This is a genomic window from Rhizobium sp. 9140 (genome assembly GCF_900067135.1).
In the GTDB taxonomy this organism is placed as follows: Bacteria; Pseudomonadota; Alphaproteobacteria; order Rhizobiales; family Rhizobiaceae; genus Ferranicluibacter.
The window spans coordinates 114,087-169,896 of the sequence record NZ_FJUR01000002.1 but is presented as its reverse complement, the minus strand read 5'-3'; the positions used below and the strand labels follow the sequence as shown (position 1 = coordinate 169,896).

Genomic DNA, 55,810 nt, shown 5'->3' with positions numbered 1-55,810 from the left:
GCCGCCAGCAGGATCGCATCCTGATTGAGATAGCTCTTGCCGGCGCTTGCCGGGCCTATGCAAAGCAACCTGTCTGCCAGCGCACCGTATTGCGCGTCCCGGTCGGCCTGCGAGCAGATCATGACCGTCTTCAGGCCCAGATCCTTGCAGGCTCTGAGCACCCGCAGCGCGATCTCGCCGCGATTGGCGATGAGGACCGTATCGAAGCCGCGTGCTTGCTGCGCGTTTGTTGCGTCCCCGGACATCAGGCAATCTCCGCCAGCAGGTCGCCCGCCTCGATCTCGGCGCCATCCACGCCCGCGAGCCTCACGATGCGCCCCGTGCGTGGCGCGGCAATGCTATTGAAAACCTTCATGGCCTCGATGATGAAAAGCGTCTGGCCGGCCTCGACGATATCGCCAACGGCGACGAACGGCTTTTCGCCGGGTGCCGATGCCGCGTGCAGCACACCGAAGATCGGCGCGATCACCTGCGTCGAACAGGCCTCTCCGGCAGCAGCGGCAGGCGCAGAAATCGGGCCAGCGGTTTCGCCCGTCGTCTTCGTCCGGAAGATCCGGACCGTCGTATCCTTTTCGCTCACCGTGAGTTCGGTGATGTCGGATTGGCCGACGAAGTCGATCAGGGTTTTGATTTTCGAGAGGTCCATTCGCCACCTGCTTGCAAGGTCCCGGTTCGCTGACAGACGCAGCGAAGGGCGCCATTCTTGCTACATCAGCGATGGGGCGATGGGGTCAGACGAAGTTTTGATGGAGCGCGTTTCTGGTTTGCGTCCGAGACGGTTCGTGGTGAATGGCGACAGGGAGGCCAGTTCGGGAGGTTTGGCGACGGTGAATAGCAATGAACCCCGGAAAAGGCATTCTTCTCAAACTTCTGGCAGCCCTCTGCGCGACCTTGATGGCGGCGAGCGTGAAGGGGCTGAACGGTGCGATTCCGACAGGGGAAGTCGTGCTCTTCCGCTCGGTCGGCGCGCTCCTGCCCCTGGGGATCTGGCTCGGGCTCCAGGGAAACCTTGTTGCCCTCACCCGCACGAAGCATTTCGGCGGGCACCTCGTCCGCAGCATCTCCGGCACGGGCGGCATGTTCTTCGGCTATCTCGCGCTCGCCTATCTGCCGCTCGCCGACGCAACGGCGCTAAGCTATGCCGCGCCGCTCTTCACCGTCATCCTTGCTGCCGTGCTCTTAGGCGAGGTTGTGCGGGTCTACCGCTGGACGTCGGTCGCGGTCGGCTTTACCGGCGTGCTGGTGATGCTGGCACCGCATCTCGATATTTTCAAAGCTGACGTCATCGGTATGGGCATGCTGCTCGGCAGCGCGGCAGGGCTCGTGGCGGCGTTCTTCTCCGCGGTTTCCTCGGTGCAGATCCGTCACCTTGCAAAGACCGAACAGCCGGGCGCCATCGTGCTCCATTTTTCTCTCGTCACCACCGTCATCGGCCTGGCGACGGCTGTCTTCGGTTGGACGATGCCGAGCGTCACGCAGCTTTGTCTCCTGCTTGCCGCCGGCATTTCCGGCGGCATGGCACAGATCTTGATGACGTTGAGCCTGCGCCATGCGCAGGCCTCTTTGCTTGCGCCGTTCGAATATTCGACGCTGATCTGGTCCGTAGTCATCGGCTATCTCGCCTTCGGCCAGCTTCCCGTTATCACCACAATCACGGGCGGCGTCATCGTTGCAGCAGCCGGTCTGTTTGCCGTGTGGCGCGAGAGCCGGCTGAAGCGGAGTTGCAGATGACCGAAACGGCGCTGGCCGCCGCCGAGGCCTGATACCAAGTGTCGTTGATAGGACCTATAGGTTTCTTTCGTCGACACTTGGTATGAGATCAGATATCCGACCGGAAGCCCTTCGCTTTCAGCACCGGTTCCAGATTGCTCACCTCGATCACCGATTTGCCCGCCTTGTAGGCGGCGATATAGCCGGCTTCGGCGTCTTCCCGCTCCTGCGAAAGCTTTGCTACCGCCTGCGCCTCGCCACGACGGACGACCACCAGCCCGTCGGCATCGCCGACGATGATGTCGCCGGGATAGATCAGTTCGTCGCCGACGATGATCGGATCGTTGACCGAGGTCAGCGTTTCCTTGACCGTGCCCTTGATGCAGACGCTGAGCGAGAACACGGGAAAGCCGAGATCGCGGAGCTGCAGTGTGTCGCGCACGCCGGTATCGGTCACGAGGCCGCCGATGCCCTTGGCAAGGCAGGCATTGGCCAGCACGTCTCCGAAGGAGCCGGCCTCCTCGTATTCGCCACCGGAGACGACGATGATATCGCCGGGACTTGCATAGTTGATGGCAAGTTGCAGCATGACATTGTCGCGCGGTGCACTTTTCACGGTAAAAGCCGGGCCGCATAGCTTCATGCGGTAATCGACCGGCTTGATGCGCGACGACAGGGCGCCACGACGCCCCTGAGCCTCATGGATGGTGGCCGGCGAGAAGGGTGAAAGCGCCTTGACGTCTTCCGCGCTCGGGCGTTCCGGGATTTGCTTGATATGGATCATGATCGGGTCTTTCGACTGTTTCAGGGATTGCGGTGGATGGAGGAGAGGACGCCCCGCACGTCGGGATGCGCCTCCTGGGAGAAGAACAGGTCGGGGCTGACGTCGAACGTCAGCCGCCCGGCGATGTAGGCACCACTAAAATTGACCTGTTCGGCACGCTGTTTGCTGTCGCTGGGAAGCGATGCCAGGATATCGACGCGCCCCTGCGTCAGTTCCGCCATACGGGTCTGTGGAGAAACTACGGTGAGCTTCGCTGTGAGGCCGCGCCGTTAAAGATGACGGCCCCCAGAATTCGCTTCATGTTCATGTCGTTCCTCACCAACAGCGCATCCTCTCGCTGGTAGGATAACATTTACCGGTTGCCGGGCATTCAAACAAATATATATTGGGCATAATAGATATATAAAATCGATATGGATGGTACGTGGGACGATGACGCTCGATCTCTTGAAGATGCGATACTTCAGCAAGATCGCGGAACTCGGCTCGTTTACCCGCGCAGCCGGTGAACTGGGTGTCGCGCAGCCGGCGTTGAGTTCGCACATGCGGGCTCTGGAGGAGCAGCTCGGCGTTCTGCTGCTCAACCGGACACCGCGCGGCGTGACGGCGACAGCAGCCGGCCAGACGCTTTTGGCCCACGCCCAGGCGATCCTCAGGGCCGTCGATCAGGCGGAGATCGCGACGAAGGAACAGGCAAAATATCCGAGCGGCGACGTGTCGCTGGGCATTCTCGGCTCAATCAGCCCGATCCTCGGCATTCCCGTCATCGAAGCGTGCGCGCAGCGCTTTCCCAAGGTGCGGCTGACGATCAGCGAGGGGGACAGCCAGGCGCTGCGCGTCGCGGTGGACACAAAGCTCCACGATCTCGCCGTCACCCTTGAGGGGGTTGCCAAGCCTGCCGCCATCCCCTTGTTCGATGAGGTGCTGTTTGCCGTCGGCGCAAACGGCCAGTTTGCGCCCGGTGAAACGCTGACGATCGAAAAGGCCCTCGGACTGCCGCTGATCCTGCCTACACGCAGACACGGGATTCGTATCCTTCTCGAACGACAGGCGCTGATGCTCGGTCGCGAGATCAATATCGTCAGGGAGATCGAGGGCGTAGCGAGCACGAAGGCCGCCATCCGCGCCGGACTGGGCGTCACGATCCTCGGGCGCGGTGCCGTCTACGCCGATCACGAGAACGAACGCCTGTCCACCGCGACGCTGGTGAAGCCCGGCCTCCAGCGCCGACTTGTTCTGGATATGCCGGTCAACCATCCGCCCAGCAGGGCCGTCATCGAGGTCCGCAACATTGTACTCTCGGTCGTGGAGAAGCTGGGAGCCGAGGGTCATTGGAGCTGCACGGATGTCAAATCAGGGAAAAGCCGGTAACGAGGCCGGCCTTTTCCTTGGCCCCTCCTTGGCCCTGTTTGTCAGGAAAATACGATCTGCGCCTTCATCGCCCGACTGCGGTCGGAGGCGATGTCGAAGGCGGAGAGAGCATCGTTGAGCGGCACGGTGTGTGTGATCAGCGGCTTGACGTCGATCAAGCCCTTGCGCATCAGGGCGACGCCCGTGGCGAACTCCTCGTGAAAACGGAAGGAGCCACGCAGGTCCAGCTCCTTGGCGGTGATCACCGTCATCGGCAGGGTCATGTCCCCACCCAAGCCGAGCTGAACGATGATGCCGCGCGGCAGCAGGGCGGGAATGGCGCCGAGCAACGCCGGTGCGGCACCCGAGCATTCGTAGAGAACGTCAAACGTGCCCTTGTCCACCGCGTAAGGCGCCAGCCCATCGGGTTCGCTTGCCGTATTGATCGTACGGTCGGCGCCGGCTGATTTTGCCATCCCGAGCGTGAAGTCGGAAAGATCGACCGCCACGATTTCGGCCGCACCGGCACGCCGCGCCGCCAGGATCGACAGTACGCCGATGGGGCCGCAGCCGGTGACGAGCACCCGCTTGCCGAGCAGGTCTCCCGCCCGGCGCGTCGCATGCAAGACCACCGCCAGCGGCTCCGCCATGGCCGCTTCGCCGGGCGATAGATCGCCGGCGGGAACACATTGGTAAGCGTCTGCAACGAGGGTCTCGCGGAAGGCACCCTGAATATGCGGAAACGGCATGGCGCTGCCGTAAAACCGCATGTTCAGGCACTGGTTGTGCAGGCCCTGCTGGCAATATCTGCACATACGGCACGGCCGGGACGGCGACACGGAGACGAGGTCTCCGACCTCCAGCCCGTCAACGCCCTCGCCCAGAGCCTCGACATAGGCGGAAACCTCATGACCGAGGATCATCGGCTGCTTCAGGCGAACCGCGCCAAAACCGCCTTGATGATAATAGTGCAGGTCGCTGCCGCAGAGGCCGCCAGTGGCAAGCCGCAGCCGGACCTCGCCGAGACCGGTCTGTTCTTCCGCCGTCTCCTCGATGCGGAGATCCTTTGCGCCATGGGCGATGATGGCTTTCATGATGGCAACCTCACAGGACTGGGGTCGGAAGCGGCGCGCCGGCAAAGTGCGCTTGCAGATTGTCGCGAACCAGCTGCCCCATCGCCTTGCGCGTCTCGATGGTACCCGAAGCGTGATGCGGCTGGAGGAGGACATTGTCGAGCGCCAGGAAGCGCGGATTGAGCGCGGGCTCGCCCTCGAACACATCAAGGGCCGCCGAGCCAAGCGTTCCCTGTTCCAAGGCGTCGAGCAGCGCGTCCTCGTCGATATTGGATGCACGGGAAATGTTGATCAGCATTCCATCCTCCCCAAGCGCCGCGATGACCTCGCGGCCGACGATGTGACGCGTTTCGGCGGACGCAGCCAGTGTGACGAACAGAAAATCAACGTCCCGCGCGAGAGCGACCGGATCGGCCACGAACGTCAGGCCATCGGCCTCAGGCTTGGGCCGGGTGGCGCTGTAGGAGATCTGCATATCGAAACCCTTCAGGCGTTTCGCCACCTCCAGGCCGATGCGACCGAGGCCAAGAATGCCGGCACGACGACCCCAGACGCGGCGACGCAGGGGATACAGTCCCCGCGCGACCCAGCTTCCATCCCGCACCCAGGTTTCCGCGCCGATGACGCCGCGCGACTGGCAGAGCATCATGGCGACGCCGAGATCGGCTACGTCCTTGGTCAGCACGTCCGGCGTGTTGGTCACGCGGATGCCCCGTTCCCGACAAGCGGCCAGATCGACCGCATCGTAGCCGACGCCATAGACGGAGATGACCTCGAGATTCGGGCAGGCGTCGATCATGACGCGGCTGGCGCCCAGTTCGCCACGCGTCGCGATGCCCCGGATATCTGGCCCGATCTCGGCCAGAAAGGCATGCTTGTCCGCCGCCTCGAAATAGCGATGGACCACAAACGCGGCGTTCAGGGGCGTCTCGTCCCATTCCGGATAGGGACCGACCTGAAGGATATTCGGCTTTGTCATTATGGCTCTCGCGTTCGGCGCTCTCATATCAGAGGATACCTTGACAGATTATGTTATCGATAACATAAACGGAGCCAGAAGACTTTGTCGAGAGACATCAGGAGAAAAACATGTCGCTACGGCTGTTCAACCTTTCCGGGAAACGGGCTCTGATCACCGGTTCGTCGCAAGGGATCGGCCTTGCGCTTGCCCACGGCGTGCAGGCCGCCGGCGCGCATATCGTACTCAACGGACGCGATGCGGAGAAGCTCTCGGCAGCGACGGCGCAATTCGAAACACCAGTCGACCATCTCGCCTTCGACGCCACCGATCATCAGGCGGCGCGCATAGCGGTGGACCGATTCGAGGCGGATGTCGGCCCGATCGATATCCTTGTCAACAATGCCGGCATGCAGTATCGCACGCCGTTGGAAGAGTTTCCGGCTGACGCTTTCGAGAGGTTGCTGCGCACCAACGTGTCGAGCGTCTTCAACGTCGGCCAGGCCGTCGCCCGCCACATGATCACGCGGGGTGCGGGCAAGATCATCAATATCGCGAGCGTCCAGACGGCGCTCGCCCGTCCCGGTATCGCGCCCTATACGGCGACCAAGGGTGCCGTCGGAAACCTGACGAAGGGCATGGCGACAGACTGGGCGAAGTACGGCCTGCAATGCAACGCCATCGCGCCCGGTTATTTCGACACGCCGCTCAACGCCGCGCTCGTCGCCGACGAGACGTTTTCGGCATGGCTGGAAAAGCGGACACCAGCCGGTCGATGGGGCAAGGTCGAGGAACTGGTCGGCGCCTGCATCTTCCTTGCATCCGGAGCATCGTCCTTCGTCAACGGCCATATCCTCTATGTGGACGGTGGCATCACCGCCTCTCTGTGACATGCGCCCGTGCCTGAAGATAAACAATCTCCCATGAGATCGGATCGAAAATCGCCAACGATGAGCGACGTCGCGCGCAAGGCTGGCGTCTCTGCCATGACGGTTTCGCGCGCCCTGAAGGCCGATAGCGTCATCAGCCCGGAAACCCGTAGAGCCATCTTAACGGCGGCTGAGGAACTCGGTTACATCTTCCATGCGACGGCCTCGAACCTTCGTTCGCAGAAGACGGATTTCGTCGCAGTCACGATCCCTTCGATCAACAACGCGAACTTTGCCGACACGGTCGCGGGCCTGTCGGAAATCCTGTCCGGCCGAAAGATGCAGACACTGCTCGGATATACAAATTATGACATGGACGTCGAGGAACAACTGATCGAGCAGCTGCTGCGGCGCAATCCACAGGCGATCGTGGTCACAGGCGGGCGACATACGCCGCGCGCACGCAGGCTGCTGGAAAACGCGCGGATCCCTGTGGTGGAGACCTGGGACGTACCGGACCAGCCGATCGGCCACTATGTGGGGTTCTCGAACGCCGATGCCGTGCGCGCCATGGTCGATCATTTTGTTTCGGTCGGCTACAAACGGATCGCGTTTATCGGCGGCGACCAGGGGCGGGACACGCGCGGAAGCGACCGGCGGCGCGGCTTTGTCGCGGCCATGAAAGCGCATGGGCACGACGACATTCGCCTGATCGCGTCCGGCGCACCGCCCATTTCCATGCGGGAAGGCGCCGATGCCATGGCGCGGCTTCTTCAGGAGTACCCCGATACGGAAGTTGTCATCTGCGTCTCCGACCTCTCCGCCTTTGGCGCCCTGACGGAGTGCCAGAGGCGCGGTATCGGCGTACCCGACCAGATCGCCATCGGTGGCTTCGGCAACTACGAAATCTCCGGTCTCTGCGTCCCCTCGCTCACAACAATCGATGCGCAGTCGCGTGAGATAGGACGGCGCACCGGTAGTCTTATTCTGGATCTTCTCAACGGGGCCTCCGGCTCGATGCAGGTCAACATCGTCCCTGGGTTGATCATCCGACAAAGCAGCCTTTGAAGTTACCGCGGCAGAGTCGAGAGGCTACGGCTGACGCTAGCCCTTGGTCAGGATGTAGCCGGTCGGAAACCATGGCCAGGGGCGCATGCAGGTCATCAGTCCCCAGTGGCCGGAAGGTGCGCGGATGGCGACGACAAGGGTGAGGAGGCCGAGTACGACCAGGTAGGTGGAGCCGTACTGGCCGAAGAGCCGGGTCGCGAAAAAGTAGAGAAGCGCTCCGATGATCGGACCCTCGAGGCGCCCGATACCGCCAACCATCACGATGAAGATGCAGATGGACGACCAGTTGGGATCGAACCCGCTCGTGGGGGATATCCGCAGCTGCGCCATGAAATAGATGGCGCCCGCAAGCCCCGTACCGACGGCCGCGAGGAGATAGACCGAGAAGCGCATGCGGCCGACATCGACGCCCTGCGAGGCAGCCGCGACCGCATCGTCGCGCATGGCCGTCAGCGCCAGACCCAGACGCGACCTGAGGAGCAAATAGGTGCCGCCGACGGTGAGCAACAGCAGCAGCGCAACCAGCAGCGTCAGGCCGACTTCGCGCTGATGCGCACTGTACTTCGCCAACGCCTCCAGCGTCATGCCGGAACCGGCATTCACCGCCCCGATATTGGCGGTGATCAGCCTCAAAACCTCGGCGAGCACCCAGGTGCCGATGGCAAAATAGGGGCCATCGAGACGTCGCAGCAGCATGTAGGCCGGTGCAGCGACGAGCGCCGGCAATATGACGGAGAGCGGGACGGCAAGGAACGGATCGACACCGAAAAGCGTGACGAGAACGAACAGCGCGTAACCGCCAAGGCCGATGAAGGCCTGCTGCCCGACGGAGACCATGCCGCCATAGCCGGCGAGCAGGTTCCACATCTGTGCGATGGCAATGAAGCAGCCGAGTTCGATGGCCCAACGGATATGGCCGCTCGACGCCCAGAACGGCATGCCGGGAATGGCGAGCACGAGGAGAAGACCGAGAACGATGTCGATGCGGCTTGAGCGCGTGTGGCGGTACACCGTCGCGAGGTGAGGATCCATCATGTGGCAATTCCTCCTTTAACTGCGGGACATGATGCCCTGCGGGCGCCATGCGAGAACGACAAGGAAGACAAGATGTCCGGCGAGCACGCCTCAGCCGGGATCGATCCGCGAGCCGATCACCTGCGCGATGCCGAGAACCATCGCGCCGAGGAAGGCACCCCAGATGGAGCCCATGCCGCCGATGATGACGGCCTCGAAGGCGTAGATGAGTTGCCTGCCGCCATCGGCCGGCGCAATGGTCGTGCGAGTGGCCTGAAAGACGGCGGCGATGCCGAGAATGCCCACCGCCACGGCCGTCGCCTTGGCATAGACAGACTTCGTATCGATGCCGGAAAGCGTGGCGGCATCCCGGTCGGCGCATCGCTGCGCGAGCGAGACGTCCTGCTCGACGATGACGATGTCGGTGCCGGTCGCGCGGATGCTGGGGATCATGGCCTAGATCTCGCCGATGACTTTCGGTGCGAGGCCGAGGCTGATTTCGTCACAGAGAAGCAGCTTCGGCTGCGCCATGAGCGCGCGGCCGATGGCCACCATCTGCTGTTGACCGCCCGACAGCTTCTCGACCATCTGGCGCCGCTGCTCGGCGAGGATCGGGAAGAGATCGTAGAGACGCTCGAGGGTCCAGACGGTTTCGCCGGGCTCGACGGTGCGGGCATGACCGAGGGCGACGCGCAGATTGTCTTCGACCGTCAGCCCCTTGAAAAGCCGACGTCCTTCCGGCACGAGCGCCAGCCCCTGCCCCGATAGGATGTGCGCGGGCATGGCGGCGATGTCGCGCCCATTGAATGTCAGCGAACCGCTCTTGACCGGAAGCAAGCCGACGAGCGTCTTGAACAGGGTGGACTTCCCCGCGCCATTGGCGCCGACGAGCGCGACGGCTTCGCCTTTCGCCACATCGAAATCGATCGAGAACAGCGCCTGGAAATCGCGGTAGCCGCCACAGAGCGCGCGGACCTTCAACAGCGGCTCGCTCATGCTTCGATCCCCATATAGACGCGGCGGACTTCGGCGTCCCGCATGACGGCATCCGGCTTGCCCTCGGCAATCTTCTCGCCGAAGCTCAGCACCATCATCCGGTCGGCGACAGCCATGATGGCGTGCAGCACGTGCTCGATCCAGATGATCGTCACGCCCCGATCCCGCAGCCGCGCGATCAATGTCACGAGATCCTTGGCTTCGCCATCCGTCAGCCCGCCTGCGATCTCGTCCAGCAGCAAGAGCTTGGGCTTTCCGGCCATGGCGCGGGCCAGTTCCAGCCGTTTCCGGTCGAGCAGTGTCAGGGTGGCGATCTTCGGCTTAAAACCCTGCTGCGCGCACTGGATGGCCGCCGTGCGCAAGTCGCCCGGAAAGACCAGCCCACCAAGAATATCGCAGCCGGCGCTTTTGAAGGCGGCGATCTGGGCGGAGAAGTCATTGGTGCGTGGCTCGAAGAGCGACGGCTTGACGACCTCGAGCCCGGCAGCGCGCAAAGCCGGTGGCAGGCCGAATTCCTCGCTGCCCCAGACTTCGCCGTCCGTATTTCTCGGCAGCAGCAGACCGACCTTCTTGTTCGTCTCGGCACTCGACCACATGTTGACGAACGACGCGATGATGTCTTCGAGACTCCAGAAAAAATGGTAGGTCCACTCGAAGGCCTCGCCACCGCGCGGCATGATCACCGCCTGCCAGGGCGCTGTCGAGGAAACGGAGGGGACGCCGTTCAACTCCGCCTGTTCCGAGACGGGCAAGGTCACATCCGTCGTGGAGGCGGGAATGATGATCTGGACCTCTTCGTTGAGGATCAGCTCGCCGGCCACTTCCGCTGCACGGTTGGCGTTCGATTGCGAATCCCGCTCGATGACCTCGACGGCATAGGTCGTGCCGCGAATGTCCAGTCCGGCGCCGATGTGCTTGCGCACGAAATCGAGCGCATAGGCATCCGTCTCGCCGAACGAGCCCATGGCGCCCGTCTGTGGACTGACGAAGCCGATGCGGATCGTCGGGTTGGAGGCGGCTCTCAGATAGGATCAAGCAGAAAGGGCAAGCGCCCCGACGCCGAGCCCCTTGAGAGCGGTGCGACGCGTTAGTACCTTGGGTATCGCCATGATGGTTCCTCCCTTCGGCGTTTCGCCCGACAAGACGCTGCGTTCCCGGAGGCCGGGCTCCTCCCGCATGTCCCTCGTCAGTGCGTGCCGATATCGGTGTTAGCGCCAGAAAATCGCCTTGTCGCGGCCCGGAAAGGCAATGGTCCCTCAGAGCAAAAAGCTCTGTCCTTCTCAGCAAAGCCCGATCCATCAGGATCACTATTGTAGGGATGGCGGCAGTTTTGCTGCGCGTTCTCGAAGGCATCCAGGGAGGAACACCATCCCCGAAGCAGCGACAAGCGAGTTTTGGCGCGACATCAAACCCATCACCAAGGTCTTTCAACCGGATGTAAAACCGGAAGTCTATCTTCCGAATGCTCCGACAGAGGACGACAAATGTTACGTCCCGTTCACGGAAACCGTCTCATCAATGCCGCTCTGGATCTCTCCGGAGAAGAGCATGTGGTGCGACGTGCTGATGGCGAAGAAGGCCGGGCTCGTGAACCGCCACTACTACCCGCACGAGGTCTTCGCCTACACGATCTCCGGCAAGTGGGGCTACCTTGAGCACGACTGGACCGCGACGGCCGGCGACTTCGTCTACGAGACGCCCGGCGAGGGACACACTTTGATCGCCTATGAGAGCGACGAGCCTATGCGGGTGCATTTCAAGGTCACCGGACCGCTGGTTTGGCTGGATGAGGACGGCGAGCCGAACGGCTCTTTCGACGTGCACGACTACATCCGCATGGCACGCGAACACTACGAGAAGGTCGGTCTCGGCGCAGATTACATCAACGGCCTGATCCGCTGATGTCCCGGGAAAACGACACCGGCTTTCTGGCTGCTGTCTGGCATGGCGCGGGCGATGTTCGGATCGAACGTCGCCCGCGCCGGCCACTGCGAAGCGGCGAGGTTCGCCTCGCCGTGTCCTATTGCGGCATCTGCGGCAGCGACCTGCACGAATATGCCAACGGCCCGCATGCGATCCCGGTTGAAAATCCTCACCGCCTTTCCGGCGAAACGGCGCCGCTCGTGATCGGCCATGAATTCACAGGCACCGTGACCGAGGCTGCGGCAGGCGTCGAAATCGCTATGGGTACGCGGGTGGCGGTGGAGCCGGAATATCGGTGCGGTCGCTGCGAAGCCTGTCGGCGCGGCGAATACAATCCCTGTGTCGATATGGGATTTGCCGGTCTGATGGCTCGGGCGGAATGTCCGAAGAGGCCATCGTCCCTGCCTACATGCTGCATCCCCTGCCCGATGCCGTGACGGATCGTCAGGCAGCCGTACTGGAGGCGGCGGCGGTTGCCCTTCATGCCTTGCGACGCGGCCGCGTGCGCGCCGGCGATACCGTGGCCGTCGCCGGCGCCGGCCCGATCGGGCTTTTGATCGCGCAACTCGCCCGCATCGCGGGAGCGAGACGGGGTATCGTCAGCGACGTTTCTACGACGCGTCTGGCACTGGCGCGCGATCTCGGGGCGACTGACATCGTGAATGCCACGGATCAGGATCTTGCGAACGTCGCGGACGGCGTGGATGTCGCCTTCGAAGCGGTCGGCCTGCCATCGACGTTCGATGCGGCGCTTGCCTCGGTGCGCAAGGGCGGCCGCGCGGTCCTCGTCGGGCTCAGCAATCGGCCGATGACGCTTGATGGCTTCGACATCGTCAACCGCGAGTTGGAGCTCATCGCCTCCGTTGGCTATCAGAACATCTATCCCGACCTGATCGGGATGATCGCAAGCGGCCTCTTCGATCCGTCGCGGATCGTCACGCGGGAGATCCCCCTGACAGACGCGGTGACGGACGGTAAGGAGAGCTGTCATGAGTTTTAGGCCGGATCTGTTCAAGGAAAAGACCGTCGTCGTCATCGGCGGCACATCGGGTATCGGGGCAGCGGCGGCGTCGGCCTTTGCGGAACTGGGTGCCGACGTGCATGTGGCGGGCCTGAATGCCGGCAGTCCGCAAGCGCCTGCCGGATCGCGCGCTCCGTGACGGAACTGGATGTCAGAGATGCCGCCGCCCTTGCCGCCCTCTTGATCCGCTGCCGCGCATCGACCTGCTCGTCAATTGCGCGGGTGTCAGTCGCGATCGCAGCGAGTGGAATCAGGAGACATCTGCGGAGGTGATGTCCATCAACTTCTTCCCCGTTACGGAAGCAGCCCGGCTGGCGCGGCCGAAGATGGGCAGCGTTGAAGGCGACGCGAGCACGCTCGCATCGCTCATCCTCACGCGGCGCCTGCAAAAATGCCGTACCGACCTTGCGCGCCCCGGCAATTTCCCAAAAAGCGTTTCGGATATCGCGTTCAACTGGGGCTTCCGCAATCTGTCCCATTTCTCGAAGCGGGTCGGGACGAGTTCGGGATATCTCCTTCGGGTTTTGCCGAGATGGCTAGGCGTTCGAATCCGTGAGTTTCGTGCGCTCTGCGTCACGCCACGCGCGCGGGGCACTGCCGGTATGCTTGACGAAAAACCTTGAGAAATAGGCAGGATCGGCAAAGCCGAGACGGTCGCTGATCTCCCGAACGGTTCCGAAGGTGAAGACCAGCTCGCGTTTGGCTTCGTCGAGCAACCGACCGGCGAGAAGTTCGTGTGCGCCCTGCCCGCTCGTGGCCTTCACGACGCGGTTCAGATGCGTTGGCGAAATGCCAAGTTCGGCGGCGTAGAAGGCAACCGGCTTGTGCATGCGGAGATGGCGGTTGATCAGAGCGTCGAGTTGCTCCATCCGGCGGCTTCGGTCATCCGCCATCCCGCCATCCCCGCCCTGCGACAGACGGGCCGTCAGCTGCAAGGACTGCGTGACATAGGCGTCGAGAAGATCGTTACGACCGTTTCGCTGCCCGGCATATTCCCGACTCAACCTCAGGAGCGTTTCCGCGACATAGGCCGCGTCCGGATCGGTTCTGTCGAGTCGGGTCACCCTTGGTTCCGCAAGCCAGACGCCGAGGGGGCTTCGTCCGCCAGGCATCGTCTTCAGGCGAGAGGCGAGGATCGTGATGACCAGCCCGTCCGTGTCCCGGGAGAAACGGAAGCCGTGGCTCACGCCGGGGGGGACGGTGATGACCGTATCCGGCTCTACGAGATGGCGCTCGTCACCAAAGACGGCATCGGCGGATCCGGTTTGAATGTACAGGATCTGGAAAAAGCTCTCATGCTGGTGAAGACGAATTTCCCAGTGGTGCAGACGGCTGCGCGACGGGATGCTTTCGCAGTGTAGCCAGAGGCTTGGCACCTGACCGGACTGCTCACCATAAAGATCGTAAGTGGGCACGGTATCCGGCATGATGCATCCCCTCTTAATGTTCGATTTGTGCAATTTTCTGGCGGGATTGTCCATTGTCGTTACGCGCTCCTCCGCCGACAATCGGGGCCGAACGCACCTGTGGGAGGTGGAAGCGTGGGAGGAAATATGCGCACCCAGATCGCCATCATCGGCTCTGGCCCATCGGGGCTATTGCTGGGCCAGCTTCTGACGGAGGCCGGCATTGACAACGTCATTCTCGACCGTGCGGACCGGGACTACATTCTCGGTCGGGTCCGGGCCGGGGTGCTTGAGGAAGGCACCGTCGCGCTGATGGACAAGGCAAAGGCCAGTGGTCGGCTCCATGCCGAAGGCCTTCCGCATGACGGCTTTTCGCTGGCCTTCGACGGCCGCGATCACCGGATCGATCTTCTCGGCCTCACCGGCGGCAAGCGCGTCATGGTCTATGGCCAGACGGAGTTGACCCGCGACCTGATGGACCGCCGCGAAGCCAGCGGCGCCGTGACGATCTACGGTGCCACCGATGTCCAGCCGCTCGGCTTCGATACCGAAAAGCCGTACATAACCTATGAGAAGGACGGCACGGCGCACCGGCTGGACTGCGACTTCATTGCCGGTTGCGACGGATTTCACGGCGCAAGCCGTAAGGCGGTGCCTGAGGATGCGATCACCGGATACGAACGGGTTTACCCTTTCGGCTGGCTGGGCATCCTCTCCGACGTCGCCCCCGTCAGCCACGAACTGATCTATGCCAACCATCCGCGCGGATTTGCACTGTGCTCCATGCGCTCGGAAACGCGCAGCCGATACTATATCCAGTGCGCCCTCGACGAGAAGGTGGAGAGCTGGACCGACGACCGCTTCTGGGATGAGCTGCGCCGGCGCCTTCCAGCGCATCATGCGGAAGCCCTCCAGACGGCCCCGTCCTTCGAAAAGTCGATCGCCCCGCTCCGGTCTTTCGTGGCCGAGCCCATGCGCTTTGGTCGCCTTTTCCTCGTCGGCGATGCCGCCCATATCGTGCCGCCGACGGGTGCCAAAGGTCTGAACCTCGCCGCAAGCGATGTGAACTATCTGTTTTCGGGTCTGCTGGAGCATTACACCGATCGCTCAAATGCCGGCATCGACGCCTATTCGCAGCGCGCACTGGCGCGCGTCTGGAAGGCGGTGCGCTTTTCCTGGTGGATGACGACGATGATGCACCGCTTTCCCGCCTCCGGCCCCTTCGATCAGAAGATCCAGGAAGCCGAGCTCGACTATCTCACCCATTCGGAAGCCGCCTCGAAGGCGCTGGCCGAGAACTATGTTGGCCTGCCCTACTGAGCACGGCAGCGATGATGCGAAACTCTTCCGGCAGGTGAAAACCCCTGCCGGTCGGCTCCGGTGAGAAACATCTCATCCGCTAGTTGGGGCTGGAAAACGCCTCGCTCAGGTCTTCGCGCCAAGGCGGGCGATCGTATCGAGCATTTGCAGAGACAGGCGGAGCGATGCGGCCGTGGCCATGACCATCTGTGGAAGGACCAGCCATTCCAGCGTCCAGGCGGCGCCGGAACGCTCCTGCTCATGCACCAGCGACTGGTGAAGGGCGGAGACCTGAACCGCATTGAACCGCGCGAGCGCCACGAGCGTTTCCGCCGCGACCGGATTCTGCTTGTGCGGCATGGCGGACGACGCGCCACCGCCGGAGAGAGCGATCTCTTCGCCGCCCTGCGCAAGCAGGGCGATGTCCTGCCCCATCTTGCCGGCAGCCCCCGTGATCAGCGACAGGAGGTGACCGATATCGGCGATAAACCCGCGCTGGCTCTGCCATTGGGGGGTATCCGCAAGCCCCAGGTCCTGCGCGATCAGGGTCCGCACGGCGTCTGCCTCCGCACCCAGCTTTTCCAGCGTGCCCGCAGCACCGCCGAACTGGAGCGGAAGGACTTGGCAAGCCAACCTTTCCCGCTCTTGTAGAAAGGGCGCGCGCCAGCTGCACAGGCGATCCGAAACCGTGATCGGGATCGCCGCCTGCATGCGGGTTCGCCCCATCAAAGGCTGCCCGCCGAAGCTCTCGTCAAGCCCGTCCAGCTTGTGAATAAGGTCGTCGATGCGTCCGGCAAACAGGCAGAGAACCGTCTTGAGGCGGATGACGAGGCTGCTGTCGATGACATCCTGGCTCGTCGCGCCGACATGGACATGTGCCGCTGCCGCACCGCCGACCGCCTCGCGAAGCTGCCGGACCAACTCTGGAACGACGACCCCATCGGTCGCCGTCGCCTGCTTCAGCCGGGCAATATCGGGAACGAATGTTGCGCAGACCTCGGCAATCCGCTTTGCGGAGGCGGTCGGGATCAGCCCCCGCCCGCCCTCCGCGCGTGCCAGCGCCGCCTCGAAGGTCAGCATGGCCCGGATGTCGGCGTCCACCGAGAGCAAAGCGGCAGCCTCGTCATCGCCGAGAAGACCGGAGAGGAAAGGATGATCGAAGGCGGCGATGCTCATGGGTCGGCTCTTCCTCAGTTTCCGATATCGTGCCCTCAAGCATATCCGGTAAACACGGGTTCACCGGACATGCCCTAGATATCGAGGAACACCGTTTCCGACGTTCCCTGCAAATGGATGTCGAACGTATAGTCGTTGCCGTTCCGGCTGGCGATCATCGTCTCGACGCGGGCGCGATGTTCGATCCGCAGCAGCACGGGATCGGCAGCATTGGCCTCGGCCTCCTCCGGAAAGTAGAGCCGTGTGTGCAAGCCGATATTGATCCCCCGCGCGACGATCCACAGGGTGATGTGCGGCGCCATCATCCGCCCGTCCTTGAACGGCACGCGGCCGGGTTTGATTGTTTCGAAGCGGAAGACACCGTCCTCGGCAGCCGTTGCGCTGCGTCCCCATCCGGTGAAATTCGGGTCTGCGGTTCCCCGTCTCTCTGACGGGCTGTTGTAGAGGCCCGCACTGTCGGCCTGCCAGATTTCCACGATGGCATCGCGCACCGGTGTGTCCGCACCGTCGAAGATGCGACCGCTGACGGTGATCCGGTCCCCGAGCGTCTTTTCGTTCACCAGCGCAGATCCGAGATCGCCCGTATAGACGCCGTCTATGCCGCAGCTGTTCGGCATGAGGCCGATATGGACGTAAGGGCCGGCTGTTTGCGAGGGCGTTTCCTTCAATATGTCGGTTGACCGGAGCATCAGTTTCCCTCCAGCCGGTTTTCGAACAGCGTCGAGCGGCGACCCCGCAGGATGATATCGAAGCGGTAGGCGCGCGCGTCCATGGGGATCGTATTGTTCCAGTCGAGCGGCGCGATCAGCTGCTCGATGGCGGCCTTGTCGGGAATCGTGTTGACGATCGGACATTTCCAGATCATCGGATCGCCCTCGAAATACATCTGCGTGATCAGCCGCTGGGCAAAGCCGTGTCCGAACACGGAAAAATGGATATGGGCCGGGCGCCAGTCATTGACGCCATTCGGCCAGGGGTAGGCGCCGGGCCTGACCGTGCGAAAGGCATAGTGGCCGTCGTCGTCGCAGATCGCGCGACCGCAGCCGCCGAAATTGGGATCGAGAGCAGCGAGGTAGGTCTCCTTCTTGTGCCGGTAGCGACCGCCCGCATTGGCCTGCCAGAACTCGAGCAGGGCGCCGCGCACCGGCTTGCCACGCTCGTCGAGCACGCGGCCGTGCACAACGATCCGCTCTCCAATCGCGCTTTCGCCGGGCTTGGCGAAATTATGGATCAGGTCGTTGTCCTGCTCCCCGATCATCCCGTGGCCGAAAACCGGACCCGTCGTTTCCGACAACGTGCCATCCAGCGACAGAAGTGCGCGCTGCGGCGCGCGCAGAACCGATGTCTTGTAGCCGGGGGTGAGTGCCGGCGAGTGCCATGTCCGGTCTCGTCCGAAGAACGCGCCGGTTTCAGGCTTGTCATTGGATGGTATCGACATCTTATCCTTTCTCCCCCTGCTCCGCTGCGGCATCCATTTCGGCATAGGTCCGCTTGGCGATCTTGATGGCGTGGTTGGCGGCGGGAACCCCGGCATAGATCGCCACATGCAGCAGGGCCTCGCCGATATCCTCACGCGAGGCTCCAGTGTTCAGCGTCGCCCGAATATGCATGGCAACCTCCTCGTCCTGGCCGAGCGCCGCCAGCAGCGCAATCGTGACGATCGAGCGTTCCCGCGTCGTCAGCGTATCGCGCGACCAGACATGGCCCCAGGCCGCCTCGGTAATGAGAGCCTGAAACGGCCGATCCATGTCGGTGGCCGCAGCCTCGGCCCGGTCCACGTGTGCGTCTCCCAGCACGGCGCGCCGCGTGGCCATGCCCTGCCGGTATCGCTCGGAATTCGACATCATCAAGCCTCTTGATCGAGAGTGAGGAGGAAGGTGCTTATGGTCTGGGACAGTGCGTCCGGTTGCTCGACACAGGGAATATGCCCGGCGTCGGCAATGATCTCGAAACGGGACCCCGGGATCAACGTCGCGGTGGAGCGCACGAGATCGGGCGGCGTGGAGCCGTCCTGATCGCCGACGATGCAGAGCGTAGGAACCGCGATGCGCGCGGCGGCAGTGGTGTAATCCGCATCGCGGATCGCGGCGCATGTGGCCGCATATCCCGCGGCCGGCTGCCGGACCAGCATGGCGCGATAGCCGGCATAGGCGGCATTTTCAGGACTTCGAAAGGCGAGCGTGAACCAGCGCTCCATCACGGCATCGAGAATACTCTCGATCCCACCCTCCTCGACGGCCCTTATCCGTCCGTTCCACATGTCAGGCGTTCCGATCTTGTGCGCGGTCGCGCAGAGAACGAGCGCCCGCACCAGATCCGGCCGGCGCTGGTACAGCGCCTGCGCAATCAGTCCGCCGACGGACAGGCCACAGATGACGGCGCGTCCAATGGAGAGATGATCGAGAAGGCCGGACAGGTCGTCCGCGTGATCCTCGATATTTGAGGCCTCACCACCAATGTCCGAAAGGCCATGTCCCCGCATGTCATAGACAAGGATGGCAAAGGCGTGTTTCAAACGATCTGCCACGTCTTGCCAGATACGAAAATCGGTGCCGAGCGAATTGATGAAGACCAGCATCGGTTTTTTCGCCGGATCGCCGATGATCTCGTGATGAATCGTGACGCCGTTTACGGTTACAAATCGCATGGTCACCTCCCGGTCGCAGAATGGCGTCTTGATCCGGTGCTGTAAAATGATAATTCAGGTGATACCGATAACCAAGAAGTTATGTATCCATGAGTGAATCCGGCATCAAGGTTCGGCACCTGCAGACGTTCGTCGAGGTCGCCCGGCAGAAAAGCGTCGTTAAGGCAGCGGCCAGCCTCCACGTCAGCCAGCCAGCCGTGACCAAGACCATCCGCGAGCTCGAACAGATCCTCGGCGTCGCCGTTATCGAACGCGAGGGGCGTGGCATCCGGTTGACGCGGCATGGGGAGGTCTTCCTGAGACACGCTGGAGCAGCTCTTACAGCGTTACGGCAAGGCGTCGACTCGGTGTCTGGTGAGCGTTCCGGCGAAGCGCCGACGATCCGCATCGGCGCACTGCCGACCGTATCCACGCATATCATGCCGCGCGCCATGCAGCTCTTCATGAACGAGAAGACCTGGAGCCGCGTCAAGATCGTCACAGGCGAAAATGCCGTGCTTCTCGAGCAGCTTCGCGTCGGCGATCTCGAACTGGTGATCGGTCGACTGGCGGCAGCGGAGAAGATGACCGGATTTACCTTCGAGCATCTCTATTCCGAGCAAGTCGTCTTCGTCGTCCGGGCAGGACATCCGCTGCTGGCCCCCAGAGGTTCGCCGCTTTCCCGTCTCGGCGATTATACGATCCTGATGCCGACGCGCACCGCAATCATCCGCCCCTTCGTCGACAACCTCCTGATCGTCAACGGCATGGGACATCTCCCCGACCAGATCGAAACGGTCTCGGACGCTTTTGGACGCGCGTTCATTCAGATGAGCGACGCCGTCTGGATTATCTCCGAAGGCGTCGTCGCCCGCGATATCGAAAATGGCGCCTTGGCAAAACTGCCGATCGACACCCGGGAAACCCGCGGTCCCGTCGGGCTGACCATGCGCGCGGATAGCATGGCCTCGCTACCCCTCTCGATCCTGCTGCAGACGATCCGCGAGGCTGCGTCAGAAGCGCACCAGCTCATGCCGCGGCCAGGCTGATATCTGGGACGGAGGCATGTCGGCATTGCTGTGCAGGCAGTCAACGAGGCCGGCGCGGTTCCGAGCAAAGTCGAAACCGCGCCGATATGTGGCTATCGCATCGATGCCCGCCGTGCAGGAGCCTCTGCGCGCTGATAGGAGGACGCTGAGTGCGACGATGAGAGGGATGTCGTCCTCGTTGCGTCCTGTCCGAGTTCAAAGTGCCGGATCAGGTCGCGCAGCGTTGCAGTCTCCTGCGCAAGCGTAGCGCTCGCCGCGTTGGTTTCCTCGACCATTGCTGCGTTCTGCTGTGTCACCTGATCCATCTGGTTGACGGCTGCGTTCACCTCGGACAAGCCGGTCGCCTGTTCGCGCGCGGAGCTGGTAATTGCCTCCATGTGCTCGTTGACGACGACGATGTTGCTACGGATCGTCTGCAGAGATTCCCCTGTCTCACTGACCAGCTTGACTCCGGTGCTGACTTCGCTCGATGAATTGCGGATCAGTTCCTTGATCTCCTTTGCCGCTTGCGCGGACCTCTGCGCAAGCTCGCGCACCTCCTGGGCGACGACAGCAAAGCCCTTGCCCGCTTCGCCCGCACGCGCCGCTTCGACACCTGCGTTCAGCGCAAGCAGGTTGGTCTGGAACGCGATCTCGTCGATAACGCCGATAATATTGGAGATCTGGTTCGAGGATGCTTCGATGCGCGACATGGCACCGACGGCATCGGCCACGACATTGCCCGAGCGCTCGGCGTTCTGACTGGCTGTCGAGGCCGACCGACGCGCCTCCTCCGCACGCTTGGCGGCGTTGGAAACATTGACGGTGATCTGATCGAGCGCTGCTGCCGTTTCCTCAAGGGACGCTGCCTGCTGCTCCGTGCGCCTGGAGAGATCCTCGGCGCTCTGGCTGATTTCGCGCGTCCCCATATCGATCTGGGCCGTGGACCGGGCAACAGCACCAAGCGTGTTCCGCATCTGGCTGAGAGCCATATTCATCGTGCTGCGAAGACTTTCGAAGTCGGGTGCGAACGGCTGATTGAGGCTGAACGAGAGATCACCATTCGCAAGCTTCGTCAGGGCTTCTCCAATGGCACTCACGGCTTCCACCCGTTCGGTCACATCGGTTGCGAACTTGACGACCTTGATGACCTTGCCCTTGGCATCTAGGATCGGGTTGTAGGACGCGTTGATGAAGATCGCCTTGCCGTTCTTGGCATATCGGGTGAATTCGGCAGACTGCACCTCGCCGCGTCGCAGGGCGTCCCAGAACGCCTTGTACTCCGGCGACTGGGCGTAACCCGGCTCCACCAGGATGCTGTGCGGGCGCCCCTTGATCTCGTCCATGCTGTAATTGATGGCTTTCAGGAAGTTGGCGTTCGCCGATACGATCTCTCCCTGCGTCGTGAATTCGATGATACCCTGCGAGCGGCTGATGGCGACCATCTGCGCCTGGTAATCCAGATTCTGCAGTCGTTCCCGAGCATTGCTCCATTCAACGACGAACCCAGTCGTCTTCGCCCCTTTGGTCAGCGGCGTAACAATCAGATCGAATGCCCTGTGGCCGATCCAAATTGTTGCCCGGTGCTGGGTCTTGAGAGCCGCGAGCATATTGCGCTGGTGAGACGGGTTCTTATGAAAGATATCGATGTTGCTGCCGATCAACTTGTCGAAGTCGAACCGTGGCAGTTCCTTCTTCAGGTCAGGCCCCGCTTCCTTCAGCAGATCCGTCACCGCATTGTTCATGTAACGAATGTTGAGATCGAAATCCGCGATCATGATATTCGCTGTAATCGACTTCATCGCTTCGCGCTGCATGCCAGAAATTTCCGATATCCCAAACACGTATTCACCCTCGTCAGTTTGTTTTGCGAGCCGCCAAGAAATTGCGACACTAACTGAGGATGAGATTAAATAAAGATACTTAAAATTTCGTTTTAATTGAGCAGGTACGAAATTATGGAGTCATCTCTCCAATGTTAAAGGCTTGCATCGCAGTACTATATGCTATTTATCTAATAATTATCCCTATTTTTAGGATATATCGGGAAGTACAGTTCCCGGTCGCAATGGCAGGATTTCAATGTCGCTTTTTGTATGAAAAGCAGCCGCCTGAGTGTCGAGAACATAATAATTTGCGCGACAGGCGTCTTAGGGACGTTCGGCCAGACGGCGATGGAAGGGCCATTGTTAGGGCGTGAGGACAAGCCTTGTCGTCTCGCGCATCGAATGCATCTTCCCAACACGATCACTTCAGCCGCAACGAAACACGGCTCAGCTTGATCATCTTGTTGAGGTCAAGTCTGTTGCAGTGAAAACGCCAAGCAGGAAGCTGACGCTTTTAGCGACATGTGGTCCAAGTTGTCAGGGGCTTAAGATTTGCAGGCTCCAGCTCTAACCGCTAACAATGCTCGCCGTTGATCTGGCAAAAGACGCACTAGGGCAAGAACCGCTCCAGCATTTTCTCAAGACAGTGATTTTCTTGCTTAAGCTTCCTCAAAAGACGCCTTTTAAGCTCTTTATTCTCGCCCTCAAGCGCTGCCAGTTGCTCTCGCGAAACCGGTTCTGCCGGCAATGCAGGTTTGCCGCTATCTCCGGATACGAACATTGGACCGCGCTCGTGATCATCGGCTCTCGGCTCGACATCCGATCCATGCTCAAGGATATGATATCCGGTCGCGGGTGAGCCTATCTCTTCGCTCTGCGTGTGCACAGCTTCCAGAAGCCCGCCGCGTCCGCCGCCATCAACATCGCTCGTCAACGACGGCTCTGCCTCCGCCAAGACTGGTCCGCCACCGCCCTCGACGTCCGCCGCAACAAGATCCTTGTTCGGCATGGGATGTTCGGCCGGATGCTGGTCCCCGCCATCGTTTATGTCGGCAACATCGCTCCGCACCTCAGGGGGAAGATCATGTTCGATCTCGCTCGTGAGCTTGGAAAAGTCTACGGCTCCCCATATCGAACCTTTCGGAGACGATTTCTGGCGCCGACCGCCTTTGTATTCCACCACAAAATGAGGTTGGGCTTTCCGCATGACGCGCGTCAATCCAGTTCGAGGCGTCGACGCAGTTCCGCGTTCTCCGCCCGAAGCTTCTCGCCGAGCAACTGACGCAGTCTCTGGTTCTCTTCTTCAAGCTTGATGAGTTCGGCCAGTTCGCTCCCGACCGAAGCCGGCGGTGTAGCGGATGGCGAGGACACCGAAGGTCCTGAGGATGCAGAAGGGGTTGAGGAGACGTCTGAAGGCTTTTCTGCACGCTTCCACTGGTAATAGGTCTGATCCGAGATTCCGACCGCTTCAACCGCGGCCTTCAGCGAAAGACCGTCCTTTGCAAGGCTGTCCTCGATGCGGCGAATCTTTTCCGCACGTTCCGAGGGCGTGTGACGCCGGATCTGGCGCGTGACAGGCTTTTCGCTCGGGACCTTCTTCTGTGTCCTTTTCCGGGCTTTACGGCCGCCGTCTTCTGATAGCTGCCCGTCCAGGTCCTTCACATCCCCGGATACGTCAGTCGGTGCATTCTGATGTTCGTCGCCAGTCATGGCACTCTCCAATTACAGCGCAGTCAAGCTTATCTGCTAGCGGTAACGTGCAAGTAGAGCAAGGTTGCTCCGTTGGAAGAAGCGTTTATTGCTGGCCACCATATCATTGCGCGTGTTCACCTTGAGCTATCCGGCATTGTCTCTACGACAGCGTTCGCCCGGCGCGTCTCGATGCAGATGCGTGTACTGATGCGCGCAGTCCACGCCGGAACGGAACGGCTGGAAAGATGCCGCCTCGTCAGCGCCACGTATTTCCATCGGTGGAACCACAGCCGTAGGGCGGGGGCACGTTACCGGACGTGACATGAAGCTTGTCGCAGCCCCATTTGCTCAACCATGCCGGCAAGCGGCTGTTGATCTCGATACCGACCTCGTCATAGGGCGAGCTCGTATTCGAAACGTACCTGTACCAGCGTAGGCCGATAAATGCCGTGGCCGTGAGGACAAGGACCAGAACGACCGAGACGAGTCGGTGCATAGGGAATCCTTTATTCAGGCCGCCACTCGCCAATGCGTATGGCACCCTCTTCGGTCAGCTCGGTGCAGAGGAAGTGTGAAAGTTCGTCGTCCCGGATGACGGCGGCGCTCAAGCGGCCGGATCGATAGGCTCCCGTGTCCAGTGCGATGCGATTGGAATGAATTTCGGGTCGTAGTGACGCTGTGATCGTATGGCCATGCAGGACGATATGGCGAAATACATCCAGGTGGTCGAGAAAGCCGGCCCTGATCCAACGCAAGTCATATTCATCCTGATCGATCAGCTCGATGCCGGGGCGTATTCCGGCATGAACAAAACAGAAGCGTCCGATCTCCTTGAATGTCAGAGCGTTTTCCAGCACATCGACATGGTGCGGAAAATCACGACGGATGTCGGCCGCGATATTTGCGAGATCGGGCACCGGCCGGTCGGAATATGCGCTCAGAGTGGCGACGCCTCCCCAGTCCAGCCAGTTTATCGCATCCTCGGATGTGAGTGTGCCACGCAGAAGTTCCCGCAGGAAGAAATCGTGATTGCCCAGAATCAGCCGGGAGCCGGGATAGAGGTCCAGTGTCTCACGGACCCGATCGATGACCTTCGGACTGTCGGGTCCGCGATCGATGAGATCGCCCAGGAAGATCACCACCGGCTTCGAACCATGGACTGCGGCGTCTTCTGCAATATAGCCAAGCATGACATCGAGAAGATCGGCGCGTCCGTGGATATCGGCGATCGCATAGATATTGGAGGGTAGGCTCTCTGTCGTCATCACTCTTTGCCCTGCTGGAAAACATGGTTGCGTCACATCACCCTGCCACTTGCAGGGAGCCGGACCTTGGACAAGGACGAGACCAAAGCGACGCCGTCCGGGGTGGCAACGTCCTATAAGTCACCCTCCCGCAACGCGCCATCAAAACCGAATGCCATCGTAATGGCCGCCCGTGTTACGTGGCACGATAAATGCGGCTCGACGGCACGTCCCACAAAGGACGCCGACATGCCATAACGTCCGGTTCCTTCGCCAAGGCGCAGCCCGCAGGAGCCCTTAAAGACTCCCGCTGAAGTCAGCCAGACTATCGGGCGACAACGCTTTATCTGGATCGCCTACCAACGGATTTCAGCGTTGGTAGGCGACCTCTATCATCGCATGCCGTCCAGGCGCGGCAGCGTAAAATGGACGGTGCCGTCCGCTTCCGTGAAGGAGAGATCATCGCCCGCCGGCACGCTTCGGATGGTGGACACCGGACTTGCGGTCTTCAGCGAAACGGCGATGTCGAACAGGGGCGTGATGTCCTGGATCGGCTGGATATTGGCCTCCCAGAGCTGGCCGCGCAGTGCTGGTGTCGCGTGCAGCAGATGGATGACGTCGCGTGCCTGTTCCGGCTGGCTGCGCACGGTCACCCGGCCGGCCCGTGGCAGGCTGGTCGAGATCAGCGTCTCACCACCGAGGGCGAAGGCGATAGCGCGCTCTGTCATTTCCAGCATGCGCACCGCACCCACCTGATGGTAGATGCCGAAGACCGGGTGGGCAAGATAGATGAAATTGCCTTTCTGTACGCCCGCATGATAGGCCGAGGCATCCGGCCGGCTCGGCGCATGGATATGGCCGGAGAAATGGCGCGGCGTGCGGTCGAAATAGGGCTCGTGGATGGCGCCGAGCGACAGGCCGTCCGTTACCGTAATCCGCTCGGACGGCTGGTACATAAACATCGGCTGGTCGATGCCGTCCGCCTGCAGCGGCGCGATCGGCAGAAGGTAGTCGCCACCGGTCATCGGCGAGGTCCCATGCCAGCGCGCGCCGAGATCGAACACAAAGCCGCGTTCCGGATCGATACCGCTGCGCCCGGTCAGGAGCACCCTGCCACCCTCTTCCGCATAACGCTCGATGCGCAGCCGGAGGGCCTCGTCCACCGGAACGGCGTCGGGCAGAATCAGGAGACGGTACGGCGCGAAATCGCTGTCGAGATCGAGCACATCGAAGGTCAGTCCCGCCTCCAGCAGGATGCGCGACGCGCCGTCATCCGCAACGCTGTCGCGGTCGGACCCGCCGCCAGCCGCCGGTGCTTCCACCGACTGGAGCGACAGCAGGCCGATATCGGCGCGATTGACGGAGCCGAGGCACCAGGGCTCGCGCGCCTCCACGAAACGATAGGCCAGCGCGATGATCGCACCGCATTCGTAGACCAGCGCCTCCGGCCGCTTGTAGCCGCCGACCTCGCCCCAGGTGAAATGGAACTTGCCGGTCATGCCGAGAAAGTCGAAGCCGATGGGATCGACATAGCGGGCGCTCAGGGGAAAATGATCGTAGCCCCAGCCGGCCGTCGGCAGGGATTCCAGTTCCAGATGGCTGTAGAAGCGACGGTCATGCACGCGCTGGCCACGCCGGACATGACCGGCGTTGAAAAACAGCGGCATGCGGGGGTCGTGGCGATGCACGGCCGCCTTCACGGCCTCGTAATAGGCCTCCGTGGACCGGTCGAGAAAGGTGTCGCGGTCGAGGGGGCTGGTCCCGTCGAGCCCGAGCGCATCCATCTTCGTCCTGGCGGCGGCGGAGACGGTCGGCATCTGGAACGATATGTCGAGAAAGATGCCGTCGCCGTCGCCATAGCTGCGCATGACCTCCTCCACCTGGCGGCAGAGATAATCGAGATATGGCGTGGAGAAATCGAGAAAGGCCCAGCCGGTCGGCTCGTTGCGCGATTGCGGCAGCGTACCCTCCGGCGAGACGATACGCCATTCGGGATGGGTCTGCGGGGCCTGCTCGTCCCAGGCGGCGGATAGATAGACCGGCGCCTTAATGCCAACCGAATGCAGCCCATCGATCTGCCCGCGCAGGAGCAAGCATCGAACATCGGTCAAAACAGATCGAACAGACAAAACTGCCTGAGCCTGATTCCGCAGACGTGAGGTCCGACAACCGGCATTTTGGGCGGACCGCAGGAACACACGAACGGCTCGGCTAACGAGGTAACGCATGGCGACCATAAGGGACGTGGCTAAGAAGGCGGGCGTGGCCATCTCGACGGTGTCGCTTGCCATAAACGGCACCGGCCCGATCAGCGCAGAAACGCTGAAGCGTGTGCTGGAAGCAAGCGAGGCGGTCGGCTACAAGCCCAACGTTCTGGCCCAGAGCTTGAAACGGGGACACAGCAAGCTGATCGGTCTTGTGCTCGGCGACATCGGCAAACCGTTTTTCAGCCGCCTGCTGTGCGTGGTCGACAGCATTCTGTCGGATACGGACCACATGGTGATCGTGGTGGAAACCGCGTCCCACGCCCAGCGGGAACGCGAGACCATCGAGCAGTTGCGGCGCCACCGGGTCGGCGGCATTCTGATGGCGCCGATGACCAACGACCCGAATTTCGCGGCGTTTCTGTCGAGGCTCGATATGCCGTTCGTCCTGATAGACCAGAATGTAGACGGCGCGAACCTCGATTTCGTCAGCTCGGACAACGCGCTGGCAACGACCATGCTGACGGAATATCTCATTCGCATGGGCCATCGTCGCATTGCCTTCATCGGCGGCGATCCCGGCCAGTGGACGGCGGCACTGCGGCGCAGAGGCTTTCGCGATGCCATGGCCGCCTCGAACCTGCCGGTCGATCCCGCCATGGAGATCGTCGCGGATTTCAGCGGCGAGAAGGCCTACGATCAGGTCGTAGGCCTGCTGTCCCTGCCGCAGCGCCCGACGGCGCTGGTCACCGCCAGCAACCTCATGGCGCTGGGCGCCCTTCAGGCGATCAACGATCTCGGCTTCAGCTGCCCGCAGGAGATTTCCTTGACAGGCGTCGATGACGTGCCCTGGAGCAACGTCCTAAAGCCACGGCTGACCATTGCCGCGCAACCGGTCGAGGAACTGGCCCGGGTCGCCGCCAACTTCCTCATCGAGCGCATGATGCAACGCGGCGGCGTCACCCTTCTCCCACGCACGCATATCACCATACCGAAACTCGTCATCGGAACCTCCTGCGCTCCGCCAAGCACGTAGCCGCACGCCAAAGGCCCGGTGTTCAGAGTGCCATTCCCAGAAGTGCTTCGGTCGTCTCGACCTCCGAGCGCTGGCGGCGTCAGGACATGATGAGGCCGCCGTCGACATTGATGGTCTGCCCGGTGATGTAGGCGGCGTCTTCGCTCGCAAGGAAGGTGACGAGACCGGCGACGTCCTCGCCGGAACCGGCGCGCTTCATCGGAATGCCTTCGACCCATTCCTTCATCAGTTCGCCGGGCGCGTAGGTGCCGAGCAGTTTGCCCCAGGCCTCATCATTATAGGCCCACATATCGGTCTCGATGATGCCGGGGCAGAAGGCGTTGACGGTGATGCCGTCGGTCGCGACTTCCTTGGCTAGGCTCTGGGTGATGCCGACGACGCCCATCTTGGAGGCGGCGTAGTGCGGCGTGTAGATGAAGCCGTCCCGCGCCTGGCCAGACGCGGTGTTGATGATGCGGCCGCCACGGCCGTGACTGCGCATGCGGGCGATGGCTTCCTGGGCGCAGAGGAACACGCCCTTGGTGTTCACCGCCATCACCTTGTCCCAGTCGTCCTCCGGCAGGTCCTCGACGCGTGCTATCGTGATCACGCCGGCATTCTGTATAGACACGTCGATCGATCCGAACGCTGCCTCGGCCGCATCGTAGAGCGCGATAACGCTGGCCTTGCTGGTAACGTCGCCGACGAAGGAGATCGCTTTGCCGCCGGCTTTTACGATTTCCTCGGCAACGCCGTGCACGCGGTCTTCATTCGCCGAGACGACGAGATTGGCGCCCTCGCGGGCAAAGCGGGTGGCGATTGCCGCACCGATGCCGCGGCTTGCGCCTGTGATCACGACTGTCTTGTTGTCGAAACGCTTCATAGAATCCTCCTCCGTATGAACGTCGCGCCCGGTTCGTCCGCGCGCCTCTCCTCCCGCCCGTCAGACCTGAAGGCCTGAGCATGAAGAAAGCGGATCACGCGGCAACGTCGCTTGCCGCACGATCCGCCCGCGGTCTCGTCAGGGAGGTGCCGAAACCGCTGTTTTAAAGGCCTACCAGCAGCAGAAGCCACCATCGACGAGCAGGTCCACGCCCGTGACGAAGCTTGCGGCATCCGACAGGAGGAAGACGGCGGGGCCGACCATTTCGTCCACCCTGGCCATGCGCTGCATCGGCGTCTGCTCTTCGAACAGCTTCGTCTGGTGCACCATTTCCGGGCGGGTGTTCATCGGCGTCGCGGTGTAGCCGGGCGAGATCGTGTTAACGCGAATGCCGCGATCCACCCACTCCATCGCCATCGACTTCGACATGTGAATGACGCCCGCCTTCGAGGCGTTGTAATGCGCCTGACTGAGCCCGCGATTGACGATGACGCCGGACATGGAGGCGATGTTGACGATGGCGCCGCGGCCATGCTTCAGCATCGCGCGCGCTTCTGCCTGGCAGGAAAGAAAGACGCCTTTGAGATTGATGTCCATCAGCGTCTGGTACTGGTCCTCGTCCATGTCTTCGGCCGGGTTCGCATTGGCGATGCCGGCGGCGTTCACGGCGAGCGAGAGATTGCCGAGCTCGGCCTCGGTGCGCGCCACGGCGTCGGCCAGCGACGTCTTGCTGGTCACGTCGGCCGCAATCTCGATCGAACGGCCGCCTGCAGCCTTGATGTGATGCGCGGTCATGGCGAGCCCGTCATCGGTGCGCCGGTCGAGCAGCGCGACATCCGCGCCGCACTGGGCAAGGCCGATGGCGATGTGCTGGCCGATGCCGCTTCCCGCACCCGTGACGAGTGCGACGTGGCCGGTGAGGTCGAACAGCTTGGGGGCGTTCAGAGTGATGTCGGACACCGCTCTTCCTTTCTATGGTTCATCAGATCGTTGCGAGTTCCATGACGGAGACGTCATTGGCCTGTTCGCGGTTGAGAATGCCGGCCTGGTTGCCCTGGGCGAGAACGAGAATGCGGCTGGAGACGCCGAGCACCTCCTCGAGGTCGGAGCTGACGACGATAACCGCGACGCCCTGCCGGGCGAGGTTGACGATGATGTCGTAGATACCGGCGCGCGCGCCGACGTCGATGCCGCGTGTCGGTTCGTCGAGAACGACCACCTTCGGGTCGCGCATCAGCCATTTGGCGATGACGATCTTCTGCTGGTTGCCGCCCGAAAGGTCGGAGGCATGCTGCTCGGCGCGTCCCTTCACGTTGAATTTCGCGATGGCCTTCTCGGCAAAAGCCTTCTTCACGCCGGCCGTGATCCAACGGGAGCCGAGCTTGTCCAGATTGGCATAGATCAGGTTTTCGCTGATCTTGTGGGCGACGACCAGCCCCTGATCCTTGCGGTCCTCCGGCACGAGCACGATGCCCATGGCGATCGCATCGGCCGGGTCGCGGAGTTTCAGCACCCGCCCGTCGAGCCGGATCGTGCCGGCCTTGACAGGATCGGCACCGGCAATGGCGCGCACGAGTTCGGTGCGGCCGGCGCCGACCAGACCGGCAATCCCGAGGATCTCTCCGGCGCGCACCTCGAAGCTGACATCGCGGAAGGCGTTGACGGCCGAGGTGAGGTTCGAGACCTGCAGCACGGGCCGCTCGGTCGGTGTTGGCACGGGCGGGAACAGGCGATCGAGCGAGCGTCCGACCATGCTCTCCACCACCGTGCGTACCGGCGTCGCGCTGTCAGCGAATTCCTGCACGCGCTCGCCGTCGCGAAGAACGACGATGCGGTCGGTGATCTGCTTGATCTCTTCCATGCGGTGCGAAATGTAGATGATACCGACGCCTTCGGCGCGCAGCTTGCGAACCTGCTCGAACAGGGCCTCGGTCTCGGCACCGCCGAGTGCCGCGGTGGGCTCGTCGAGGATCAGGAGCTTGGCATCGAGCGCCAGGGCTTTCGCGATCTCGATCAGCTGCTGGTTGGCGGTGGACAGGCCGGCCACCTTGCGGGAGGCCGGGATATGCAGGTTGAGGCGCGAGAGCTGCTCCTGCGCGCGGCGCTCCATCTGGGCACGATCGATGGCGCCATTGCGCGTCGGCCAGCGCCCGATGAAGACGTTTTCCGCGATGGAGAGCTGCGGCAGAAGCTTCAGCTCCTGATGGATGAGGACGACGCCCTTGTCGATCGCCTCGCGCGGCGTGGCAGGGGCATAAGGCTGCCCCAGCCACGTCATCGTTCCCTCGGACGGCGCCCGCGATCCGGCGATGATGCCGGACAGCGTCGACTTTCCGGCTCCGTTCTCACCGAGAAGTGCCACGACTTCCCCCGGATGAACGTCCAGGCTCACGGATTTGAGCACCTGGAGCGGTCCGTAGTGTTTCGAGATGCCTCTGAGTGACAGAACCGGTTGGGTCATGGCGTACTTCCTCTACCGTCGCGACGCTATCAGGGATGGTTCGCGATGAACTCGGCAACGTTTTCCTTGGTGGTCAGCGTCGCATCAAGCAGCTGCACCGGCGGCACCTTTTCGCCGGCCACGATCTTCACCGCGTTCTCGACGGCGTCGCGGCCCATCTTCTGGGTCTGCTGTGTGGCCGTGACGTTGAAGACGCCCTTGCCGAGCGCTTCGAGCGCTGCCGTGTCACCGTCGAAGCCGCCGACGACGACCTTCTGCGACGGGTTGGCAACCTTGATCGCCTGTGCCGCACCGAGTGCGAGGCCGTCGGCCTGTGCAAAGACGATCGAGACGTTCGGGTTGGCCTGCAGCATGTTCTGCATGATCTGGAAGCCCTCGTCCTGCGCCCACATGTTGGAATACTGCTCGGCGACGATCTTGACCTCCGGATAGGCCTTCAGCGCTTCGGCGCAGCCCTTGGAACGATCGACTTCCGGCGTGGTGCCCTTCTGGCCATGGATGATGACCATGTCGCCCTTGCCACCGGCTTCCTTCAGGATGTAGTCGCAGACGCTCTTTGCCGAAGAGACGGAGTCTGTTGCCAGGAATGTATCGCCTGGCGCACCCTCGGCATTGCGGTCGATATTGATGACCGGCACGCCGGCAGCCTTGGCAAGCTTGACCGGAACCGTAGCGGCGGCGGCACCTGCGGGAATGTAGATGAGCGCGTCGATGTTCTGCGTCAGAAGGTCCTGGATCTGGTTGACCTGCGTCGGGCCGTCACCCTTGGCGTCGACGGTGACGACCTCGATGCCGCGCTTCTTGGCTTCGGCTTCGACGGATTGCTTGATCTGGTTGAAGAAGTTCGCCTGCAGGTTGGCGACGGCAAGGCCGATCTTCTTGACCTCGGCGGCGTGTGCCGAGCCGAGCGTCAGACCGAGAATGGCCGCCGATGTCAGAAGAGTGCGTGCAAATGTCATGGTCGTTCCTCCGTTGTTGATAGAACCCGGGGGGTAATCCTCCACCCCTGGGGCATAGGCTCCGCTCCAAACCTCTCGGAGGGGAATTTTTGTGGCCGCCCACCGGTTATCCGGGTTAGGCGCGCCGCCGGCGCATGGTTTCGGCGCCCACCGCAAGCACGATGACGACGCCGATGATGACCTGCTGCAGGAAGGGCGAGACGTTGAGCAAATTGAGACCGTTGCGCAGAACGCCGATGATGAGGACGCCGATCAGCGTGCCGCCGATACCGCCGGCCCCACCGGAAAGGGACGTGCCGCCGATCACGACGGCTGCAATCGTGTCGAGCTCGTAACCGAAGCCGCTGGAGGGCTGTACCGAGTCGAGGCGGGCGGCAAGCACGATGCCGGCAAGGCCTGCCAGCACGGCGCTGACCACATAGACCCCGATCGTGACCAGCTGCACATTGATGCCGGCAAGTCGCGCGACTTCCGGGTTGCCGCCGACGGCATAGAGCATGCGGCCTTCGGCGCGGTAGTGCAGGAACAGCCAAGCGATCAGCACCACGAAGAGCATCAGGAACACGGTGGCCGTGAGAACGCCGAAATGGCGATCGATCGCAAGCATCATGAACCAGTCGGGGAAGCCGACGATCTGCTGGCCGTCTGTGATCATGTTGGCGACGCCGCGAGCGGCCGACATCATCGCGAGCGTTGCGATGAAGGCGGGAACCCGGAAGACGGTCACCAGAAGCCCGACGATGAGCCCGCTGACGGCGGAGGCGACGAGCGCGACGGCGATGGCAAGGCTCAAGGGAAGGCCGGCAATGTTCGCGGTCCAGCCCATGACCATCATGGAGAGTGCCAGAACCGAGCCGACCGAGAGATCGATGCCGCCGATGAGGATCACGAAGGTCATGCCGACGGCCATGATGCCGATCACGGTGATCTGGTCGAGAATGTTCAGGCCGTTGCGCAGCGAGAAGAAGGCATCGGTGCTGAATCCGAGGAAGATGCAGAGGGCGAGAAGTCCTACGAGAGGCCCCGTCGCGCCACTAAGTTTCTTCCGCCACGTGCCGGACGGCCGGGCCTGTCCGTTGATGTCGAGCGCCACCATCATTCCTCCTCACGCATGTCGCAGGCCAAACCCACACATTGAATAGAATAAATATTCACTCCTGCCGGAAAATTCACTATCAAGCGAAGATATAGGTGTCAATCGAATTTCTCGCTGCGGCGCAGCATACTCGCCATTCCAACGGGGGTTGACTAATCAGCCATCTATGCAAGAATATCACTACATGCATATTTATTCAGACGAGGGAATGATGGAGATTAGAGATCTTGAGGGCGTCGCGCGCCAAATCCGACTGCGGGATCTGCAAGCCGTGTTCGAAGCAGGCGCTGGACATATCGGCGGGGAAATGTCGGTCATCGACGTGCTGACGGCCCTGTATTTCCGCGTCCTGAAGGTTTGGCCCGATCAGCCGAAGCATCCGGACCGCGATCGCTTCGTCCTGTCGAAGGGCCACACCGCCTGCGCGCTCTATGTGACGCTCGCCAAGCGCGGCTTCATCCCCGAGGAGGAGGTTTCGACGTTCCTCAAGCCCTATTCCCGGCTCAACGGCCATCCGAACTGCAACAAGGTGCCCGGCGTCGAGACCAATACCGGTCCGCTCGGCCACGGCCTGCCGGTCGCGGTCGGCATGGCGAAGGCCGCAAAGCTTTCGGGCGCGTCCTACCACACCTATGTCGTCACCGGCGACGGCGAGATGCAGGAAGGATCGAACTGGGAAGCCATCATGGCCGGTGCGCATTTCGGTCTCGACAACCTGACGCTCCTCATCGACCATAACCGCTTCCAGCAGGGCGCCTCCATCGCCGACACCAATGGCCTTGCGCCGCTCCGCCCAAAGGTTGAAGCCTTCGGCTGGGAGGTCACGGAGATCAACGGCAATGCCATGAGCGAGGTGGTTGCGGCTCTCGAACATCGGGGCGCACGCCCGCACTGCATCGTTGCGCATACCAACAAGGGTCACGGGATCTCGTTCATGCAGGACACCGTGGACTGGCACCACAAGGTTCCCAACAAGGAACAGTACGAGATCGCCGTTAAAGAACTGTCGGAGGCCCTCTAATGAACGCGCATGTCCCATCCCAGAAGCTCCACGACTGCCGCGATGCCTTCGCCGCCACGCTGGAGCGCCTTGCGGCAGAAGACGAGACGATTGTGGTCGTCTGCAACGACTCCGTCGGCTCCTCCAAGCTCGGCGGCTTCAAGGCAAAGTTTCCCGAGCGGCTGATCAATGTCGGCATTGCCGAGCAGAACATGATCGGCGTTGCCGCCGGCCTCGCCAATGGCGGACGCATTCCCTACGTCTGCGCGGCGGCCCCCTTCCTAACGGGGCGCGCCCTTGAGCAGATCAAGGCCGACATCGCCTATTCCAATGCCAATGTGAAGCTGGTCGGCATCTCCTCCGGCATGGCCTATGGCGATCTCGGGCCGACGCATCATTCGATCGAGGATTTCGCCTGGACGCGCGTCCTGCCCAATCTTCCGGTCATCGCCCCCTGCGACCACATCGAGACGGCCGCGGCCGTCGCATGGGCGGCGCAGTATCAGGGTCCCTGCTTCCTGCGCCTCTCGCGCGTCGGCGTTCCCGATCTCCTTCCCGAAGATCACATATTCGAGGTCGGCAAGGCCAATCTTTTGCGGGAAGGCTCCGACGTGACGCTGATCGCAAACGGCACGCTGACGCACCGCATGGTCAAGGCGGCCGAGATCCTTGCGTCCCGTGGCATCAGCGCCCGCGTTCTCAACCTTGCGACCGTTCGTCCGATAGACGAGGACGCCATCATTGCCGCCGCGCGTGAAACCGGTGCGATCGTCACGGCCGAGGAGCACTCGACCTTCGGCGGGCTTGGTTCGGCCGTGGCGGAAGTGGTCGTCGATTTCCTGCCCGTCCCGATGAAGCGTCTCGGCGTACCCGGCATCTTCGCGCCCACCGGCTCCGCAGAGTTCCTGCTGAACGAATTCGGCATGGCGCCGGAGGCGATCGCCGATGCGGCGGAAGCCGTCATCAAACGCAAATAAAAAGACGGACGACATTTCGGCCGGGGCGCGTTTCCATCGCCGCCCCGGCATCATCTATGCTGAGGAGAGCGAGAATGCAGGCGATACTGGCGATCGACCAGGGCACCACCAATTCGAAGGCGGTGCTCGTGTCCTTGAAGGGCGAGGTTCTTGCCCGCGGTTCCGCCCCCGTCGGCATCAGCTACCCGAAGCCCGGCTGGGTCGAGCAGGATCCGGCCAGGCTCTGGGCCTCGGTCTGCGAGGCGATCGCCGCCTGCCTGAACGCCGCGCCGCAAGCGACTGTCGAGGCCATCGCCATTTCCAACCAGCGCGAATCCGTGACCGTCTGGGACGCCGGAACGGGCGAGCCGCTCGGGCCTGTTCTCAGCTGGCAGTGCCGGCGCACGGCGACAGATTGCGAGCGACTGACGCGCGAAGGGCATCTGGACCGCGTGGAGCAGATCACCGGCTTGCCGCTCGATCCGATGTTTCCCGGCGCAAAATTCCGCTGGCTGCTGGACCGCGTGCCGCAAGGCCGCAGCGTCCGGGCCGGCACCATCGACAGCTGGCTCATCCACCGCATGACGGGCGGACGGACGCATGCCTGCGATGCATCGAACGCGGCGCGAAGCCAACTCTTCGACCTGAATGCGCAGGTCTGGAGCACGGAACTCTGCAGCATTTTCGGCGTCGACCCCGGCGTCCTGCCGGAGGTGCGCGACAGTTCCGCCGATTTCGGCACGACATCCGGCGTGCCCGGCATCGCCGACGGCACGCCGATCCGCGCGGCCATTGGCGACAGTCACGCCGCGCTTTTCGGCCATGGCGCGTTTCGGCCGGGCGACGGCAAGGTCACGTTCGGAACCGGATCGTCCATCATGACGACGCTTGCCGACTACATCGCGCCGCGCAACGGCATCACGACGACGGTCGCCTGGCGGATCGCCGGCAAGCCGACCTTCGCGTTCGAAGGCAATATTCTCGTTTCCGCCGCGAGCCTCCCCTGGATGGCCGACATTCTCGGCCTTGCCGACGTCGCCGCCCTGATCGATCTGGCTGCCACCGCCGAGCCGGGTGTCCCCGGCTTCGTGCCGGCCTTCGTCGGCCTTGGCGCGCCCTATTGGGATTCGAACGCCCGCGCGCTGTTTTCGCAGATCAATTTCAACACCAGCCGGGCGCAGATGGCCCGCGCCGTTACCGATTCCATCGCCTTTCAGGTGCATGATGTCGTCTCGGCCATGAAGACGCAGAGCGGCGGCGTCATCGGTGCGCTTTATGTCGATGGCGGCCCGAGCCAGAACCGGTTTCTCATGCAATGCGTCGCCGACACGTTGCGCCACACGGTCATCCAGTGCGAAGCTCCAGAGGCGTCGGCGCTCGGTGCTGCCTATCTCGCCGGCCTTTCGCTCGGCATTTTTCCGGATCTCGACGCCATTTCCGCCCTGCCTCGACAGACGGCGCCAATTGCGCCTATTGCGAATGATGGCATGGAACGGCTCAAAACGTGGAATGACGCGCTCGCCCGCTCGACGCTCGACCCGGGAGCCGCTAAGAGTGAATAAAAATTCACGACGGGAACGCCCATGGGACGCCTCAACGAACTCCGCCTGATCTCGCGGGTCGCCCAGATGTATCACATCGAGCGGCGCCGGCAGGCGGAGATCGCGGAGCACCTGAGGCTAAGCCAAGCGACCGTTTCGCGCATGCTCAAGCGCGCGGAAACTGAAGGCATCGTCCGGACCAGCGTCATTCCTCCGGTCGGAACCTATGGCGATCTCGAAAGCGCGCTGCGGGAGCGTTTCAACCTGCCGGAAGCCGTCGTCGTCGAGTGCACGGAGGATCGTGACGGCGCCATCATGTCGCGGATCGGCGAGGCCGCGGCCCATCTCCTCGAGATCACGTTGGCGCCGGGCGAAACGATCGGCGTTTCCAGCTGGAGCCAGACGATCTTCAAGATGGTGGAGAACATCCATCCGCAGAAAAGTGCCCGCGCCAAGTTCGTGGTGCAGACGCTCGGCGGCATGGGCGATCCCTCGGTGCAGACCCATGCGACGCAGCTGACGACGCGGCTTGCCGGCCTCACGGGCGCCGAGCCGAAACTGCTGCCCGTGCAGGGGGTGACCTCGTCGCGCGAGGCGCGGCTCCTGATGATGGCCGACCCCTTCGTGCGCGAAACGGTCGATCTCTTCGGCAGCATCACGCTCGCCATCGTCGGCATCGGCGCTGTGGAACCATCTGAACTGCTCGCGCGCTCCGGCAATATCTTCTCTGCCCGCGAACTGGCGGATCTTGCAGACGCCGGCGCCGTCGGTGATATTTCGCTCCGCTTCTTTGACAAAGACGGCCACCCAGTGAAGACGCCGCTCGACGATCGCGTCATCGGTCTTCCCCTCGAAGATCTTGCCCGTGTCGAACGCGTGATCGCGCTGGCAGGCGGCGCGAAGAAAACCGCCGCCATCGCCGGAGCGTTGAAGGTCGGCGTTATCGATATTCTCGTCACCGACAAGTTCACGGCAGAGCGCCTTCTCCAGATGTAGGAGGCTGGAGCTGAGTCAACAGCCGCAGAAACCTTGAATGACTCGGTAGCGATACGAAAACCGGGTTCGGCGGCATGGATTTCGTCAGTCGCAATCCGGTGGTCGTCGTCGTCCCGCGGCTGGGGACTGGCGAAACAGCCCGGCAGTTGCTACCGAGGCGCCGCGTAACCCTTCCGGAGGACTGAGATGGGTGCTCTGATCGACCGGCCTGAACTGATCGCCAGCATCCTCGGTGCCCGGACGCCGATCGTCATTCTGGATGCTCCTGCCGGCATGGGCAAGTCGTCTGTCCTGGCATTGATCGCACATCGCATGGGAGCCGCCGTCGCTCGCTCGCCCCAGCCGCCCACCGGTCCGGCAGACGGCTCCACCACCGACACTGTGCTTCGCCTGTGGGATATCCCGCCCTACACCGCGCCTCTCGCCATTCCCGAGGCCTACGTCTCCGGTAATCACCGCCTGATCATCGCGAAACGTCCGGACACGGTGCTGCCGGGCCAAGCGCGGGCACTGGCCTACGGACAGGCAACGCTGATCGGCAGCGAGGGCCTGACGATGTCGTACGGCGAGCTTGAACGGCTGTTCGGGAGCGCTTCCGAAGATGTGGCCGCTAAAAGCGGGGGGTGGCCGCTGGCCGTGTTCAATACCCGTCTCTTCGAAGGCCCTGCAGATATCCTGCGTGCATTTCTCGAAGCCGAGGTGCTGGCGACGATGCCAGACGAGGAACTCGTTGCTCTGCAACGGATGCTGGTCGAGGCGATCAGCGGTACGAGTGCTGCGACACGGCATCCGTCCTTCTCCACATCGCACGTCCCCACCACATCTCCTTTGCCCCTCACGGCGCCGTTCCTGATGCGGCCTGACGGCACCGGTCGTCCGACGCTGGTGGTGGCAGGCGTGCGTGACGTCCTGCGCGAGGCGATCGACCATGTGATGGAGCGGCGTTTGCGCAATGCCGGAAGCGCCAAGGCCATTGCCGAAGCTTACAGGGCGAGAGGTCTCGTGGTCGAGGCAATCTGCGCCTTCCAGAATGCCGGCCTCTTCGACAATGCGCTGCGAATCTTCCAGGATGCGGGCGGCCCCTTCTTTCTCTACTATTTCGGGCCTCAAGCCTTCGACACCGTCCTTGCCGGGTTTCCGCTGACCTTTTCCCTCCAGACAGAGGTCCTCGTTCTCGCCAGGGCGTTGCAATCGCTGAAGCTCGGCGATATCTCGCGCGCCCGCCGCCTGCTCATCGACCGCTTCGGAGACGTCGCCAACGACTACACGCAGGTGTTTTCCAGCCGCTCGGTTTTCTCGCGTCAGTTTCGGGCGTTCCGGCTCGTGATGCTGCTCTACGAGGACTATTTCTTCTCCGAGGAACTGCTGGAGCGGGCCTATGCGCTGATCGCGGAGTTTCCGGTGGAAGACCATCTGTCGCGGGGTAGCTTCTATAACTCGGTGCTCGAATTTTACATCCGCAACCGACAGTTCGCGGCCGCCGAAGAGGTGGCGCAGCGTGCGATGTTTCATTATCGCGCCGCACAGGCGCCGCTCCTCGCCTTCTACATCAGTCTCCACCAAACACTGATCCGGCTCATGATGGGCGATGCGCTGGCCGCACGCCGTTACGCGACGCAATCGGCTGCTTTTATCGCGGAATTGCCGTTCGAAAGCCCCAACGATGTGCGGCTGCAAGTGCTGATAGAAGCGTGCGTTGAGTACGAAGCCGGGCGAGCCGAGCCGCTGGCGCGGTTTCTCAATCTCGAGATCGATGGTTTCGCCCACGGCGAAATCTGGCCGAGCCTTCTCGAATTTGCGCTCCACTATGGCAGTCAGGCGTTGGGCGAGCACTTTTCCACCATGGCCGCCCGAAGCTTTCTCGACCGCTGGCGCGTCTACCAGACATCGAACGGGCAGTTCCAGGCGATGATCTCAATCCGCGAGGCTGCCGTCCTTCAGAACGCAAACCGCTGGCAGGAAGCGGCCGACACGCTGTCGGCGATATCAGGCCGGGTCGATCGGGCCTTCGTTCTGGCGGGCGGTGAGCCTCTCGCGCGCGTGCAGGAGCGTGACGAACTGGCGCTGGCGCTTATCTGGCTACGCCAGCTCGTCTATGAAGCGCCGCAACGGCCCGGCCTCGACCAGCTCGTAACCACCATCATTGGCAACTTGAACCTGACGGATCGCCAGCGGATGAGCGCCGAGATCTGGCTTGCCTATGTCGCCAAGCGCCAGCGCAATGCGACGCAGGCACGCGCCGTGCTCCAGAAGACCTTCGGCGACTGCGCACGGCTCGGCAGCATCGCCCCGCTCGCCGAAGAGCGCGTCTTTCTGCAGGAACTGATCGACAACCAGCGCATCGGCGGCTTCCTGTCCACCGTCACGGGCAACCGCCAGATTCTCCGCAAGCTGAGGGATTCCGGCCGCCTCGACAACCAGTCCACCAAGATGGCCAACACGCTGTCGCGGCGTGAAAGCAAGATCCTGTTGATGATCTCCGAAGGCGCCGCCAACAAGGACGTGGCGAACACGCTTGGCCTTAGCGAAGCGACCGTGAAGTTCCATCTCGGCAATGTTTACCGGAAGCTCGGCTGTCGCAGCCGCCAGGAAGCGATCCGCTCCGCTCGGGCACTCGACCTTCTCGGCTAGCCTTTCGTGAACCGTTCGCACAAAACCTAGACCATTTAGGCAAAAACCTAAACGTGGTGACGCTTGAGGTGCGTCGTTTCGCAATGCATCCTCGCGTCCAACAACGAGATGACGGTCAATAGGGACCGCGCCGGGAACCTTCGATAAACATGGGAGATACAATGCGCACCCTTTGCATCCTTGCCTCCACCGCCGCCATTGCACTGGCTGCCGGCTATGCCGGATCGGCTGCGGCGAAAACCGTCGTGACCATGAACACCGTCCAGATTTTCGGCACGATCGATCCGGCCAAGATCTCGGACTACACGGACTACATGTCCGCGGTGAACCTCTATGACAGCCTGACCACGGTCGATCCGACCGGCAAGATCATCCCTGAGCTTGCGGAAAGCTGGACCGTGTCGGACGATGCCAAGGAAGTAACCTACAAGATCCGGGCCGACGCCAAATTCTCGGATGGCACGCCGGTCGAGGCGAAGGATGTGGTCTACTCGTTCGAGCGGCTCTTCCGCATCAACCAAGGCCCGGCCAACCTCTTCACGGATGTCCTGAAGCCTGGCTCGATCGTCGCGGTCGATGACAAGACGGTCAAGTTCACGCTGTCAAAGACCTTTGCCCCGTTCCTGACGACGGTTCCCGCCGTCTTCATCGTCAATTCGGACCTGGTCGAGGCCAACAAGGGCAGCGACGACGCACAGGCCTATCTCGGCAGCACCGTTGCCGGTGCCGGCGCCTACAAGCTGATCGAATGGGACCGCGGCGCACGGATGACGATCGAGCGCGACCCCAATTATTACAAGGGCTTCGGCAAGGGTGCGATCGACGAGGTGCGCTGGATCATCACCAATGACGAGGCGACCGTGCGGTCGCTGGCGGCCTCCGGCGAACTGACCATGACCAGCCAGTACCAGTCGCCCGAGACCTACAAGGCGCTTGCCGACATGGGGCGCTTCACCGTCGTCAGCGAACCCACGACGACAGCATTCTACCTGAAGCTCAACACCAAGGTGCCGCCGACCGACGATTTGCACATCCGCCGCGCGCTGGCGCTGGCGACCGACTACCAGACGATCCGCGAGGTCATCCTTCCCGGCGGCGAACTGACAACACCTCTGCCGGCCGGCTTCAAGGAATTCCACGCCGACGACGTGTCCGCACCGTCATACGATCTGGAAGCGGCGAAGGCCGAGATCGCCAAGTCGAAATATGCCGGCTCCGACATCCCGATCACGCTCGGCTATGTCGCCGGCACCAAGTTCGAGGAGGAAATCAGCCTCCTGATGCAGTCGAACCTCGAACAGCTCGGCTTCAAGGTGACACAGCAGGCCGATCCGTGGAATCGCGTGACGGAGATCGCGACCAAGGTCGAGACGACGCCCGCCGTCAACCAGATCTTCTTTGGGCCGACCTATCCCTCGCCCGACTCGATGTTCTTCACCCAGTATCACTCGAAATCCGCAGGCACCTGGGCCTCCGCCGAATGGCTGCAGGATCCGGCCATCGACGCCCTGATCGACGAGGCCCGATCGACCGCCGACGTTTCGAAGCAGGCCGTGATCTACAAGGATCTCCAGCGCAAGCTGGTCGAGATCCAGCCGGACGTCTTCCTGATGACGCAGACAGTCCAGCACGCGATGGACAAATGCCTGACCGGCTTCAAGGCCGTCCCCATGCAGTCCTTCGACTACGACTTCACGCGCTACAGCTGGACCTGCAACTGACAGCCCGTCAGAGAAACCGGCGACCGTCCTGATCTGACGTTCCAGGCCGCCGTTTCCCTCGTCCCGGTCCGCCGTCCTCCCAAGGCGGACCGGGACACGCTCTCCGCTCCCTGTCGCCTCGATCCCTTGAACCGCGAATTGTCGCTCTGATCCTTCGAAAAGGCTGAATTCTTGGAATTTCTGCTCTTCCTTCTCAGGCGTGTTGCGTGGTCGCTGCTGGTTCTTTTCGGGCTCTCGGTGGTGATCTTCATCATCGCCCGCGCCATGCCGGGCGACCCCGTGCGGCTTGCGCTCGGACCACGGGCGAGCGTCGAGCAGGTCGAGCAACTGCGCGAGACACTGGGGTTCAACCAGCCGCTCATCCAGCAATACGGCATCTATGTCGCGGGCCTCGCGCGCGGCGATCTCGGGCGGTCGCTCCTGACGGAGCAGCCGGTGGCGAACGATATCCGCCAGACCTTCGCGGCGACCTTCGAGCTCGTCCTTTCGACCATCACGATCGCCTTCGTTCTCGGCGTACCCCTGGGCGTCGCCGCAGCGCGACACAAGGATAAATGGCCTGATAATGTGGTGCGGATCATTGCCATCTTTTCCGCCGTGACGCCGAGCTTCTTTCTGGCCCTCCTTCTTCAGATTCTCGCCGGCTACGTCCTGCATATCCTGCCCACGACCGGCCGTCTGCCGCCAGGACTGGCCTTCTCGGCCGACATGACGGGCCTGATCACCCTCGATGCGCTGTTGCACGGCCGCCTAGACGTCTTTTTCGAAGCGCTGCGCTATCTGCTCCTCCCGTCCATCGCGCTGGCCGCCGCCACGATGGGGCAGATCGCACGCATCACCCGCTCGTCCATGATCGACGTCTCCAGCCAGGATTATGCGGAGGCGGGTCGCGCCTTCGGCATCCCCGAGCGTGTGCGCGTCTTCAAGTACATGCTGCGCCCGAGTTTCGTGCCGCCGCTCACCATTCTCGGCCTCGAGTTCGCCTCGCTGATCGGCAACGCCTTTGTCGTGGAACTGGTCTTCTCCTGGCCCGGCATGGCGGCCTACGGGGTGCGCACCATCCTGCAAAAGGATCTGAACGCCATCATGGGCGTGGTCATCGTCTCCGGCGTGTTCTTCGTGCTCGCCAACCTCGTCATCGACGTTCTCACTGGCATCGTCGATCCACGCATCCGCATCCGGGGGCGCCGCTGATGACCGGGACGTCACTTGCCCCCCAAGAGGCGCGCCGCCTGTCAAATGCCTACCAGAACTGGTACCGCTTCTCGCGCAATCCGACGGCCGTGATCGGCGCCGTCATCGTCCTCGTCTGCATTCTCGCCGCCCTGTTCGCGCCCTTCATCACACCTTATCCGGAGCATGTCGGCGCCGTCGTCAACTTCCGGGTCCGCCACCAGCCGCCATCGCTAACCTTCTGGTTCGGCACGGACAATGTCGGTCGCGACATCTTCACTCGCACGATCTACGGCATGCGCATCTCGCTGCTGCTCGCCTTCGTCGTGCTCGGCACCGCCGTCCCCATCGGCACAATTCTGGGCCTTCTCGCCGGCTATTTCGGCGGCTGGGTCGAGACGGTCATCATGCGCGTGACGGACATCGCGCTCGCGCTTCCCCCGCTTGTCATGGCGCTGGCTGTAGCCGCCGTGCTGTCGCCCGATCTCGTCAATTCCCTGCTCGCCATCGCTGCACTCTGGTGGACCTGGCATACGCGGCTGATCTACGCGATCACCAAACAAATCCGCACGCAGGAATTCATCGAAGCTGCGGAAACACTCGGTGCCAGCAAGTTTCACATCCTCTTCCGTGAGATCCTGCCAAACTGCGTTTCCGCCATTGCGGTCAAGACCTCGCTCGATTGCGGCTTCGTCATCCTTGTCGGCGCCTCGCTCTCCTTCCTCGGGCTCGGCATCCAGCCGCCAACGCCCGATCTCGGCACCATGGTCGCGCAGGGCGCGGGCTTCCTGCCGGATTTCTGGTGGGAACCGGTGCTTCCGGGCCTTGCCATCCTGTTCGTCGCGCTGGGCTTCAACCTGCTCGGCGATGGCTTGCGCGACCTCTTCGACGTGCAGGAGGTCCGATGAGCTTCCCTCTCCTGCGTGTCGAGAACCTCTCGGTCTCCTTCACCACCTATGGCCAGACCGTGCCCGTGCTGCATGGCGTCAGCCTCGATGTACCCGCCCGCTCGCAGGTGGCGCTGGTCGGCGAAAGCGGGTCCGGCAAGACGGTGACGATGAAGGCCATCATGGGTCTGCTGCGCCAGCCCCCTGCCCGCATCACCTCCGGCGCGATCTATTATGACGGCGCGGATCTCCTGGCCATGCCTGAGAAGGAACGCCTGAAACTGCGCGGCACGGCGATGTCGATGGTGTTTCAGGACCCGATGAGTTCGCTCAATCCGGTCTTCACCATCGCCGACCAGATGGCAACGATCCTGAAATATGCCGACAGGCGCCTCGGCCGCGCCCGCGCTGCCAGAGACCGGATGCAGAGGGTCTACGAAACGCTGGCGCAGGTGCGCATGCGCGATCCCGAGCGGGCGGCGCGCGCCTATCCGATCGAGCTTTCCGGCGGCATGCGCCAGCGCGTGCTGATCGCCATGGCGCTGCTCAGCGAAACCGACCTTCTGATCGCCGACGAGCCGGGAACCGCGCTGGACGTCACCACGCAGGCACAGATCCTGAAACTGCTGAAAGATCTGGTCGAGGCACGCGGCCTTGCGCTTCTGATGATCACCCACAATCTGGGCGTCGTGCGCGAGACGTGCAACAGCGTCTACGTCATGCAGAAGGGCGTCATCGTCGAGAAGGGCGAAACCGCTGCGATCTTCGAAGCGCCATCGCACGACTACACCCGCAGCCTGATCGACGCCGTGCCGCGCCTGACCGGCGGGCGGCGCTTCGGAACCGCCGGGGTGCCGGCATGAGCGGACCGATGCTGGAGCTGAAAAACCTCTGTAAAACCTTCCCGATCCGCAACGCCTTCGGCCGCAAGACCGGTGCGCTGCAAGCCGTCGAAAATGTCTCGATGGCGATTGCGGCCGGTGGCGTCTATGGTCTTGCCGGCGAGAGCGGATCGGGCAAATCCACGATCGCCCGCATGATCATGGGGCTGGAAACGCCCGACAGCGGCGAGATCCTGATCGACGGGCGAAGCATTCACGACCGCTCCGACGGGGTGGCGCATGGCCGCCGCGTGCAGATGGTGTTCCAGAACCCCGGCTCCTCGCTCAACCCCCGCCGCACCGTCGGCCAGTCCATCGCCGTCCCGCTGGACGCCCATGGCTTCCCGCGCTGCGAGCGCCGCACGCGGATCGGAACCCTTCTCGACATGGTCCAGCTGCCCGCCGCCTTTGCCGAGCGGTACCCGCACGAGCTTTCCGGCGGGCAGAAGCAGCGCGTGGCGATCGCACGGGCTCTCGCTGTCGAGCCGAAATTGCTGGTACTGGACGAGCCGACCTCGGCGCTTGATGTCTCGGTGCAGGCCAAGGTCATGGACCTGCTCGCCGATCTCGGCCGGCAAATGGGCCTGACCTATCTGTTCATTTCCCACGATCTGAGCCTCATGCGCAATTTCGCGCGCGAGGTCAGCATCCTCTATCGCGGCGCTATCGTGGAACGCGGCACGTCGGACGCCGTCTTCGGGAACCCGTCCCACGACTATACGCGCCTGCTGATCGCCTCCGTACCCGTCATCTCGGCGGAGGAAGCAGCGCTCCGGCCCGTCATCCCTCTGATCGACGGCGAACTCCCCACACCCGAACAACTGATCGCGCTGCGGCAAGCGGCGGATCGTCAGACATGACAAGCGCAAACAATACAGGCAATGAGGTTTGAAGCCCATGATTAGGATAGGCATCGATGTCGGCGGCACCAATACGGACGCCGTGGTCATGAACGGACCGGAGGTGATCGCCGGCGTCAAATCCGCAACGACTGCCGACGTGATGAGCGGCGTCGTCAACGCGCTGCGCGACGTGCTGGCGGCATCTGGCATGGAAGCCTCGGCCGTCGATTTCGTGATGATCGGCACGACCCATTTCACCAATGCCGTCGTCCAGCGCCGCGATCTCGCGCAGACCGCGGCCGTCCGTCTCGGACTGCCCGCCACGGCCTCCCTGCCGCCAATGGTCGACTGGCCGGAGGACCTGAAGCAGTCGATCGGCAACCACGCCTATCTCGCCCATGGCGGCAACGAGTTCGACGGCCGCATCATCTCGCCGCTCGATGAGGACGAACTGAAGGGCATCGCCCGCGACATCGCCGCCAAGGGCATCCGCAGCATCGCCATCACCTCGGTCTTCTCGCCGGTCTCCAGCGATTTCGAACGCCGTGCCGGCGCCATCTTCGAAGCGGAAATTCCCGGTGTGCATATCACGATGTCCAGCGATATCGGCCGCATCGGGCTACTGGAGCGCGAGAACGCGGCGATCATGAATGCCTGCCTGCGCGACCTCTCCGCCCACGTCATCGAAGCCTTCCGCAACGCCATCCGCGAGGCCGGCATCACCGGAAAGTTCTTCCTGACTCAGAACGACGGCACGCTGATGGATGCGAGCTTTGCCGAGAAATTCCCGGTTCTGACCTTCGCCTCCGGCCCGACGAACTCCATGCGCGGCGCGGCGTTCCTCTCCGGCGTCAGCGATGCCATCGTGGTCGATATCGGCGGCACCACCTCGGATGTCGGCTCGCTGCACAAGGGTTTTCCGCGTCAAGCGACGATTGCCGTGGAAGTCGGCGGCGTGCGCACCAATTTCCGCATGCCCGACGTGTTCTCGATCGGGCTCGGCGGCGGGTCGCATGTCGTGGAAACGGACAGCGGCATCAAGGTCGGCCCGGTTTCCGTCGGTTACCGCATCAAGACCGAGGCGTTGATCTTCGGCGGGCAAACGCTGACCACCACCGATGTGGCCGTGGCGGCGGGCCGTGCCTCGCTCGGCGATGCGGCAAAGGTCTCGCACCTCTCCCCCGATCTCATCGATCGCGTGCAGGCGAAGATCCACGCGATGCTGGAAGACTGCGTCGAGAAATCCCGCCTCTCGCCCGATCCGCTGCCCGTCATCGTGGTCGGCGGCGGCTCCATCCTGGTCGATGGCCCGCTGAGTGGCCTTGAAGTGATCAAGCCCGCACATTTCGGCGTCGCCAACGCCGTCGGTGCGGCCATCGCGCAGGTCTCCGGCGAAATCGACCGCGTCTATGCACTGGCCGAACTCGGCCGCGACAAGGCGCTCGAAGACGCCAAGCAGCGGGCGGTCGATGCGGCGATTGCCGCAGGTGCTGCACCTGACAGCATCGAGATCGTCGATGTCGAGGACGTTCCGCTCGCTTACCTGCCGGGCAACGCCACCCGTATCCGCGTCAAGGCCGTGGGAGAGCTCCATGCCGGTTGAAGGTTACCTCCTCAAGGAAGAGGACCTCGTGCCGCTGTCCATGGGGGCCGCCCTGCTCGGCACCGGCGGCGGGGGCAATCCCTATATCGGCATGCTGCGTGCCCGCGAGTTGCTGCGCAAGGGCGCGCAGGTTCGCGTGCTGCCGCTTGAAGCGCTGGCTGACGATGCCTGGGTAGCAGAGTGCGGCGGCATCGGCGCGCCGGTCGTCGGCGTCGAAAAGATCGAGGAGGGCGGCGAATGCTACCGCGCGGTGCGCGCCGTCGAAGAAGCGGCCGGCGTCACCGTCTCCGCGATGATCTCGGCAGAAATCGGCGGTGCGAACGCCATCGAGCCGATCATCGCCGCCGCCATGGCCGGGCTTCCCGTCGTCGATGGCGACGGCATGGGCCGGGCATTTCCCGAAGTCCAGATGACCACTTACATGATCTATGGCGCACCGGCCGCACCGGCCGCCATTGCCGACGACAAGGGCAACGTCGTGGTCTTCAAGCAGATGGTCGACATGTTCTGGCTGGAGCGCTTCGCGCGTGATGCCTCCGTTGCCATGGGGGCCGGCGCCGGCTTTGCCGTCGCCCCGATGCGCGGAGATTTCGTCAAGAAGACCTCCGTGCCCGGAACCGTCACGCAGGCGCTGGAGATCGGGCGCACCATTCTGGACGCCCGCCTGAAGCGTCAGAACGTCGTGGAACGCGTGGTCGAGGAGACGGGCGCAACGCTCTTCTTCACCGGCAAGATCACGGACATCCGCCGCGAACTGACCGGCGGCTTTGCGAGAGGCGAGGCGCTGCTGTCGGGCGTCGGCAGATGGGCGGGGTCGCAGGCGCGGATCGCGATCCAGAACGAGAACCTCGTTCTCTGGGTGGATGACGTCGCCGTCGCCATGGTGCCGGACCTCATTATCAATCTGGAACTCGACACCGGCGAGCCCCTGACCACGGAGATCCTGCGCTATGGCCAGCGCATTGCGGTCATCGGCCTGCCGGTGCACGACCTCATGAAGACGCCGCGCGCGCTGGAGATCGTCGGCCCCAAGGCTTTCGGCTACCCGGACCTCACCTTCGAACCGATGGCCTACAGCAGCGTGCAAAGCGGGGAGCGGCGTGCATGAACATCCTGAGAACGATCCATGCCGAAGATCTCGATGATATCGCCATCGGCGGCGCCATTCTCGGCACGGGCGGCGGGGGCGATCCCTATGTCGGCAAACTCATGGCGAAGGAAGCCATTCGCAAACATGGTCCGGTCGAACTGATCGACGTCAGCGAGCTTGCCGACGACGCGCTCGTCGTTCCCGTCTGCATGATGGGAGCGCCGACCGTGATGACGGAGAAGCTGCCGCGGGGCGACGAGCTTCTCACCGCCTTCCGCAAGCTGGAACAGCTTCTCGGCCGCAAGATCGATGCCGTGCTGTGCGGCGAAGCGGGCGGCGTCAACTCCACGACACCTTTCGTGGTGGCGGCGGCCGCAGGCCTGCCGCTGATCGATGGCGACGGCATGGGGAGGGCCTATCCGGAGTTGCAGATGGTGACCTTCACCCTACACGGCATCTCCGCGACGCCTATGGTTCTCTGCGACGACAAGGGCAACGCACTGGTGCTCGAAACGGTCAGCAATGCCTGGACGGAGCGGCTGGCGCGTGCTGCGACCGTCGAGATGGGCGGTTCGGCGCTACTCGCGTTCTACCCGATGAGCGGCAAGCAGGCCAAGGCCTGCGTCGTTCGCGGCACACTGTCGCTCTGCGCCAATCTCGGCCTCGAACTTCGAGAAAGCCGCCTTTCGAACGGCGATCCTGTCGGCGCCATTGCCGGGAAGCTCGGGGCCTCCATCCTCTTCCACGGCCGCCTGACCGACATCGACCGCCGCACCATCGGCGGTTTTGCCCGGGGGACGGCGCGGTTCGATGGCGTGGAGGACTGGAAAGGCCAGACGTTCCGCCTCGACTTCCAGAACGAGTTTCTGATGGCCGAGCGCAATGGCGAGATCGTCTGCACGACGCCGGATCTCATCACGCTGCTGGAAGCCGAAAGCGGCAATCCGGTGACAGCGGACTCGTTGCGCTACGGCCTGCGCCTCGTCGCCCTCGCCTTCCCTTGCAACCCGCAATGGAAGACGGACGCCGGCATCGCCCTCGTCGGTCCTCGCTATTTCGGCTATGACACGGATTACATTCCGTTCGACGCACATTGAGCGGATGACAGGATCATGAAGTCATAGACCTCCGCCATAGGTGGAGGTTTGAGACGCTGCGCTCGGACCACGGGAAGTGGTTTTGTTACATGTTAATAGGAACCCTTGAAGAGGTCTGCATCGTCAGACGCCTTGTCAGCCTTCTGATCATCCGGTGGCGGCTTACTTTCACAACGACCCGTTCACCCGCTGGTCGTTCGAAAAGCCGCGCGGCTATTCCGGGGATGCAAGCCTGATCGACTTCATCTACGGCCACGCGGATATCGCAGCCGACGTCGAGCGCGCCTCGCCGCTCGGGCGCACACTCTACGAATACACGCGCAACGCGCCGTCCGCTGTAGCGGTCCGGGAACGTCGCGATCTGCTGACCCGCACCGTAGATGAAACCGCTGCCAAAGTGGGTCCGGAGACGGAAGTGCTCGCGGTTGCCGCAGGACATCTCCGCGAGGCCGAGACATCCCGCGCTCTACGTGAGGGCGGGATCAAGCGATGGGTGGCACTCGACCAGGACCCTCTGAGCGTCGGCCGCACCATGCGCGACTTTAGCGGCACGCCCATCGACGCGATGGACGGCTCGGTCCGCGGACTTCTGAAGAATGCCTACAGTCTCGGGCAGTTCGACCTGATCTATGCGGCCGGCCTCTACGACTACCTGGCCGACAAGGTCGCGGTGAAGCTGACGCAGACGTGCCTTTCGATGCTGAAACCCGGCGGGATGTTCCTGTTCGCCAACTTCTCCACGGAGGTTCCCGACGACGGCTACATGGAGACGATGATGAACTGGACGCTTCTCCTGCGGTCGCAGTCGGAGATGTGGTCCATCATCGAGGCGAGCCTCGAAGGGCAGCAGGCGGAGAAGAGCGTCTTCTTCGGCGCAAACCGCAACATCATCTACGGCACCATCCGTAAGCCGCAGTAAGCGGCTCGGCGTGCGTCTCGTTCGGCCGCTTGCGCGGCCGAATCTGTGGCCGGTAACGAAACGAAAAACTGACGCGCCGTGAAACTCTTTTTAGTCCGCCGTCGTCTTCCTCCACTTGGCCCGGAGGAAAAATGCATATCACGAGAGCGCAGTGGCTCAACTTGGCGTCGGAGCGGCACTCCATCAGGCATATCTACAGCCTGTGCCTTCTCGTCCACGGTGGCGACATCTTCAGCTACAAGGAGCGCCGCTTAGCCGGTCGTCTCATTCAAAAGCTGGACGGCATCGTGCATCTGGCGATGACGGCAAGCTCGGATGCGAAGACCATTGCAGACACTTTCTCGTTGCTGGAAACCCAGGTCGCCAAGCGACTGGAGCGCTTCCAGCCGCCGAGGCGATGACAGGGCGACTCACATGTGCTGTCCGATGTCCTTACGTAAGCGGAGGCCTGTCGTATCGAACAGCCGGATCGCGTCCTGCGACCATGACAGCACGATGCGGTCGCCGGGCTTGACCGCATCGGGTGAGCGGTACTCAACGGTTACCGTCTGGCGATCGGCGAGCTGGCAGTAGAGATACTGCGTCCCACCGAGATATTCCGAAAAGTCGATGGTTGCCGTGAGCGAGTGACCCTCGACGATCTGATGACCGACCGTCAGATGCTCGGGCCGGATGCCGAAGGTGACGTCCTCTTCGCGATCCCCCGATACCGTCGGAAACGGCGCAATGAGCAACGCATCGGCCAACTCAAGACTTTCCGGCCCCACGCGCTTCGCTTTCAAAAGGTTCATCCGCGGCGACCCAATAAAGCCGGCGACGAAGCTGTTGGCCGGGTTCTCGTAAATCTCACGTGGGCTGCCGACCTGTTCGATCCGCCCTTCCCGCAAGACCACGATCATGTCCGCCAGGGTCATCGCTTCCGTCTGGTCGTGCGTCACGTAGATCATCGTGTTGCCGAGTTCGCGGTGGAGCCGGGCGATCTCGATGCGCATGGAGACACGAAGCTCCGCGTCGAGGTTCGACAGTGGCTCGTCGAACAGGAAGACGTCCGGCTTGCGCACGATGGCCCGGCCAATGGCAACGCGCTGGCGCTGGCCGCCGGAAAGCTGCCCCGGACGCCGGTCGAGAAGATGGTCGGTCTTGAGGATGGCGGATGCCGCCGCGACACGCCGGTCGATCTCCGCCTTCGGGGTATTCGCCATCTTCAGGCCGAAGGCAAGGTTGTCGCGAACGCTCATATGAGGATAAAGCGCATAGGACTGGAAGACCATCGCAATGCCGCGATCCGACGGATCGAGATCCGTGACATCGCGTCCCTTGATGGCGATCAGCCCGTCAGACACCTCCTCGAGCCCCGCAATCATGCGCAGCAATGTGGATTTTCCGCAGCCTGATGGGCCGACGAAGACGGTGAAGGCACCCTCCGGGATCGACAGGTCGATCCCATGGATGATGTCGAGACTGCCGAAGGACTTTCGGACCCCCGACAGGCGAACGCCCCCGGTTGCAGCGCCGTCTTCGCCGTCAGGCCCGGCTATCGCTCCGTCCGGCCAGACGGGTAAGCGGGCATCTTGAGCCAGGCTCATTTCATCCCTCCCTTGCCGTCGCGCATCCAGACCAGCATTTCGCCCGGCTCCCGGTTGTCCCAGAGATGATAGGGAACGAAACGTGCAGTCACCTTCGTGGCCTGCGGCGGCGCCTCGCGATAGAGCGTTTCGCCCCAGTCGGCCTCGTCCCGCTCGGCCGAGATTTCGAGCGAGATCGCATCGTTCAGGCCGGGCATGGGACGTTCGGTCGCGGATTCCGGCTCGCCGGTGATCGTCAGCCTCTGCAAACCGGTGCCGTTATCCGTCTCTTCCGTGCAATAGACCAGCGGACCGCGCACAAGCGCGACGCGGCCGGCATCCTGGCGGATCAGCGGATTGGCCCGCAGAAGCCGCGGCGCGAGCGGCAGGTCGAGCGCAATCTCGTCCTTGTCGGACCATTCCCGCTCTATCCGCGCATAGCCATCGACCATCACTTCGTCGAGATCGGCCGGCACGCCGTTGACCGAGAGCATCGCCCCCTTGCACCATGCGGGAATGCGCAGCGACAGCGTGAAGCGGGCAGGCTTGGCAAGACCGACATCGAAGCGGATGGCGCCATTCCAGGGGTAGCGCGTTTCCTGGGACAGCGAGACCTCTTCGCCTCCCATCTCGAACCGCGCCTTGCCTTCTCCGTAGAGATGAACTGCAATCTCGTCGTCCGAGACGGCATACATATAGGAGCCGATGGAGGCGAGCAGCCTTGCGATGTTCGGCGGGCAGCACGGGCATGGATGCCAGGTCCAGCGATGGTGCTTGCCGGCGCTTTCCAGCGGGTTGTCGTAGAAGAAGCGTGTTCCGTCGAGCGAGAGACCCACCATCGCGCCGTTGTAGAGCGCCTGCTCCATGATATCGGCATAACGGCGATCGGGGCCGCGGCCGAGCATGCGCGCGGCCCAGAAGACGATGCCGACCGAGGCGCAGGTCTCGTTGTAGGCGCTCTCATTCGGCATGTCGTAGGGATCGGTAAAGCCCTCGTTCGCCGCGGACGGGCCAATGCCGCCGGTGACGTACATCTGCCGGGTGACGAGATCGCTCCAGAGCGTTTCGAGCGCGCCCGTCAGGCTGTCGTCACTATATTCCGTCGCGATGTCGGCCATGCCGGAATAGAGGTACATGGCACGCACGGCGTGGCCAACGACGCGGGTCTGCTCGCGCACCGGCTGGTGGGACTGGTTGTATTCAAAGCTGTGGAAGACGAATTTCTTGGCCTCGCGACCGTCGCGTTTCGCTTCATCGATGAAGAAATGCGGCTCGGTGCCGCGTTCGTCGATGAAGTATTTAGACAGGTCGAGATACTTCTGCTCGCCGGTCACGCGGGCAAGCTTGACCAGCGCCAGCTCGATTTCCTCGTGTCCGTCATAGCCGGGGATCTGGCCTTCGCTATGACCGAAGACGGTGATCATATAGTCCGCGAAGCGCGCCATAACGTCGAGAAGCTTGCGCTTACCCGTCGCCTGGTAGTAGGCGACGGCCCCTTCGATCAGGTGGCCGGCGCAGTAGAGTTCGTGGAAATCCCGCAGGTTCGTCCACCGGCGACCGGGCTGAACGCGCTGGAACCAGGCGTTCAGATAGCTGTCCTCGTCCTGCAGCGTCTCATAGAGATCGGCGATCTGGTCGACGCGGGCCTCAAGCTCGGGGTTGGGCGAACGGAAGAGCGAATAGGCGACCGTCTCGATCGACTTACCCAGATCGCTGTCCCAGAACATCTGGGTGGAGCCGTCCCAGGGCTGGATCGGCAGCACGACGCCGGGGCTCGGGAGGCTGACGTCGATCGCGGTGAGCATGCCGGCTTCCACACAGCGGTCGAGCAGCGTCTTCGCCGTCGTTGCGCAGATCGCATCCTGCCGCTCGCCGAAGAGGCCGCCAAGCGTGACGCTCGGAACCGGCAGCGGCCGGAATTTGCGGTCTTTGCGGGAATGGGAGCGGGTCTGGTTTTCAGTGTGCACGTTGCTATCCATGGCTTTCACTTTCGGAATGAGGAGGCATCACTTGACGGCGCCGGCCATGAGGCCGCGCATGTAGTAGCGTTGGAGGAGAAGAAAAATGACGAGGCACGGGATCGTCATGACGACCACCCCGGCCTGGACCGCGCCCCAGTTGATCGCGCCGAGCCGGCCGGCCCGCACGGCCATCATGAGGACGGGCATGGTGTAGTTGTCGTTGCTTGAGAGAAGCACGAGCGCCGCGAGAAACTCGTTCCAGGCATTAAGGAAGGCGAAGATCGCAACGGTGGCGGCGCCTGGAAGGACGAGCGGCAGGAGCACGCGCACCAGCAACTTGAGGTCCCGCGCCCCATCGATCCGCGCAGCCTCTTCAATCTCCTTCGGCACGGCATCGAAGGCATTGCGCATCATGAACACGGAGAAGGGCAGCTGCAGCGTGACATAGACCAGCACCAGCCCGAAGAGCGAGTTGTTGAGCCCGAGCTTTGCCAGGATAATGAACAGCGGCGTCAGAATCGATTGAAACGGGATCATCAGCGTCGCGATAATCAGCACGAACAGCGTGTTCTTCAGCGGGAAGCGATAGCGTGAGAATCCGTAGCCCGCGAGCAGGCTGATGGCGACGGTGAGCACGACGGTGGCGAGCGACACGATCAGCGAGTTCAGCGTATGCTGCCAGACACCCGCACCGAACGTATCGAGCGAGCGATAGGAATCGAGGCTGAAACCCGTCGTTGGCCAAGGCGGCAGCGGCGGGGTCATGCCTTCCGCACCGCTGCGGAACGAGGCAAGGAAGGCGATGGCAAAGGGTGCAAGAAAGAAGAGGACGATGGCGACGCCGGCCGTATGGTAGGCGACCGCACCATTGCGCTTGCGGCGCGCACGGGCGAGCTTTGCGGCCTCGTTCGCCGGGTTCGGTCGAACCTCGATGGCGACGCCGGTCGCTGTCATGGTCGGGGAGAGCGCTGTTTGTGTCATGGTCATGCCTTGTCGTCTCCGACCTTCAGCAGCCAGAGCTGCACGATGCTGATGGCAACGAGGATGGCGAGCAGCACGATCGAGAGCGAGGCGCCGTAGCCGAGGTTGAAGGACACGAAGGACTGGTTGAAGATGTAGTAGACGACCGAGATCATCCGGTTTTGGGGTCCGCCGGCCGTCATGATGTAGAACTGGTCGAAGGCGAGGATTGAACCGGTGACGGAGATGATGAGGGCCAGCGCGATCGTGCGGCGCATCAAAGGAAGTGTCAGGTAGCGAAACCGT

Annotated in this window: 55 protein-coding genes and 2 pseudogenes (2 of these 57 only partly in view); 26 read left to right on the top strand and 31 right to left on the bottom strand. The window is 62.6% G+C overall.

Going from position 1 to position 55,810, the window contains the following annotated elements; genetic code table 11:
* On the bottom strand, window positions 1–245 hold the beginning of the coding sequence (locus GA0004734_RS18170) for an acetyl-CoA carboxylase biotin carboxylase subunit (protein ID WP_092936660.1). The gene continues 1,144 nt to the left of window position 1, outside the view; 245 of the gene's 1,389 nt are visible here — the first part of the coding sequence; its start codon is at window positions 243–245; the stop codon falls past the left edge of the window.
* The gene (locus GA0004734_RS18165; RefSeq protein ID WP_092936658.1) at window positions 245–646 is read right to left on the bottom strand and encodes an acetyl-CoA carboxylase biotin carboxyl carrier protein; all 402 of its coding nucleotides are present in this window, start codon (window positions 644–646) and stop codon (window positions 245–247) included. Before GA0004734_RS18165 ends, GA0004734_RS18170 begins: the two co-directional genes overlap by 1 nt.
* A 191-nt stretch (window positions 647–837) precedes the next feature.
* Between GA0004734_RS18165 and GA0004734_RS18160 the strand changes: the two genes are divergently transcribed.
* Window positions 838–1,731 carry a DMT family transporter gene (locus GA0004734_RS18160; protein ID WP_092936656.1) on the top strand — a complete coding sequence of 298 codons (894 nt, stop codon included), beginning with the start codon at window positions 838–840 and terminating at the stop codon, window positions 1,729–1,731.
* 88 nt (window positions 1,732–1,819) lie between these two features.
* On the opposite strand, the gene GA0004734_RS18155 is transcribed toward GA0004734_RS18160, so the two are convergent.
* Window positions 1,820–2,494, bottom strand: coding sequence for a 4-carboxy-4-hydroxy-2-oxoadipate aldolase/oxaloacetate decarboxylase (locus GA0004734_RS18155; RefSeq protein WP_092936654.1), 675 nt, complete (start codon window positions 2,492–2,494; stop codon window positions 1,820–1,822).
* Between the two features lie 20 nt (window positions 2,495–2,514).
* Window positions 2,515–2,745: pseudogene (locus GA0004734_RS26460) on the bottom strand (hypothetical protein); the annotation flags it as partial.
* A 181-nt stretch (window positions 2,746–2,926) separates the two neighbouring features.
* On the opposite strand from GA0004734_RS26460, the gene GA0004734_RS18145 reads away from it, so the two are divergent.
* Complete coding sequence (locus GA0004734_RS18145) at window positions 2,927–3,865, top strand: LysR family transcriptional regulator (RefSeq protein WP_092936650.1); 939 nt, start codon at window positions 2,927–2,929, stop codon at window positions 3,863–3,865.
* Window positions 3,866–3,906: 41 nt separating this feature from the next.
* Here GA0004734_RS18145 and GA0004734_RS18140 read toward each other — a convergent pair whose 3' ends face one another.
* Both GA0004734_RS18140 and GA0004734_RS18135 read right to left on the bottom strand, forming a co-directional pair.
* Window positions 3,907–4,938, bottom strand: coding sequence for an L-idonate 5-dehydrogenase (locus GA0004734_RS18140; protein ID WP_092936648.1), 1,032 nt, complete (start codon window positions 4,936–4,938; stop codon window positions 3,907–3,909).
* Window positions 4,939–4,948: 10 nt separating this feature from the next.
* Complete coding sequence (locus tag GA0004734_RS18135; protein ID WP_092936646.1) at window positions 4,949–5,896, bottom strand: 2-hydroxyacid dehydrogenase; 948 nt, start codon at window positions 5,894–5,896, stop codon at window positions 4,949–4,951.
* Window positions 5,897–6,006: 110 nt separating this feature from the next.
* On the opposite strand from GA0004734_RS18135, the gene GA0004734_RS18130 reads away from it, so the two are divergent.
* Both GA0004734_RS18130 and GA0004734_RS18125 read left to right on the top strand, forming a co-directional pair.
* Entirely contained in the window at window positions 6,007–6,765 is a 759-nt protein-coding gene (locus tag GA0004734_RS18130; RefSeq protein ID WP_092936644.1) for an SDR family oxidoreductase, read from the top strand.
* A 33-nt stretch (window positions 6,766–6,798) separates the two neighbouring features.
* Window positions 6,799–7,812, top strand: coding sequence for a LacI family DNA-binding transcriptional regulator (locus GA0004734_RS18125; RefSeq protein ID WP_092936642.1), 1,014 nt, complete (start codon window positions 6,799–6,801; stop codon window positions 7,810–7,812).
* Between the two features lie 36 nt (window positions 7,813–7,848).
* Here the strand turns inward: GA0004734_RS18125 and GA0004734_RS18120 are convergent, their stop codons facing one another.
* From GA0004734_RS18120 to GA0004734_RS18105, 4 genes are all read right to left on the bottom strand, one after another.
* A complete protein-coding gene (locus tag GA0004734_RS18120) occupies window positions 7,849–8,847 on the bottom strand; it encodes a branched-chain amino acid ABC transporter permease (RefSeq protein ID WP_092936640.1) in 999 nt (332 codons plus the stop codon).
* A 90-nt stretch (window positions 8,848–8,937) separates the two neighbouring features.
* A complete protein-coding gene (locus GA0004734_RS18115; protein WP_245292539.1) occupies window positions 8,938–9,279 on the bottom strand; it encodes an ABC transporter permease subunit in 342 nt (113 codons plus the stop codon).
* Between the two features lie 3 nt (window positions 9,280–9,282).
* A complete protein-coding gene (locus GA0004734_RS18110) occupies window positions 9,283–9,822 on the bottom strand; it encodes an ABC transporter ATP-binding protein (RefSeq protein ID WP_092936638.1) in 540 nt (179 codons plus the stop codon).
* Window positions 9,819–10,817, bottom strand: coding sequence for an ABC transporter substrate-binding protein (locus GA0004734_RS18105; RefSeq protein ID WP_280949523.1), 999 nt, complete (start codon window positions 10,815–10,817; stop codon window positions 9,819–9,821). The genes GA0004734_RS18110 and GA0004734_RS18105 overlap by 4 nt, the downstream gene beginning before the upstream one ends.
* Window positions 10,818–11,340: 523 nt before the next feature.
* Here GA0004734_RS18105 and GA0004734_RS18100 point away from each other — a divergent pair.
* Genes GA0004734_RS18100 through GA0004734_RS26100 form a run of 4 tightly spaced genes read left to right on the top strand, consistent with a single transcriptional unit; the run spans window position 11,341 to window position 12,905 of the window.
* The gene (locus GA0004734_RS18100; protein ID WP_245292538.1) at window positions 11,341–11,724 is read left to right on the top strand and encodes a 2,4'-dihydroxyacetophenone dioxygenase family protein; all 384 of its coding nucleotides are present in this window, start codon (window positions 11,341–11,343) and stop codon (window positions 11,722–11,724) included.
* Window positions 11,724–12,182 (top strand): alcohol dehydrogenase catalytic domain-containing protein, encoded by a 459-nt coding sequence (locus GA0004734_RS26305; RefSeq protein WP_210173763.1) that lies wholly within the window; start codon window positions 11,724–11,726, stop codon window positions 12,180–12,182. Before GA0004734_RS18100 ends, GA0004734_RS26305 begins: the two co-directional genes overlap by 1 nt.
* Window positions 12,125–12,745 (top strand): zinc-binding dehydrogenase, encoded by a 621-nt coding sequence (locus GA0004734_RS26300; RefSeq protein ID WP_210173762.1) that lies wholly within the window; start codon window positions 12,125–12,127, stop codon window positions 12,743–12,745. Before GA0004734_RS26305 ends, GA0004734_RS26300 begins: the two co-directional genes overlap by 58 nt.
* Window positions 12,735–12,905, top strand: coding sequence for a hypothetical protein (locus GA0004734_RS26100; protein WP_175386554.1), 171 nt, complete (start codon window positions 12,735–12,737; stop codon window positions 12,903–12,905). Before GA0004734_RS26300 ends, GA0004734_RS26100 begins: the two co-directional genes overlap by 11 nt.
* Before the next feature lie 397 nt (window positions 12,906–13,302).
* Here GA0004734_RS26100 and GA0004734_RS18090 read toward each other — a convergent pair whose 3' ends face one another.
* On the bottom strand, window positions 13,303–14,193 hold the full coding sequence (locus GA0004734_RS18090; RefSeq protein ID WP_092936634.1) for a helix-turn-helix domain-containing protein: 891 nt from the start codon (window positions 14,191–14,193) through the stop codon (window positions 13,303–13,305).
* A gap of 126 nt (window positions 14,194–14,319) precedes the next feature.
* Here GA0004734_RS18090 and pobA point away from each other — a divergent pair, with 126 nt between their 5' ends.
* Window positions 14,320–15,492, top strand: a complete 1,173-nt coding sequence (gene pobA / locus GA0004734_RS18085; protein WP_092936632.1) for a 4-hydroxybenzoate 3-monooxygenase — start codon at window positions 14,320–14,322, stop codon at window positions 15,490–15,492.
* A 105-nt stretch (window positions 15,493–15,597) separates the two neighbouring features.
* Here pobA and GA0004734_RS18080 read toward each other — a convergent pair whose 3' ends face one another.
* The 5 genes from GA0004734_RS18080 to pcaD form a co-directional block, all read right to left on the bottom strand.
* Window positions 15,598–16,647 carry a 3-carboxy-cis,cis-muconate cycloisomerase gene (locus GA0004734_RS18080; protein ID WP_092936630.1) on the bottom strand — a complete coding sequence of 350 codons (1,050 nt, stop codon included), beginning with the start codon at window positions 16,645–16,647 and terminating at the stop codon, window positions 15,598–15,600.
* Window positions 16,648–16,721: 74 nt separating this feature from the next.
* The gene (pcaG, locus tag GA0004734_RS18075; RefSeq protein WP_092936628.1) at window positions 16,722–17,336 is read right to left on the bottom strand and encodes a protocatechuate 3,4-dioxygenase subunit alpha; all 615 of its coding nucleotides are present in this window, start codon (window positions 17,334–17,336) and stop codon (window positions 16,722–16,724) included.
* The gene (pcaH, locus tag GA0004734_RS18070; protein WP_092936626.1) at window positions 17,336–18,085 is read right to left on the bottom strand and encodes a protocatechuate 3,4-dioxygenase subunit beta; all 750 of its coding nucleotides are present in this window, start codon (window positions 18,083–18,085) and stop codon (window positions 17,336–17,338) included. The genes pcaG and pcaH overlap by 1 nt, the downstream gene beginning before the upstream one ends.
* Before the next feature lies 1 nt (window position 18,086).
* A complete protein-coding gene (pcaC, locus tag GA0004734_RS18065; RefSeq protein ID WP_092938143.1) occupies window positions 18,087–18,491 on the bottom strand; it encodes a 4-carboxymuconolactone decarboxylase in 405 nt (134 codons plus the stop codon).
* Between the two features lie 2 nt (window positions 18,492–18,493).
* A complete protein-coding gene (pcaD, locus tag GA0004734_RS18060) occupies window positions 18,494–19,294 on the bottom strand; it encodes a 3-oxoadipate enol-lactonase (protein WP_092936624.1) in 801 nt (266 codons plus the stop codon).
* An 89-nt stretch (window positions 19,295–19,383) separates the two neighbouring features.
* Between pcaD and pcaQ the strand changes: the two genes are divergently transcribed.
* Entirely contained in the window at window positions 19,384–20,322 is a 939-nt protein-coding gene (gene pcaQ / locus GA0004734_RS18055; protein ID WP_092936622.1) for a pca operon transcription factor PcaQ, read from the top strand.
* 92 nt (window positions 20,323–20,414) lie between these two features.
* Here the strand turns inward: pcaQ and GA0004734_RS18050 are convergent, their stop codons facing one another.
* The 6 genes from GA0004734_RS18050 to GA0004734_RS18025 all read right to left on the bottom strand — a co-directional run bounded on the left by GA0004734_RS18050 (window position 20,415) and on the right by GA0004734_RS18025 (window position 27,174).
* The gene (locus GA0004734_RS18050) at window positions 20,415–22,145 is read right to left on the bottom strand and encodes a methyl-accepting chemotaxis protein (protein ID WP_092936620.1); all 1,731 of its coding nucleotides are present in this window, start codon (window positions 22,143–22,145) and stop codon (window positions 20,415–20,417) included.
* Window positions 22,146–22,737: 592 nt separating this feature from the next.
* A complete protein-coding gene (locus GA0004734_RS18045; protein WP_139056302.1) occupies window positions 22,738–23,334 on the bottom strand; it encodes a hypothetical protein in 597 nt (198 codons plus the stop codon).
* Window positions 23,335–23,342: 8 nt separating this feature from the next.
* Window positions 23,343–23,837, bottom strand: a complete 495-nt coding sequence (locus GA0004734_RS18040) for a transposase (RefSeq protein WP_092936616.1) — start codon at window positions 23,835–23,837, stop codon at window positions 23,343–23,345.
* A gap of 238 nt (window positions 23,838–24,075) precedes the next feature.
* The gene (locus GA0004734_RS18035; RefSeq protein WP_092936614.1) at window positions 24,076–24,315 is read right to left on the bottom strand and encodes a hypothetical protein; all 240 of its coding nucleotides are present in this window, start codon (window positions 24,313–24,315) and stop codon (window positions 24,076–24,078) included.
* Window positions 24,316–24,325: 10 nt separating this feature from the next.
* On the bottom strand, window positions 24,326–25,084 hold the full coding sequence (locus tag GA0004734_RS18030) for a metallophosphoesterase (RefSeq protein WP_175386552.1): 759 nt from the start codon (window positions 25,082–25,084) through the stop codon (window positions 24,326–24,328).
* Window positions 25,085–25,455: 371 nt separating this feature from the next.
* On the bottom strand, window positions 25,456–27,174 hold the full coding sequence (locus tag GA0004734_RS18025; RefSeq protein WP_175386550.1) for a beta-galactosidase trimerization domain-containing protein: 1,719 nt from the start codon (window positions 27,172–27,174) through the stop codon (window positions 25,456–25,458).
* 115 nt (window positions 27,175–27,289) lie between these two features.
* Here GA0004734_RS18025 and GA0004734_RS18020 point away from each other — a divergent pair, with 115 nt between their 5' ends.
* Window positions 27,290–28,303: a LacI family DNA-binding transcriptional regulator gene (locus GA0004734_RS18020; protein ID WP_139056301.1), complete on the top strand. Its 1,014-nt coding sequence runs from the start codon at window positions 27,290–27,292 to the stop codon at window positions 28,301–28,303.
* Between the two features lie 79 nt (window positions 28,304–28,382).
* On the opposite strand, the gene GA0004734_RS18015 is transcribed toward GA0004734_RS18020, so the two are convergent.
* The 5 genes from GA0004734_RS18015 to GA0004734_RS17995 all read right to left on the bottom strand — a co-directional run bounded on the left by GA0004734_RS18015 (window position 28,383) and on the right by GA0004734_RS17995 (window position 33,681).
* Window positions 28,383–29,165, bottom strand: coding sequence for an SDR family oxidoreductase (locus GA0004734_RS18015; RefSeq protein WP_092936606.1), 783 nt, complete (start codon window positions 29,163–29,165; stop codon window positions 28,383–28,385).
* Window positions 29,166–29,336: 171 nt separating this feature from the next.
* On the bottom strand, window positions 29,337–30,125 hold the full coding sequence (locus GA0004734_RS18010) for an SDR family oxidoreductase (protein ID WP_092936604.1): 789 nt from the start codon (window positions 30,123–30,125) through the stop codon (window positions 29,337–29,339).
* Window positions 30,126–30,147: 22 nt separating this feature from the next.
* Window positions 30,148–31,626: a sugar ABC transporter ATP-binding protein gene (locus tag GA0004734_RS18005; RefSeq protein WP_092936602.1), complete on the bottom strand. Its 1,479-nt coding sequence runs from the start codon at window positions 31,624–31,626 to the stop codon at window positions 30,148–30,150.
* 29 nt (window positions 31,627–31,655) lie between these two features.
* Entirely contained in the window at window positions 31,656–32,585 is a 930-nt protein-coding gene (locus GA0004734_RS18000) for a sugar ABC transporter substrate-binding protein (protein ID WP_092936600.1), read from the bottom strand.
* A gap of 115 nt (window positions 32,586–32,700) precedes the next feature.
* Window positions 32,701–33,681 (bottom strand): ABC transporter permease, encoded by a 981-nt coding sequence (locus GA0004734_RS17995; RefSeq protein ID WP_092938141.1) that lies wholly within the window; start codon window positions 33,679–33,681, stop codon window positions 32,701–32,703.
* 211 nt (window positions 33,682–33,892) lie between these two features.
* On the opposite strand from GA0004734_RS17995, the gene GA0004734_RS17990 reads away from it, so the two are divergent.
* From GA0004734_RS17990 to GA0004734_RS17920, 15 genes and pseudogenes are all read left to right on the top strand, one after another.
* Window positions 33,893–34,702, top strand: coding sequence for a transketolase (locus GA0004734_RS17990; protein WP_092936598.1), 810 nt, complete (start codon window positions 33,893–33,895; stop codon window positions 34,700–34,702).
* Window positions 34,702–35,658, top strand: a complete 957-nt coding sequence (locus GA0004734_RS17985) for a transketolase family protein (RefSeq protein ID WP_092936596.1) — start codon at window positions 34,702–34,704, stop codon at window positions 35,656–35,658. The genes GA0004734_RS17990 and GA0004734_RS17985 overlap by 1 nt, the downstream gene beginning before the upstream one ends.
* Before the next feature lie 74 nt (window positions 35,659–35,732).
* Window positions 35,733–37,199: an FGGY family carbohydrate kinase gene (locus GA0004734_RS17980; protein ID WP_092936594.1), complete on the top strand. Its 1,467-nt coding sequence runs from the start codon at window positions 35,733–35,735 to the stop codon at window positions 37,197–37,199.
* 21 nt (window positions 37,200–37,220) lie between these two features.
* Window positions 37,221–38,174, top strand: a complete 954-nt coding sequence (locus tag GA0004734_RS17975) for a sugar-binding transcriptional regulator (RefSeq protein WP_092936592.1) — start codon at window positions 37,221–37,223, stop codon at window positions 38,172–38,174.
* A 186-nt stretch (window positions 38,175–38,360) separates the two neighbouring features.
* Window positions 38,361–40,805, top strand: coding sequence for a helix-turn-helix transcriptional regulator (locus tag GA0004734_RS17970; RefSeq protein WP_092936590.1), 2,445 nt, complete (start codon window positions 38,361–38,363; stop codon window positions 40,803–40,805).
* A gap of 161 nt (window positions 40,806–40,966) precedes the next feature.
* Entirely contained in the window at window positions 40,967–42,526 is a 1,560-nt protein-coding gene (locus GA0004734_RS17965; RefSeq protein WP_092936588.1) for an ABC transporter substrate-binding protein, read from the top strand.
* A gap of 171 nt (window positions 42,527–42,697) precedes the next feature.
* Entirely contained in the window at window positions 42,698–43,720 is a 1,023-nt protein-coding gene (locus tag GA0004734_RS17960; RefSeq protein WP_092936586.1) for an ABC transporter permease, read from the top strand.
* Window positions 43,720–44,607, top strand: a complete 888-nt coding sequence (locus GA0004734_RS17955; protein WP_092936584.1) for an ABC transporter permease — start codon at window positions 43,720–43,722, stop codon at window positions 44,605–44,607. The genes GA0004734_RS17960 and GA0004734_RS17955 overlap by 1 nt, the downstream gene beginning before the upstream one ends.
* Complete coding sequence (locus GA0004734_RS17950) at window positions 44,604–45,449, top strand: ABC transporter ATP-binding protein (RefSeq protein WP_092936582.1); 846 nt, start codon at window positions 44,604–44,606, stop codon at window positions 45,447–45,449. Before GA0004734_RS17955 ends, GA0004734_RS17950 begins: the two co-directional genes overlap by 4 nt.
* Window positions 45,446–46,327 carry an ATP-binding cassette domain-containing protein gene (locus GA0004734_RS17945; protein ID WP_092936580.1) on the top strand — a complete coding sequence of 294 codons (882 nt, stop codon included), beginning with the start codon at window positions 45,446–45,448 and terminating at the stop codon, window positions 46,325–46,327. The genes GA0004734_RS17950 and GA0004734_RS17945 overlap by 4 nt, the downstream gene beginning before the upstream one ends.
* A gap of 37 nt (window positions 46,328–46,364) precedes the next feature.
* Entirely contained in the window at window positions 46,365–47,912 is a 1,548-nt protein-coding gene (locus GA0004734_RS17940; RefSeq protein ID WP_092936578.1) for a hydantoinase/oxoprolinase N-terminal domain-containing protein, read from the top strand.
* The gene (locus tag GA0004734_RS17935; RefSeq protein WP_092936576.1) at window positions 47,902–49,020 is read left to right on the top strand and encodes a DUF917 domain-containing protein; all 1,119 of its coding nucleotides are present in this window, start codon (window positions 47,902–47,904) and stop codon (window positions 49,018–49,020) included. Before GA0004734_RS17940 ends, GA0004734_RS17935 begins: the two co-directional genes overlap by 11 nt.
* A complete protein-coding gene (locus GA0004734_RS17930) occupies window positions 49,017–50,099 on the top strand; it encodes a DUF917 domain-containing protein (RefSeq protein ID WP_092936574.1) in 1,083 nt (360 codons plus the stop codon). Before GA0004734_RS17935 ends, GA0004734_RS17930 begins: the two co-directional genes overlap by 4 nt.
* Before the next feature lie 145 nt (window positions 50,100–50,244).
* Window positions 50,245–51,018 (top strand): annotated as a pseudogene (locus tag GA0004734_RS17925) (class I SAM-dependent methyltransferase); the annotation flags it as partial.
* 131 nt (window positions 51,019–51,149) lie between these two features.
* Window positions 51,150–51,419 carry a hypothetical protein gene (locus tag GA0004734_RS17920; protein WP_092936572.1) on the top strand — a complete coding sequence of 90 codons (270 nt, stop codon included), beginning with the start codon at window positions 51,150–51,152 and terminating at the stop codon, window positions 51,417–51,419.
* Window positions 51,420–51,428: 9 nt separating this feature from the next.
* Here the strand turns inward: GA0004734_RS17920 and GA0004734_RS17915 are convergent, their stop codons facing one another.
* The 4 genes in view from GA0004734_RS17915 to GA0004734_RS17900 are tightly spaced (at most 39 nt apart) and all read right to left on the bottom strand, a layout consistent with a single transcriptional unit that may run on beyond the window.
* The gene (locus GA0004734_RS17915) at window positions 51,429–52,604 is read right to left on the bottom strand and encodes an ABC transporter ATP-binding protein (protein ID WP_092936570.1); all 1,176 of its coding nucleotides are present in this window, start codon (window positions 52,602–52,604) and stop codon (window positions 51,429–51,431) included.
* Complete coding sequence (locus tag GA0004734_RS17910; protein ID WP_245292537.1) at window positions 52,601–54,550, bottom strand: glycoside hydrolase family 127 protein; 1,950 nt, start codon at window positions 54,548–54,550, stop codon at window positions 52,601–52,603. Before GA0004734_RS17910 ends, GA0004734_RS17915 begins: the two co-directional genes overlap by 4 nt.
* Window positions 54,551–54,589: 39 nt before the next feature.
* A complete protein-coding gene (locus GA0004734_RS17905) occupies window positions 54,590–55,498 on the bottom strand; it encodes a carbohydrate ABC transporter permease (RefSeq protein WP_092938139.1) in 909 nt (302 codons plus the stop codon).
* A gap of 29 nt (window positions 55,499–55,527) precedes the next feature.
* Window positions 55,528–55,810 carry the 3' portion of a carbohydrate ABC transporter permease gene (locus tag GA0004734_RS17900; protein WP_092936566.1) on the bottom strand. Its footprint extends 635 nt past the window's final position, so only the last 283 of its 918 coding nucleotides appear in the window; the start codon falls outside the window, past its right edge; the stop codon is at window positions 55,528–55,530.

Bases quoted from the DNA above. Each gene is read 5' to 3' on its own strand.
- GA0004734_RS17995 (WP_092938141.1), bottom strand. From the start codon at position 33,681: ATGGTGGCGCTCGACATCAACGGACAGGCCCGGCCGTCCGGCACGTGG.
- GA0004734_RS26300 (WP_210173762.1), top strand. From the start codon at position 12,125: ATGTCCGAAGAGGCCATCGTCCCTGCCTACATGCTGCATCCCCTGCCC.
- GA0004734_RS18035 (WP_092936614.1), bottom strand. From the start codon at position 24,315: ATGCACCGACTCGTCTCGGTCGTTCTGGTCCTTGTCCTCACGGCCACG.
- GA0004734_RS18145 (WP_092936650.1), top strand. From the start codon at position 2,927: ATGACGCTCGATCTCTTGAAGATGCGATACTTCAGCAAGATCGCGGAA.
- GA0004734_RS18045 (WP_139056302.1), bottom strand. From the start codon at position 23,334: ATGCGGAAAGCCCAACCTCATTTTGTGGTGGAATACAAAGGCGGTCGG.
- GA0004734_RS18080 (WP_092936630.1), bottom strand. From the start codon at position 16,647: ATGAGCATCGCCGCCTTCGATCATCCTTTCCTCTCCGGTCTTCTCGGC.
- GA0004734_RS17990 (WP_092936598.1), top strand. From the start codon at position 33,893: ATGGAGATTAGAGATCTTGAGGGCGTCGCGCGCCAAATCCGACTGCGG.
- GA0004734_RS17980 (WP_092936594.1), top strand. From the start codon at position 35,733: ATGCAGGCGATACTGGCGATCGACCAGGGCACCACCAATTCGAAGGCG.
- pcaC (WP_092938143.1), bottom strand. From the start codon at position 18,491: ATGTCGAATTCCGAGCGATACCGGCAGGGCATGGCCACGCGGCGCGCC.
- GA0004734_RS18110 (WP_092936638.1), bottom strand. From the start codon at position 9,822: ATGAGCGAGCCGCTGTTGAAGGTCCGCGCGCTCTGTGGCGGCTACCGC.
- GA0004734_RS17965 (WP_092936588.1), top strand. From the start codon at position 40,967: ATGCGCACCCTTTGCATCCTTGCCTCCACCGCCGCCATTGCACTGGCT.
- pcaQ (WP_092936622.1), top strand. From the start codon at position 19,384: ATGAGTGAATCCGGCATCAAGGTTCGGCACCTGCAGACGTTCGTCGAG.
- GA0004734_RS17935 (WP_092936576.1), top strand. From the start codon at position 47,902: ATGCCGGTTGAAGGTTACCTCCTCAAGGAAGAGGACCTCGTGCCGCTG.
- GA0004734_RS18040 (WP_092936616.1), bottom strand. From the start codon at position 23,837: ATGACTGGCGACGAACATCAGAATGCACCGACTGACGTATCCGGGGAT.
- GA0004734_RS17930 (WP_092936574.1), top strand. From the start codon at position 49,017: ATGAACATCCTGAGAACGATCCATGCCGAAGATCTCGATGATATCGCC.
- GA0004734_RS17940 (WP_092936578.1), top strand. From the start codon at position 46,365: ATGATTAGGATAGGCATCGATGTCGGCGGCACCAATACGGACGCCGTG.
- pobA (WP_092936632.1), top strand. From the start codon at position 14,320: ATGCGCACCCAGATCGCCATCATCGGCTCTGGCCCATCGGGGCTATTG.
- GA0004734_RS18140 (WP_092936648.1), bottom strand. From the start codon at position 4,938: ATGAAAGCCATCATCGCCCATGGCGCAAAGGATCTCCGCATCGAGGAG.
- GA0004734_RS18000 (WP_092936600.1), bottom strand. From the start codon at position 32,585: ATGACATTTGCACGCACTCTTCTGACATCGGCGGCCATTCTCGGTCTG.
- GA0004734_RS17975 (WP_092936592.1), top strand. From the start codon at position 37,221: ATGGGACGCCTCAACGAACTCCGCCTGATCTCGCGGGTCGCCCAGATG.
- pcaG (WP_092936628.1), bottom strand. From the start codon at position 17,336: ATGCTCCGGTCAACCGACATATTGAAGGAAACGCCCTCGCAAACAGCC.
- GA0004734_RS17985 (WP_092936596.1), top strand. From the start codon at position 34,702: ATGAACGCGCATGTCCCATCCCAGAAGCTCCACGACTGCCGCGATGCC.
- GA0004734_RS18130 (WP_092936644.1), top strand. From the start codon at position 6,007: ATGTCGCTACGGCTGTTCAACCTTTCCGGGAAACGGGCTCTGATCACC.
- GA0004734_RS18165 (WP_092936658.1), bottom strand. From the start codon at position 646: ATGGACCTCTCGAAAATCAAAACCCTGATCGACTTCGTCGGCCAATCC.
- GA0004734_RS18155 (WP_092936654.1), bottom strand. From the start codon at position 2,494: ATGATCCATATCAAGCAAATCCCGGAACGCCCGAGCGCGGAAGACGTC.
- GA0004734_RS18135 (WP_092936646.1), bottom strand. From the start codon at position 5,896: ATGACAAAGCCGAATATCCTTCAGGTCGGTCCCTATCCGGAATGGGAC.
- GA0004734_RS18100 (WP_245292538.1), top strand. From the start codon at position 11,341: ATGCCGCTCTGGATCTCTCCGGAGAAGAGCATGTGGTGCGACGTGCTG.
- GA0004734_RS17945 (WP_092936580.1), top strand. From the start codon at position 45,446: ATGAGCGGACCGATGCTGGAGCTGAAAAACCTCTGTAAAACCTTCCCG.
- GA0004734_RS17915 (WP_092936570.1), bottom strand. From the start codon at position 52,604: ATGAGCCTGGCTCAAGATGCCCGCTTACCCGTCTGGCCGGACGGAGCG.
- GA0004734_RS17920 (WP_092936572.1), top strand. From the start codon at position 51,150: ATGCATATCACGAGAGCGCAGTGGCTCAACTTGGCGTCGGAGCGGCAC.
- GA0004734_RS26100 (WP_175386554.1), top strand. From the start codon at position 12,735: ATGAGTTTTAGGCCGGATCTGTTCAAGGAAAAGACCGTCGTCGTCATC.
- GA0004734_RS18160 (WP_092936656.1), top strand. From the start codon at position 838: ATGAACCCCGGAAAAGGCATTCTTCTCAAACTTCTGGCAGCCCTCTGC.
- GA0004734_RS17950 (WP_092936582.1), top strand. From the start codon at position 44,604: ATGAGCTTCCCTCTCCTGCGTGTCGAGAACCTCTCGGTCTCCTTCACC.
- GA0004734_RS18030 (WP_175386552.1), bottom strand. From the start codon at position 25,084: ATGACGACAGAGAGCCTACCCTCCAATATCTATGCGATCGCCGATATC.
- GA0004734_RS18120 (WP_092936640.1), bottom strand. From the start codon at position 8,847: ATGATGGATCCTCACCTCGCGACGGTGTACCGCCACACGCGCTCAAGC.
- pcaD (WP_092936624.1), bottom strand. From the start codon at position 19,294: ATGCGATTTGTAACCGTAAACGGCGTCACGATTCATCACGAGATCATC.
- GA0004734_RS26305 (WP_210173763.1), top strand. From the start codon at position 11,724: ATGTCCCGGGAAAACGACACCGGCTTTCTGGCTGCTGTCTGGCATGGC.
- GA0004734_RS18005 (WP_092936602.1), bottom strand. From the start codon at position 31,626: ATGACCCAACCGGTTCTGTCACTCAGAGGCATCTCGAAACACTACGGA.
- GA0004734_RS18015 (WP_092936606.1), bottom strand. From the start codon at position 29,165: ATGAAGCGTTTCGACAACAAGACAGTCGTGATCACAGGCGCAAGCCGC.
- GA0004734_RS18090 (WP_092936634.1), bottom strand. From the start codon at position 14,193: ATGCCGGATACCGTGCCCACTTACGATCTTTATGGTGAGCAGTCCGGT.
- GA0004734_RS18115 (WP_245292539.1), bottom strand. From the start codon at position 9,279: ATGATCCCCAGCATCCGCGCGACCGGCACCGACATCGTCATCGTCGAG.
- GA0004734_RS17970 (WP_092936590.1), top strand. From the start codon at position 38,361: ATGGGTGCTCTGATCGACCGGCCTGAACTGATCGCCAGCATCCTCGGT.
- pcaH (WP_092936626.1), bottom strand. From the start codon at position 18,085: ATGTCGATACCATCCAATGACAAGCCTGAAACCGGCGCGTTCTTCGGA.
- GA0004734_RS17905 (WP_092938139.1), bottom strand. From the start codon at position 55,498: ATGACAGCGACCGGCGTCGCCATCGAGGTTCGACCGAACCCGGCGAAC.
- GA0004734_RS17955 (WP_092936584.1), top strand. From the start codon at position 43,720: ATGACCGGGACGTCACTTGCCCCCCAAGAGGCGCGCCGCCTGTCAAAT.
- GA0004734_RS18020 (WP_139056301.1), top strand. From the start codon at position 27,290: ATGGCGACCATAAGGGACGTGGCTAAGAAGGCGGGCGTGGCCATCTCG.
- GA0004734_RS18125 (WP_092936642.1), top strand. From the start codon at position 6,799: ATGAGATCGGATCGAAAATCGCCAACGATGAGCGACGTCGCGCGCAAG.